The sequence below is a fragment of the Pseudomonas sp. genome, assembly GCF_030698175.1.
Lineage (GTDB): Bacteria > Pseudomonadota > Gammaproteobacteria > Pseudomonadales > Pseudomonadaceae > Aquipseudomonas.
In genome coordinates this window covers 1-55,647 of the sequence record NZ_JAUYNT010000014.1, presented here as the reverse complement: position 1 = coordinate 55,647, position 55,647 = coordinate 1, and the positions used below count along the sequence as shown (strand labels likewise).

59 protein-coding genes and 1 pseudogene (1 of these 60 only partly in view) are annotated in these 55,647 nt (G+C 57.6%); 54 read left to right on the top strand and 6 right to left on the bottom strand.

What is annotated here, in order from left to right:
• The 44 genes from Q8R10_RS06295 to Q8R10_RS06080 form a co-directional block, all read left to right on the top strand.
• Window positions 1–722 carry the 3' portion of an NAD(P)-dependent oxidoreductase gene (locus tag Q8R10_RS06295; RefSeq protein WP_305652056.1) on the top strand. 187 nt of this gene lie to the left of the window's left edge, so only the last 722 of its 909 coding nucleotides appear in the window; the start codon falls outside the window, past its left edge; its stop codon occupies window positions 720–722.
• A gap of 39 nt (window positions 723–761) precedes the next feature.
• Complete coding sequence (locus Q8R10_RS06290) at window positions 762–1,529, top strand: cephalosporin hydroxylase family protein (protein ID WP_305652054.1); 768 nt, start codon at window positions 762–764, stop codon at window positions 1,527–1,529.
• A 523-nt stretch (window positions 1,530–2,052) separates the two neighbouring features.
• Complete coding sequence (locus Q8R10_RS06285) at window positions 2,053–3,639, top strand: flagellin (protein WP_305652052.1); 1,587 nt, start codon at window positions 2,053–2,055, stop codon at window positions 3,637–3,639.
• Window positions 3,640–3,993: 354 nt separating this feature from the next.
• A complete protein-coding gene (locus tag Q8R10_RS06280) occupies window positions 3,994–5,574 on the top strand; it encodes a flagellin (protein WP_305652050.1) in 1,581 nt (526 codons plus the stop codon).
• 72 nt (window positions 5,575–5,646) lie between these two features.
• Window positions 5,647–6,009, top strand: coding sequence for a flagellar protein FlaG (locus Q8R10_RS06275; RefSeq protein ID WP_305652048.1), 363 nt, complete (start codon window positions 5,647–5,649; stop codon window positions 6,007–6,009).
• Between the two features lie 73 nt (window positions 6,010–6,082).
• Window positions 6,083–7,567 (top strand): flagellar filament capping protein FliD, encoded by a 1,485-nt coding sequence (fliD, locus tag Q8R10_RS06270; protein WP_305652046.1) that lies wholly within the window; start codon window positions 6,083–6,085, stop codon window positions 7,565–7,567.
• Window positions 7,567–7,959 (top strand): flagellar export chaperone FliS, encoded by a 393-nt coding sequence (gene fliS / locus Q8R10_RS06265; RefSeq protein ID WP_305652044.1) that lies wholly within the window; start codon window positions 7,567–7,569, stop codon window positions 7,957–7,959. The genes fliD and fliS (Q8R10_RS06265) overlap by 1 nt, the downstream gene beginning before the upstream one ends.
• Window positions 7,960–8,037: 78 nt before the next feature.
• Window positions 8,038–8,415, top strand: coding sequence for a flagellar export chaperone FliS (gene fliS, locus Q8R10_RS06260; RefSeq protein ID WP_305652043.1), 378 nt, complete (start codon window positions 8,038–8,040; stop codon window positions 8,413–8,415).
• 30 nt (window positions 8,416–8,445) lie between these two features.
• On the top strand, window positions 8,446–8,742 hold the full coding sequence (locus Q8R10_RS06255; protein WP_305652041.1) for a flagellar protein FliT: 297 nt from the start codon (window positions 8,446–8,448) through the stop codon (window positions 8,740–8,742).
• Between the two features lie 238 nt (window positions 8,743–8,980).
• Complete coding sequence (locus Q8R10_RS06250) at window positions 8,981–10,459, top strand: sigma-54 dependent transcriptional regulator (RefSeq protein ID WP_305652039.1); 1,479 nt, start codon at window positions 8,981–8,983, stop codon at window positions 10,457–10,459.
• A 119-nt stretch (window positions 10,460–10,578) separates the two neighbouring features.
• Window positions 10,579–11,811, top strand: a complete 1,233-nt coding sequence (locus Q8R10_RS06245; protein ID WP_305652037.1) for a PAS domain-containing sensor histidine kinase — start codon at window positions 10,579–10,581, stop codon at window positions 11,809–11,811.
• Window positions 11,801–13,231 (top strand): sigma-54 dependent transcriptional regulator, encoded by a 1,431-nt coding sequence (locus Q8R10_RS06240; protein ID WP_305652035.1) that lies wholly within the window; start codon window positions 11,801–11,803, stop codon window positions 13,229–13,231. The genes Q8R10_RS06245 and Q8R10_RS06240 overlap by 11 nt, the downstream gene beginning before the upstream one ends.
• 219 nt (window positions 13,232–13,450) lie before the next feature.
• Window positions 13,451–13,780 (top strand): flagellar hook-basal body complex protein FliE, encoded by a 330-nt coding sequence (gene fliE / locus Q8R10_RS06235; protein ID WP_305652033.1) that lies wholly within the window; start codon window positions 13,451–13,453, stop codon window positions 13,778–13,780.
• Window positions 13,781–13,795: 15 nt separating this feature from the next.
• Entirely contained in the window at window positions 13,796–15,586 is a 1,791-nt protein-coding gene (fliF, locus tag Q8R10_RS06230) for a flagellar basal-body MS-ring/collar protein FliF (protein WP_305652031.1), read from the top strand.
• Window positions 15,587–15,680: 94 nt separating this feature from the next.
• Complete coding sequence (fliG, locus tag Q8R10_RS06225; protein WP_305652029.1) at window positions 15,681–16,697, top strand: flagellar motor switch protein FliG; 1,017 nt, start codon at window positions 15,681–15,683, stop codon at window positions 16,695–16,697.
• 15 nt (window positions 16,698–16,712) lie between these two features.
• Window positions 16,713–17,528, top strand: coding sequence for a flagellar assembly protein FliH (gene fliH / locus Q8R10_RS06220; RefSeq protein ID WP_305652027.1), 816 nt, complete (start codon window positions 16,713–16,715; stop codon window positions 17,526–17,528).
• On the top strand, window positions 17,518–18,876 hold the full coding sequence (gene fliI, locus Q8R10_RS06215) for a flagellar protein export ATPase FliI (protein WP_305652025.1): 1,359 nt from the start codon (window positions 17,518–17,520) through the stop codon (window positions 18,874–18,876). Before fliH ends, fliI begins: the two co-directional genes overlap by 11 nt.
• 3 nt (window positions 18,877–18,879) lie before the next feature.
• Complete coding sequence (gene fliJ / locus Q8R10_RS06210; protein WP_305652024.1) at window positions 18,880–19,329, top strand: flagellar export protein FliJ; 450 nt, start codon at window positions 18,880–18,882, stop codon at window positions 19,327–19,329.
• A 71-nt stretch (window positions 19,330–19,400) separates the two neighbouring features.
• On the top strand, window positions 19,401–19,706 hold the full coding sequence (locus Q8R10_RS06205) for an STAS domain-containing protein (RefSeq protein ID WP_305652022.1): 306 nt from the start codon (window positions 19,401–19,403) through the stop codon (window positions 19,704–19,706).
• Between the two features lie 11 nt (window positions 19,707–19,717).
• Window positions 19,718–21,418 (top strand): fused response regulator/phosphatase, encoded by a 1,701-nt coding sequence (locus tag Q8R10_RS06200; protein ID WP_305652020.1) that lies wholly within the window; start codon window positions 19,718–19,720, stop codon window positions 21,416–21,418.
• 29 nt (window positions 21,419–21,447) lie between these two features.
• A complete protein-coding gene (locus Q8R10_RS06195; RefSeq protein ID WP_305652018.1) occupies window positions 21,448–21,798 on the top strand; it encodes an Hpt domain-containing protein in 351 nt (116 codons plus the stop codon).
• Between the two features lie 108 nt (window positions 21,799–21,906).
• Entirely contained in the window at window positions 21,907–23,277 is a 1,371-nt protein-coding gene (locus Q8R10_RS06190) for a flagellar hook-length control protein FliK (RefSeq protein WP_305652016.1), read from the top strand.
• 222 nt (window positions 23,278–23,499) lie between these two features.
• Entirely contained in the window at window positions 23,500–24,042 is a 543-nt protein-coding gene (gene fliL, locus Q8R10_RS06185; RefSeq protein WP_305652014.1) for a flagellar basal body-associated protein FliL, read from the top strand.
• 12 nt (window positions 24,043–24,054) lie between these two features.
• Window positions 24,055–25,026, top strand: a complete 972-nt coding sequence (gene fliM / locus Q8R10_RS06180; protein WP_305652012.1) for a flagellar motor switch protein FliM — start codon at window positions 24,055–24,057, stop codon at window positions 25,024–25,026.
• Between the two features lie 101 nt (window positions 25,027–25,127).
• Window positions 25,128–25,595: a flagellar motor switch protein FliN gene (fliN, locus tag Q8R10_RS06175; protein WP_305652010.1), complete on the top strand. Its 468-nt coding sequence runs from the start codon at window positions 25,128–25,130 to the stop codon at window positions 25,593–25,595.
• 4 nt (window positions 25,596–25,599) lie between these two features.
• Window positions 25,600–26,037, top strand: coding sequence for a flagellar biosynthetic protein FliO (fliO, locus tag Q8R10_RS06170; RefSeq protein ID WP_305652008.1), 438 nt, complete (start codon window positions 25,600–25,602; stop codon window positions 26,035–26,037).
• A gap of 14 nt (window positions 26,038–26,051) precedes the next feature.
• On the top strand, window positions 26,052–26,792 hold the full coding sequence (fliP, locus tag Q8R10_RS06165) for a flagellar type III secretion system pore protein FliP (RefSeq protein WP_305652172.1): 741 nt from the start codon (window positions 26,052–26,054) through the stop codon (window positions 26,790–26,792).
• A 22-nt stretch (window positions 26,793–26,814) separates the two neighbouring features.
• Entirely contained in the window at window positions 26,815–27,084 is a 270-nt protein-coding gene (gene fliQ, locus Q8R10_RS06160; protein ID WP_305652006.1) for a flagellar biosynthesis protein FliQ, read from the top strand.
• 4 nt (window positions 27,085–27,088) lie between these two features.
• On the top strand, window positions 27,089–27,865 hold the full coding sequence (gene fliR / locus Q8R10_RS06155) for a flagellar biosynthetic protein FliR (protein WP_305652004.1): 777 nt from the start codon (window positions 27,089–27,091) through the stop codon (window positions 27,863–27,865).
• A gap of 15 nt (window positions 27,866–27,880) precedes the next feature.
• The gene (gene flhB / locus Q8R10_RS06150; RefSeq protein WP_305652002.1) at window positions 27,881–29,017 is read left to right on the top strand and encodes a flagellar biosynthesis protein FlhB; all 1,137 of its coding nucleotides are present in this window, start codon (window positions 27,881–27,883) and stop codon (window positions 29,015–29,017) included.
• Between the two features lie 308 nt (window positions 29,018–29,325).
• A complete protein-coding gene (gene flhA, locus Q8R10_RS06145; RefSeq protein WP_305652170.1) occupies window positions 29,326–31,431 on the top strand; it encodes a flagellar biosynthesis protein FlhA in 2,106 nt (701 codons plus the stop codon).
• An 11-nt stretch (window positions 31,432–31,442) separates the two neighbouring features.
• On the top strand, window positions 31,443–32,753 hold the full coding sequence (flhF, locus tag Q8R10_RS06140; protein ID WP_305652000.1) for a flagellar biosynthesis protein FlhF: 1,311 nt from the start codon (window positions 31,443–31,445) through the stop codon (window positions 32,751–32,753).
• A 102-nt stretch (window positions 32,754–32,855) separates the two neighbouring features.
• Complete coding sequence (gene fleN / locus Q8R10_RS06135; RefSeq protein ID WP_305651998.1) at window positions 32,856–33,689, top strand: flagellar synthesis regulator FleN; 834 nt, start codon at window positions 32,856–32,858, stop codon at window positions 33,687–33,689.
• The gene (gene fliA, locus Q8R10_RS06130; RefSeq protein WP_305651996.1) at window positions 33,686–34,432 is read left to right on the top strand and encodes an RNA polymerase sigma factor FliA; all 747 of its coding nucleotides are present in this window, start codon (window positions 33,686–33,688) and stop codon (window positions 34,430–34,432) included. Before fleN ends, fliA begins: the two co-directional genes overlap by 4 nt.
• Before the next feature lie 85 nt (window positions 34,433–34,517).
• Window positions 34,518–34,892 carry a chemotaxis response regulator CheY gene (locus tag Q8R10_RS06125; RefSeq protein WP_305651994.1) on the top strand — a complete coding sequence of 125 codons (375 nt, stop codon included), beginning with the start codon at window positions 34,518–34,520 and terminating at the stop codon, window positions 34,890–34,892.
• 19 nt (window positions 34,893–34,911) lie between these two features.
• Window positions 34,912–35,700: a protein phosphatase CheZ gene (locus tag Q8R10_RS06120; protein WP_305651992.1), complete on the top strand. Its 789-nt coding sequence runs from the start codon at window positions 34,912–34,914 to the stop codon at window positions 35,698–35,700.
• Window positions 35,701–35,711: 11 nt separating this feature from the next.
• A complete protein-coding gene (locus Q8R10_RS06115) occupies window positions 35,712–37,979 on the top strand; it encodes a chemotaxis protein CheA (protein WP_305651990.1) in 2,268 nt (755 codons plus the stop codon).
• 107 nt (window positions 37,980–38,086) lie between these two features.
• Window positions 38,087–39,187, top strand: a complete 1,101-nt coding sequence (locus Q8R10_RS06110) for a chemotaxis response regulator protein-glutamate methylesterase (RefSeq protein ID WP_305651988.1) — start codon at window positions 38,087–38,089, stop codon at window positions 39,185–39,187.
• Window positions 39,187–39,927, top strand: a complete 741-nt coding sequence (locus Q8R10_RS06105; RefSeq protein WP_305651986.1) for a flagellar motor protein — start codon at window positions 39,187–39,189, stop codon at window positions 39,925–39,927. The genes Q8R10_RS06110 and Q8R10_RS06105 overlap by 1 nt, the downstream gene beginning before the upstream one ends.
• Window positions 39,928–39,929: 2 nt before the next feature.
• Entirely contained in the window at window positions 39,930–40,802 is an 873-nt protein-coding gene (gene motD, locus Q8R10_RS06100) for a flagellar motor protein MotD (RefSeq protein ID WP_305651984.1), read from the top strand.
• Between the two features lie 52 nt (window positions 40,803–40,854).
• Entirely contained in the window at window positions 40,855–41,643 is a 789-nt protein-coding gene (locus tag Q8R10_RS06095) for a ParA family protein (RefSeq protein WP_305651982.1), read from the top strand.
• Between the two features lie 84 nt (window positions 41,644–41,727).
• Window positions 41,728–42,537 carry a chemotaxis protein CheW gene (locus Q8R10_RS06090; protein WP_305651980.1) on the top strand — a complete coding sequence of 270 codons (810 nt, stop codon included), beginning with the start codon at window positions 41,728–41,730 and terminating at the stop codon, window positions 42,535–42,537.
• A 240-nt stretch (window positions 42,538–42,777) separates the two neighbouring features.
• Window positions 42,778–43,257 carry a chemotaxis protein CheW gene (locus tag Q8R10_RS06085; RefSeq protein WP_305651978.1) on the top strand — a complete coding sequence of 160 codons (480 nt, stop codon included), beginning with the start codon at window positions 42,778–42,780 and terminating at the stop codon, window positions 43,255–43,257.
• Window positions 43,258–43,260: 3 nt separating this feature from the next.
• Window positions 43,261–43,656, top strand: coding sequence for a DUF2802 domain-containing protein (locus Q8R10_RS06080; RefSeq protein ID WP_305651976.1), 396 nt, complete (start codon window positions 43,261–43,263; stop codon window positions 43,654–43,656).
• Window positions 43,657–43,743: 87 nt separating this feature from the next.
• Here the strand turns inward: Q8R10_RS06080 and Q8R10_RS06075 are convergent, their stop codons facing one another.
• A complete protein-coding gene (locus tag Q8R10_RS06075; protein WP_305651974.1) occupies window positions 43,744–44,061 on the bottom strand; it encodes an EscU/YscU/HrcU family type III secretion system export apparatus switch protein in 318 nt (105 codons plus the stop codon).
• The gene (locus tag Q8R10_RS06070) at window positions 44,058–45,620 is read right to left on the bottom strand and encodes a flagellar hook-length control protein FliK (protein WP_305651972.1); all 1,563 of its coding nucleotides are present in this window, start codon (window positions 45,618–45,620) and stop codon (window positions 44,058–44,060) included. Before Q8R10_RS06070 ends, Q8R10_RS06075 begins: the two co-directional genes overlap by 4 nt.
• A 201-nt stretch (window positions 45,621–45,821) precedes the next feature.
• On the opposite strand from Q8R10_RS06070, the gene ccmA reads away from it, so the two are divergent.
• The 10 genes from ccmA to Q8R10_RS06020 are packed head-to-tail and all read left to right on the top strand — an operon-like array spanning window position 45,822 to window position 53,076.
• The gene (gene ccmA / locus Q8R10_RS06065) at window positions 45,822–46,451 is read left to right on the top strand and encodes a cytochrome c biogenesis heme-transporting ATPase CcmA (RefSeq protein ID WP_305651971.1); all 630 of its coding nucleotides are present in this window, start codon (window positions 45,822–45,824) and stop codon (window positions 46,449–46,451) included.
• A complete protein-coding gene (ccmB, locus tag Q8R10_RS06060) occupies window positions 46,448–47,119 on the top strand; it encodes a heme exporter protein CcmB (RefSeq protein WP_305651969.1) in 672 nt (223 codons plus the stop codon). Before ccmA ends, ccmB begins: the two co-directional genes overlap by 4 nt.
• A gap of 15 nt (window positions 47,120–47,134) precedes the next feature.
• A complete protein-coding gene (locus Q8R10_RS06055) occupies window positions 47,135–47,890 on the top strand; it encodes a heme ABC transporter permease (protein WP_305651968.1) in 756 nt (251 codons plus the stop codon).
• On the top strand, window positions 47,887–48,063 hold the full coding sequence (ccmD, locus tag Q8R10_RS06050) for a heme exporter protein CcmD (protein WP_305651967.1): 177 nt from the start codon (window positions 47,887–47,889) through the stop codon (window positions 48,061–48,063). Before Q8R10_RS06055 ends, ccmD begins: the two co-directional genes overlap by 4 nt.
• Window positions 48,060–48,521 carry a cytochrome c maturation protein CcmE gene (ccmE, locus tag Q8R10_RS06045; RefSeq protein ID WP_305651966.1) on the top strand — a complete coding sequence of 154 codons (462 nt, stop codon included), beginning with the start codon at window positions 48,060–48,062 and terminating at the stop codon, window positions 48,519–48,521. Before ccmD ends, ccmE begins: the two co-directional genes overlap by 4 nt.
• 11 nt (window positions 48,522–48,532) lie before the next feature.
• Window positions 48,533–50,506, top strand: a complete 1,974-nt coding sequence (locus tag Q8R10_RS06040; RefSeq protein WP_305652169.1) for a heme lyase CcmF/NrfE family subunit — start codon at window positions 48,533–48,535, stop codon at window positions 50,504–50,506.
• Window positions 50,503–51,039 carry a DsbE family thiol:disulfide interchange protein gene (locus Q8R10_RS06035; protein WP_305651964.1) on the top strand — a complete coding sequence of 179 codons (537 nt, stop codon included), beginning with the start codon at window positions 50,503–50,505 and terminating at the stop codon, window positions 51,037–51,039. The genes Q8R10_RS06040 and Q8R10_RS06035 overlap by 4 nt, the downstream gene beginning before the upstream one ends.
• Window positions 51,036–51,524, top strand: a complete 489-nt coding sequence (locus Q8R10_RS06030) for a cytochrome c-type biogenesis protein (protein ID WP_305651962.1) — start codon at window positions 51,036–51,038, stop codon at window positions 51,522–51,524. Before Q8R10_RS06035 ends, Q8R10_RS06030 begins: the two co-directional genes overlap by 4 nt.
• A 5-nt stretch (window positions 51,525–51,529) precedes the next feature.
• Entirely contained in the window at window positions 51,530–52,738 is a 1,209-nt protein-coding gene (gene ccmI, locus Q8R10_RS06025; protein WP_305651960.1) for a c-type cytochrome biogenesis protein CcmI, read from the top strand.
• A gap of 11 nt (window positions 52,739–52,749) precedes the next feature.
• A complete protein-coding gene (locus Q8R10_RS06020) occupies window positions 52,750–53,076 on the top strand; it encodes a hypothetical protein (RefSeq protein ID WP_305652168.1) in 327 nt (108 codons plus the stop codon).
• A 195-nt stretch (window positions 53,077–53,271) separates the two neighbouring features.
• Here Q8R10_RS06020 and Q8R10_RS06015 read toward each other — a convergent pair whose 3' ends face one another.
• The 4 genes and pseudogenes from Q8R10_RS06015 to Q8R10_RS06000 all read right to left on the bottom strand — a co-directional run.
• Window positions 53,272–53,769, bottom strand: coding sequence for a DinB family protein (locus tag Q8R10_RS06015; RefSeq protein ID WP_305651958.1), 498 nt, complete (start codon window positions 53,767–53,769; stop codon window positions 53,272–53,274).
• Between the two features lie 72 nt (window positions 53,770–53,841).
• Window positions 53,842–54,309: a GNAT family N-acetyltransferase gene (locus Q8R10_RS06010; RefSeq protein ID WP_305651957.1), complete on the bottom strand. Its 468-nt coding sequence runs from the start codon at window positions 54,307–54,309 to the stop codon at window positions 53,842–53,844.
• Between the two features lie 137 nt (window positions 54,310–54,446).
• A complete protein-coding gene (locus Q8R10_RS06005) occupies window positions 54,447–54,890 on the bottom strand; it encodes an MAPEG family protein (protein ID WP_305651955.1) in 444 nt (147 codons plus the stop codon).
• Window positions 54,891–55,256: 366 nt separating this feature from the next.
• A pseudogene (locus Q8R10_RS06000) lies at window positions 55,257–55,647 on the bottom strand (DDE-type integrase/transposase/recombinase); the annotation flags it as partial.

Here is a 55,647-nt window from a genome sequence, read left to right as displayed (position 1 = left end):
TGCGTCCGCAGCAGTTAGTGCACCTGGCGTGGTGCGCGAAGCCTGGCAGTTACTGGACTTCGGCGGAAAATCTGTTGTGGGTTCGCGCGACCTTGGAGTTGCTTGATGCTTTTCGGCTTAACGGCGGTGAAGCTGCGGTAATTGCCGGCACCTGTGCCGAATACGACTGGCGCTATGGCTACTGCCAAGAGGAGCTCACACCTTTGCAGTCGGCGACGGTTTACGGTCGCTGCAAAAACGCGGCGCGGGAGTTGAGTGAGGTCTTTACCCAGGTGCACGGAATGCCGGTCGCCTGGGGGCGGATCTTTCAAGTCTATGGCCCGCACGAGCCGTCGGGGCGGCTGCTGCCCGCGACTTGTCAGGCTTTGTTGCGTGGGCAAGAGGCGCGCTGCAGCCACGGGCAGCAGTTGCGTGATTTTATTCATGTTAAGGATGTGGCCAGCGCGCTATTGCACTTGCTTGAAGTGCAGGCTTGCGGCGCCTTCAATATTGCCAGTGGGCAACCAACACGGTTGCAAGCGGTGGTTGAATACCTGGCCAGCCAACTCGGTCGGCAGGAGCTGCTACGGTTTGGCGCTATCGCGGCACCGGCCGGCGATCCGCCGTTGCTGGTGGCCGATATACAAAAGTTGACGAGTCTTGGCTGGCAAGCACAGGTGGATCTGCACAGTGGTTTAAACGACACCTTGGCGTGGTGGCAAAACAGTCTTCAGCACAATTAACCAAGCTAAAAACTAAGACAATAAAAGTGGGGCACAAGCATGAAACTGACGGTAGACACGGACAACAACAAGTTGATTCTGGATGAGCACGGCGTTACTCGCGAGCTTGAGCTTTACACCGATGAGTCGTTTGAGTTGCTTTCCAAAGAGTGGGTGCGCTTGGGCTGGAACCAAAAATACCCCTATACCTTTTCATGGATGGGCCGACCGGTGATCCAGTTGCCGGAAGACATGCTGCGCATTCAGGAGGTGATTTACCAAGTTAAACCGGACGTCATCATCGAAACCGGCATCGCCCACGGCGGCTCGCTGATTTATTACGCCAGCTTGTTCAAGGCTATGGGCAAGGGGCGGGTGGTAGGTGTGGATATCGAAATTCGTCCGCACAACCGTAAGGCGATTGAGGAGCATGAGCTATTCAGCTACCTGACGTTGATCGAGGGCAGTGCTGTTGCGGACGAGGTGGTGGCGCAAGTTCGGGCACAGATCAAACCGGGCGAAACTGTGCTGGTAATTCTTGATTCCAACCATACCTATGCCCACGTCAGTGAAGAGCTGCGGCTGTATTCACCCCTGGTGTCGCTGGGCTCTTATATTGTTTCCACCGATGGTGTGATGCGCGATTTAACGGATGTCCCGCGCGGTAATCCGGGCTGGGGTACGGATAACCCGTCACAGGCAGCGCTGGACTTCGCTCAAGACAATTCACAGTTTCTGCTTGAGCAACCTGCATGGCCGTTTAACGAAAGTAGTTTGAGTCAAAACATTACCCATTGGCCAAATGCTTGGCTCAAGCGCATCGCTTGATGGCTGGATGTCGAGGAGCTTCATAAGGAGCTCCTCGCAGTATTTCGGAGCACAAATCCCCCCTCTAATTACCCGTTATCAATGAACATCACCTCTGCCGTCTCGCTCAAACTCTTGGTTAAAAGCGGTCATTTTTTGGGCGCTAGCAAGTCTATTCAGTTGCAGAAAACCACCTAGATTCAGGTCTATGCAAATCCTCCCCAATGGCTGATCGCAGATGCTTGTGCGACTCAGTTGCGCCCTGGTTGTTACAGCAGATTGAATTCGCTTTGCGTCTTGTCGTACTTAACGTGAGCATCACGATTGCCAGCGGCAATAAACCGGCAAAAGTTTGCCGCTGCATTTATGTGTCGTTTTTAATTCATTGATTTATAAGGGTTATATTTAATTTATGTAGTTGGCATGGAAGTCGCATGTTGAGTTTTGTCAGCACATTTAGTGCCCGTGGCTCTCCCATCTAAGGATGCAGACCCGGAGCGCCTGACTCAGGCGGACTTAGTAAAAATCTCTGGAGGAAGAGACCATGGCCCTGACAGTCAATACCAACGTAGCTTCACTGAACACTCAACGAAATCTGTCCAATGCAACCAAAAGCTTGGACAGTTCTTTGCAGCGGCTATCAACCGGCTTGCGTATCAATAGCGCTAAAGATGATGCTGCAGGTCTGCAAATAGCTAACCGTTTAACCAGTCAGATCAATGGCTTGAACGTGGCGGTACGCAACTCCAATGATGGCATCTCATTATCCCAAACGGCTGAAGGTGCATTACAGCAGTCAACCGGGATTTTACAGCGCATTCGAGATTTGGCTCTGCAGTCGGCCAACGGTTCTAACGGTGCCAGTGAGCGTGCTGCTCTGCAGACTGAAGTCGGGCAGCTAAAACAAGAGCTCGACCGCATTGCGGAAACCACCACCTTTGGTGGGCGTAAGATTCTTGACGGTACTTTTGGCTCACAAAGCTTTCAGGTTGGCGCCAATGCGTTTGAGACTATTAGCGTGTCAATTGGCGCGGCGTCGTCCTCACGTATCGGGGTAAATCGATTCAGCAGTGCGGTGCTAAACCCTGCAGCCCTTACCAACTCTCAAGCTGGCATCGCGGCCACCACAGTGGCTGACTATAACGCCGGTATAGCCGCAGGTATCGGTTATTCGTCGTCCCCGGCGACCACTGCGGGTCTGACCATTGTTGGCAAGCTGGGGGAGGCTTCGGTGGCTTTGGCTGCGGGCTCTTCGGCCCGTCAAGTAGCGGCAGGGATCAATAACGTAGTTGAGTCTACCGGGGTTACGGCGACAGCGCGGACGGGGGTGCGTCTCGAGACGTTCACCGGCACGACCACCAATACCGAAACTGTTAGCTTCAATTTGTATGGTGTGAATAACGCGCAGGAATCTGATGGCGTGGCTATTTCCGCAACCATTACGGATTGGACTGATCTGTCCAGTGTGGCGGATGCAATCAATAAAGAAACCGGCACCACCGGGGTTTCGGCAAGAATTACGCGTGAGGGCGGCGTTGAGCTAACGAGTGATCGTGGTGATGACATCTTGCTGACCGACTTCACTTCGGCAACTGCCGCTATTGGCTTTAGTGCGCAGACGTTAGCCTTCACCGGCGACGATGGTACCGCTGTTGATGAAAGCGATGAGATAGGGTTGGCGCAGGTAGTCACCAACGGCCAAAGTTTTGTCGCAGTGGGGCAGTTACGTTTGGAGTCCCCGGACACCTTTGAGGTGCAAAACTTTGACATTATTGATGGTGGTCTGCAGGCAGCCAGCGTGTTTAGCTCGCTTAATAGTGCCTCGGAAGTGGATGTTGGCACTGCCATAGGTGCGCAGAATGCCCTGGGTATTATCAGTGGCGCGATCGCCAATATTGATAGCCAGCGAGCCCAGTTGGGTGCAGTGCAAAACCGCTTCGAAAACACCATTGCTAATTTGCAAAACATTGGTGAAAACGCTTCTGCTGCCCGCAGCCGGATCCGTGATACCGACTATGCCGCAGAAACCTCGGAGTTGACCAAGAACCAAATCTTGCAACAGGCCGGCACCGCCATCTTGGCGCAAGCCAATCAACTGCCGCAGGCCGTACTCAGTCTGCTGCAGCAGTAAGCTTTGTTGCAGTGGCCTGTGGGAGAGGGCTTGCGCTCCTCCCGCGGCCTAGTTTTGTGGCGTATCGTTGTTTGCAGTGCATACCGGGGGCGCGAAGTTAAGTGTCACCGCGCTTCTGTGGAAAATTTTCTCTGGTGGCCAGTCTGGGTGAGCACTTTGGCTTGCGGACTGTGGTGCTAACTGTTTGATTGCTCAGGAAATAAAAAAACTTTAAAACTTCAGCTTGACTCGCCCTAAAGTTAGGCCGGCGAGCGCCGATACAAAGATCGAATGCGAACTTTATTGGGTGTCTGAGCTACAGGCCCGAAGCGCGCAGGCTCAGGCATATAAGTCGGTCCTTTGGAGGCAAACATCATGGCCCTAACAGTCAACACCAACGTCGCGTCGCTGAACACTCAGCGCAACCTAACCACTTCGTCTAAGGGTCTGGATACCTCTTTGCAGCGTTTGTCGACCGGCTTCCGGATCAACAGCGCCAAGGATGATGCTGCCGGCCTGCAGATTTCTAACCGCCTAACCAGTCAGATCAGTGGCTTGAACGTAGCTGTGCGTAACTCCAATGACGGCATCTCGCTGTCGCAAACTGCTGAAGGCGCATTGCAGCAGTCGACCGGCATCTTGCAGCGCGTACGTGACTTGGCCTTGCAGTCGGCTAACGGCTCTAACGGTGCTAGTGAGCGCGCAGCATTGCAGGGTGAAGTGTCGCAGCTAACCCAAGAGTTGAATCGTATTGCTGAAACCACCAGCTTCGGTGGTCGCAAAATTCTCGATGGCACCTTTGGTTCGCAGAACTTTCAGGTTGGCGCAAACGCGTTTGAAACAATCGCGGTCTCGATTGGTGCGGCTTCAGCTTCGCGGATCGGCGTCAATCGGTTCAATAGTGCGGTAGCCAACGCTGTTGTATCGTCGAGCCAGGCCGGTATTGCTGCCTCGGGTATCGCTAACTACGCGGCGGGTACTGCCGCCACTGTTGGTTACAGCTCATCACCTGCGACTACTGCAGGTTTGACTGTCGTCGGCAAACTGGGTGAGGCTTCAGTGGCATTGGCTGCGGGTTCGTCTGCACGGCAAGTGGCGGCAGGCATCAATAATGTCTCCGACACCACCGGTGTTAGCGCTACTGCTCGCACTGCGGTCCGTCTTGAAACCTTTATTGGTACCACTGCTGGCACGACTGCGACCTTGAGCTTCAATCTGTATGGTTCCAATAATGCTTTGGAAGGTGATGGTGTGGCCATCTCGGCTACCGTGACTGATTTCACCGATCTCTCTAGCGTGGCCGATGCGATCAACAAGGAAACTGGCACTACTGGGATTGCGGCCAAGGTTACCCGTGAGGGTGGGCTAGAGCTTACCAGTGAGCGCGGCGACGATATTCTGTTGGCCGACTTTAGCGCTACTGGTGCTACAGGTTTTAGCGCGCAAACGCTGGCGTTCACCGGCGATGACGGTACTGCTGTGGATGACAGTGATGAAATTGGCACTGCTGCAACGGTGGTCGCAGGTGCAGGGTTTGTGGCAACTGGGCAGGTTCGTGCCGAGTCGGCCGATGCTTTTGAGGTGCAGAACTTTGACACCATTGATGGCGGCGCCCAGGCGGCTAGTAAGTTTAGTACGCTAAACACCGTGTCTACTGTTGATGTAAGCACCAGCATCGGTGCGCAGAATGCGCTGGGTGTAATCAGTGGCGCCTTGGCGAACATTGATGGCCAGCGTGCGCAGCTAGGTGCGGTGCAGAACCGTTTCGAGAACACCATCTCGAACCTGCAAAACATCGGTGAAAACGCCTCGGCTGCTCGTAGCCGGATTCGTGACACTGATTACGCTGCGGAAACTTCGGAACTGACCAAAAATCAGATCCTGCAGCAAGCCGGCACCGCGATTCTGAGCCAAGCTAACCAATTGCCACAGGCTGTACTTAGCCTGCTGCAATAAGCTGCTCAGCGTTAAACTACGGGAGTGAGGGCTATGCTCTTGCTCCCGTTACCTCTTTGTGAGGAGGAATGTATGGACATTAGCTCTACCCAAAAGTCGCTCCCTCTTGTCGATGCACAAGGGGCTGGGCGACTTTCACCCGTTACTGCTGTGGCCAATACAGCGGTGCCTGTGCCTGTGGCCAGTGCTGAGGTTGCCGCACCCAATGTAAGCAAAGAACAGCTTGAGGGGGCGGTTGCCACCATTCAAGACTTTGTTCAGTCGGTGCAGCGCAGCCTCAACTTTGCCGTTGACGAAAGCAGTGGCCAGGTTGTGGTTAAAGTTACAGATGCGGACTCTGGTGATGTGATCCGGCAAATTCCGTCGGAAGAGGCTTTAAATCTGGCCGAGAATCTGACTGAAGTGCGTAGCCTGTTGTTCAAAGCCGAAGCCTGATACCCCTTGGCACGGCTTTTGAATTGGTAACGCTCACAAGGCGTTATCAGTCATTTTTTTGGCGAGGTGCAACATGGCAGGCATATTAGGTGTGGGCTCTGGTATCGATATCACTAGTATCGTTACGGCTTTGGTCAATGCTGAAAAAGCACCCAGAACTGCGCAGCTAGATCGGCTTGAAAAAACCTCAACTAGCACGCTCTCTGCCATCGGCACTTTGCGTTCGGCGTTGGCTGAGTTCCAAACCAGCTTAACGGCGCTTAATAAGTCGGAGCTTTATTCCGCGCGCACGGCCAGTCTTTCACCCTCAGGCAATTTGACTGCCGCTGCGACCACCGCTGCAGCCAATGGCAGCTATGCCTTGCAGGTCAAGCAACTGGCAGTCGGCAGTAAAGTCGGCCTGAAGTCCTTTGTTGAGCCGGTGCAGGTGACGGGCGGTCCGGCCGTTACCCCGGTGTCGTTCAGCACTGGAACCTTGACGCTCTCGGCCGGCGACCCGCTCGATGCCAATAACAGTAAACTGGTGGTGAGCATCACCTCAGCCAATAACACTCAAGCGGGTATTCGCGATGCGATTAATGCGCAGGGTGCGGCGAAAGGTTTTTCTGCCAGTCTGTTGACCGATGCTTCGGGCACACGCTTGGTGATTACCTCGTCAAATCTTGGTGATGCCAAGGATGTGCAGGTTGCCGCGAGCGAGACGGCCGCTGGCGGCAGTGTGTCTATATCTGAGCTTGGATTTAGCCCTGACGTTAATGTAACGCCGAGCTCTACCACCGGTGCAGCCGGCGTTATCACCCAGGCCAAGTCGGCGAGAATTTCAGTCGATGGCTTGCAGGTAGTTCGCGATACCAATGCAATTACCGGGGTTATTGATGGCGTCACCCTGACGCTAACCAGTGCTCAGTCGCAAGCCGACCAGGACGCTGGTAAGACCATCAGCCTTATTGTTGGTCAAGACAAATCAGGTGTTAAAGCTAACTTGCAAAAATTTGTTGAGGCTTACAACAAACTCACCAGTACGGCTGCGCAACTGACTAGCGTGGTTCAGGTTGGCGAGGGCAAGGCTCCCGTTACTGGGCCATTGCTGGGTGACGCGACAGTGCGCGGTTTGCAGTCTGGTATTCGCACGCAAATTTCAGCAGTGCAGAGTGATGGTGGTTTGCGCGCTTTGGCTGACCTGGGCATTACCACGCAAAAAGATGGCACTCTCAAACTCGACAGCGCCAAACTTGATACGGTGATAGCGACTAATTTCGATAAGGTGGCCGGCTATCTGTCTGGCGACAAAGGCTTGATTGGCCGTCTTAACGGTTTGGTCGATGGCTTTACTCGTACTGCCGGTGTGTTGGCGCAGCGCCAACAAGGTTTGCAGTCAACCATTAGCGGCATTGATAAACAAAGAACGGCGCTGGATTTACGGATTGCCAAGGTGCAAGAGCGGTTGGTCGCTCAGTACAGCGCAATGGACAGTTTGGTCGCGCGACTGAAAAAAACCAGCGAGAGCCTTACCAGTCAATTGGCTAGCCTGCCGGGCTTTGTGAAGAAGAGTAATTAATGACTAGCAATTCCATCGATACCTATGAGCAGGTACAGGGCGGGCACGAGATCAGCCCTTATCGCGCGGTACAGCTGTTGCTCGATGGCGCAGTTGAGCGGGTGCAGCTGGCCAAGCAGGCGCAAGCCGAGGGCGATGTGCCGGTGCGCGGTTTAGCCATTGGCACCACCATTACTATTCTGGGTGTGCTGCAAGCCAGTCTTGATAGGCAGCTGGGTGGTGAAATAGTTGAAAATCTGGATGCCTTGTACGACTACATGACCCGTCGTCTGGCTGGCGTTGCGCTGGATCAAAGCTCGAGTAGTCTTGATGAAGTGCTTGCTTTATTGGCGCAGATCAAGACTGCCTGGGATGCCATCGGCCCTGAGCAAGAGCCTGTTGCAACCCGCTAATGGTTGCAAATAAATGCTCAAGCTAGGCGTTGCAGCGCCGATACATAAGTTATCCACTCAGCATTTGGCGGAATATTTATGAATGCGCTCACGGCTATGCGGCAGTACAAGTCGGTCAATACTCAAGTTCAGGCCGTAGACGCCAGCCCGCATCGGTTAATTCAGATGCTGATGGAGGGCGGTTTGGCGCGCTTGGCCCAGGCTCGTGGTGCCATGGAACGCGGCGAAGTGGGTAAAAAAGGCGAGTTGATCGGCCAGGCCATCTCGATTGTGGGTGGCTTGCGCGAAGGCCTGAACCTTGAGCAAGGCGGCGAAATTGCGGCCAATCTCGATAAGCTTTACGAGTACATGGCCGTGCGCCTGCTTGAAGCCAATTTGCACAATGATCTAGTACCACTGGAAGAAGTGGCGGTACTGCTGCGCAACGTGAAAGCGGGTTGGGATGCAATTGCTTAAGTCTGACCCAGTACCGAGAGGAGCGATGTTATGAGTCCAGCAGTTCAGCTTCTCGAAACCACCGGCTCGGCGCTACGTGAGGCGCTGGCCACGCAAGATTGGAGTGCGATCGGTGCGCTCGATTTGCAGTGTCGGCAAGCGGTCGATGAGGCTATGGTTGAAACTGGGCGCGATGAGGCCGAGTTGCGTCAGCGCATGCAAGAGCTGGTCGATTTGTACCGTGAGCTGGTGTTGGTTTGCCAGTCGGAGCAGCAGCGCTTGGCCAAGGAGTTGGTTCAGTTGAATCAATCTCAACAAGGCGCCAAGGTTTATCAGCTGTTTGTTTGAGTGCTAAGTTTGTTGGCGTAAGAGTCAATTTTCTGTGCTTTCCCCCCGTTGTTTTGTAGCTCCCCTCTGTTTTCGCCTATTCGCTCACGTACCTAAGCTATTGATCGAAAAGGCAAAATAATCACGTCATAAAATTGACTATTGCGTGGCTTTTGACTTTACTAATGGCCAAGTGCCGGTGTAGTCAGATTTTTTGTTGCCGGGCCTCCCTTCCAAGCTGTCGAGTTTTAAAAATAAGATGTGGCGCGAAACCAAGCTTCTTCTGATTGACGACAACAGCGAACGCCGCCATGAAATGGCGGTGATTCTGAACTTTTTGGGTGAGGATCATCTTGCCTGCAGCAGTGCCGACTGGCGTGAGGCCGTGGCAGGGCTGGCTTCTAGCCGTGATGTGCTGAGCGTACTGCTCGGCGATGTTGAGGCGAGGGGCGGTGCGCTAGAGCTGCTTAAGCACGTGGTGGCCTGGGATGAGTTTTTACCCGTGGTGCTGATTGATTCTCAGGTGCCACCCGAGTGGCCGGAAGAGATCCGCCGGCGGGTGTTGGTCAGCCTGGAGATGCCGCCAAGCTACAATAAATTGCTCGATTCTTTGCACCGGGTGCAGGTCTATCGCGAGATGTACGATCTGGCCCGTGAGCGTGGCCGTCAACGCGAACCCAACCTGTTTCGCAGCCTGGTGGGTACCAGTCGCGCCATTCAACAAGTGCGGCAGATGATGCAGCAGGTGGTCGATACCGATGCCAGCGTGTTGATTCTGGGAGAGTCGGGCACCGGCAAAGAAGTCGTCGCGCGCAATCTGCACTATCACTCCAAGCGCCGCGATGCGCCCTTTGTGCCGGTTAACTGCGGCGCCATTCCCGCCGAGCTGCTCGAGAGTGAGCTGTTTGGCCATGAGAAGGGTGCGTTTACCGGCGCCATCACCAGCCGCGCTGGGCGTTTTGAGATGGCCAATGGCGGCACGCTGTTTCTCGATGAAATTGGCGACATGCCTTTGCCGATGCAGGTCAAGCTGCTGCGAGTGTTGCAAGAGCGCACCTTTGAGCGAGTCGGCAGCAACAAGACCCAAAGCGTCGATGTGCGCATCATCACCGCGACCCACAAGAATCTGGAAAAGATGATTGAGGACGGCAGCTTTCGCGAGGACCTGTTTTATCGCTTGAACGTGTTCCCCATCGAAATGGCCCCGATGCGCGAGCGAGTCGAAGATATTCCGCTGCTGATGAACGAGCTGATCTCGCGTATGGAGTTTGAAAAGCGCGGCTCGATTCGCTTTAACTCCGCCGCGATCATGTCGCTCTGTCAGCATGATTGGCCGGGTAACGTCCGTGAGCTGGCCAACCTGGTTGAGCGCATGGCGATCATGCATCCCTATGGGGTGATCGGCGTGATGGAGTTGCCGAAAAAATTCCGCCATGTCGATGATGAAGACGAGCAGCTGGCGGTCAGTGTGCGTGAAGACTTGCAGGAGCGCGCCGCCATTAACGCGGGATTGCCGGGCCTGGATTCACCCGCAGTGCTGCCGCCAGAAGGCCTGGATCTGAAGGACTATCTGGGCAACCTTGAGCAGGGGTTGATCCAGCAGGCGCTGGATGATGCCGGTGGCGTGGTGGCGCGGGCGGCGGAACGCTTGCGGATTCGGCGTACCACCCTGGTAGAGAAGATGCGTAAGTACGGCATGAATCGTCGGGATGACGATGAGGACCAGCCAGGCGATTGACGCTTGGCTTTAATGCTTTTGTATATCTTTGATAAGTAACGTTATTTTTTTAGGCATGAGTATTGCTAGTTCTCTCTCACTAGACCGTTTTATGACGGCTCGCTGCGCGAGAGAGAACTATGAAGCCAGTCACCCGCCTGACCCCCGCCACTGATTTGCAGGTTGCTGCGCCGGTTGAACCGACTAGCCGCGCGAACCTCGAACAGGCGTTTGCCGTGTTCAATCAGATGTCGTCGCAACTCAGTGACTCCTACAACTTACTCGAGACCCAGGTCGCTGAGCTTAATGGTCAGTTGGCACAGGTCAGTGCGCAGCGCATTCAAGAGTTAGCCGAGAAGGAGCGTCTGGCCCAGCGTCTGCAAAGCTTGCTCGATCTGCTCCCTGGTGGCGTGATAGTGCTCGATGGTCAGGGTGTGGTGCGCGATGCCAATCCGGCCGCCTGCGGCTTCTTGGGTTTGCCCTTGGTGGGTATGCTCTGGCGCTTGGTGATTGCCCGCAACTTTGCCCCGCGCGAGGACGACGGCCATGAAATTTCTCTCAAAGACGGCCGCCGCCTAGCCATGGCGACCCGCTCGCTGAATGGTGAGCCGGGTCAGCTGATTTTGCTTACCGATCTGACCGAAACCCGGCGCTTGCAAGAGCAGTTGTCGCGCCATGAGCGGCTGTCGGCGTTGGGGCGGATGGTCGCCTCTTTGGCCCATCAGATTCGCACGCCGTTATCGGCCGCCTTGTTGTACGCCAGCCATCTAACCGAGCAGGTGTTGCCGGCCGAACAGCAGCAGCGCTTCGCCGGGCGACTCAAAGAGCGGCTGTATGAATTGGAGCATCAGGTCCGCGACATGCTGGTGTTCGCCCGTGGCGAATTACCTCTGCCGGATCGCTTAACCCCCAGAGACCTGTTTGACGCCTTGCGCTCGGCGGCCGAGGCGCATGTGCAAGAGCGCGCGGTGCGTTGGCAGTGCGACAGCCATAGCGGCGAGTTGCTGTGTAACCGCGACACCTTGGTCGGCGCGCTGATGAATCTGGTCGAAAACGCCCTGCAGGCGGCGGGCCCCGCATCACGCTTGAAAGTGCATCTGTACAGCCGTGGCAGTTCGCTGCGGCTGTGCATCAGTGACAACGGTAGCGGTATCGACAGTGCCATCTTGGCCCGTTTGGGTGAGCCGTTTTTTACCACCAAAACCACCGGCACCGGTTTGGGGTTGGCAGTGGTGCAGGCGGTGGCGCGGGCCCATCAGGGTACTTTGCAGTTACGTTCAAGGGTGGCGCGCGGTACCTGCGCGATTCTGACCTTGCCGCTGATTCATGCGGGCAATAATCGCGACACAGGAGTAAAGAGTCATGCTTGCTAAAGTTCTGTTGGTTGAGGATGACCGCGCATTGCGCGAGGCGCTGGCCGATACCCTGATGCTCGGTGGGCATGCCTATTGCGCGGTGGACAGCGCCGAGGCGGCGCTCAAGGCGTTGGCGCAGGAGTCGTTCAGTCTGGTGGTGAGCGATGTGAATATGCCGGGCATGGATGGCCATCAATTGCTCGGCCTTATTCGGGCGCGCTACCCGCAATTGCCGGTGCTGCTGATGACCGCCTTCGGCGCGGTTGAGCGGGCCGTGGATGCCATGCGCCAAGGCGCGGCGGATTATCTGGTCAAGCCCTTTGAGCCGAAAACCTTGCTCGACCTGGTCGCCCGGCATGCCTTGGGCCGTGTCACGACCTTTGACGGCGAGGGGCCGGTGGCGTGCGAGCCGGCCAGTCAGCAATTGCTGGAGCTGGCTTCGAGGGTGGCGCAAAGCGAATCGACGGTGCTGATTACCGGCGAGTCGGGCACCGGTAAAGAGGTGTTGGCGCGCTATATCCACCAGCAATCGCCACGGGCCAATAAGCCCTTTATTGCGATTAATTGCGCGGCGATCCCCGACAACATGTTGGAGGCCACGCTGTTTGGTCACGAGAAGGGCGCCTTCACCGGCGCTATTGCTGCCCAGCCGGGTAAGTTCGAGCTGGCCGAGGGTGGCAGCATTTTGCTCGATGAAATTTCCGAGATGCCGCTTGGGCTGCAGGCCAAATTGTTGCGGGTCTTGCAGGAGCGTGAAGTTGAACGGGTAGGGGCGCGTAAACCGATTAACTTGGATATTCGGGTGCTGGCCACCAGCAACCGTGACCTTGCTGGCGAGGTGGCGGCCGGGCGTTTTCGTGAAGATTTGTATTATCGCTTGTCGGTATTTCCCTTGGCTTGGCGGCCTTTGCGTGAGCGCGCCGGCGATATTCTGCCGCTGGCTGAGCGGTTGCTGGCCAAGCACGTCAAAAAAATGAAGCATGCGCCAGTGCGCTTGTCGGCGCCGGCGCAAGCCTGCCTGATCGCACACCCCTGGCCAGGTAATGTGCGCGAACTGGACAATGCCATTCAGCGTGCGCTGATCCTGCAGCAGGGCGGTTTGATTCAACCGCAAGATCTCTGCTTGGGCACTCAGATTGGCCAGGCGATTAGCCCGCAGGTGCTACCGCCGTTGTTGGTTGCCTTGCCGACGAGTGCGGTACCGGCATTTGCCGAGCGGGTGCTGGTGGAGAGCAGCATGGCTGTCTCTAATGGCGCGCTGGGTGAAGACCTGCGCCGCCGCGAGTTTCAGTTGATTGTTGATACCCTGCGCGCCGAGCGCGGACGGCGCAAAGAGGCCGCTGATCGGCTGGGGATCAGCCCGCGCACCTTGCGTTACAAGCTGGCGCAGATGCGTGATGCCGGTATGGATGTGGAGTCCTATCTGTTCGCCAGTTGAGTGGCTGTAGGTCTTTCGCCCTGCGTGCGAGGCCTGTGGCAATTTTCGAGTGACTTCATCGGCGGCCTGGTTGGGGCGCCGATGTCTGCTGCTTGCGGATTTTTCGGCCGAATATTTAGTAACTAACTCGCCCCATCGCCACTAGCTGGCACCCTTGTTGCAATCGTCTCTGCATCGCGCCGCGAAGCGTCAAAAAACCGCGGCCAGTGGAGGAATGTGATGAGCCAAGGTATCGAATTCAATCGCCTGATGTTGGAAATGCGCTCCATGCAGACCGAGGCGATGGCGCGCCCGAAACCTGCTGCCAGCGTGCAGGAGGCCGGTGCGCCAAGCTTCTCTGACATGCTTGGGCAGGCGGTCAATAAGGTTAACGATACCCAGAAGGCTTCCAGTCAATTGGCGACTGCCTTTGAAATCGGCAAGAGTGGCATTGACCTAACGGATGTGATGATCGCTTCGCAAAAAGCCAGCGTCTCGTTTCAGGCCGTGACCCAGGTGCGTAATAAACTGGTTCAGGCTTATCAAGACATCATGCAGATGCCGGTTTAACAGCGAGACTAAATCATGGCCACAGCCCTCGATACGCTTCCTGCCACTACCAGTTCGGCAGAGTCCAAACCGCCGCTGTTTGGCCTGACCTTTTTAGAAAACCTGGCCGGTATGACCATGCTCCGCCAGGTTGGTTTGCTGGTCGGCTTGGCCGCCAGCGTGGCGATTGGTTTTGCCGTGGTGCTGTGGTCGCAACAACCGGACTATCGCCCGTTGTATGGCAGCCTGTCGGGCTTGGACACCAATCAGGTGATCGAGACGCTGACGGCGGCCGATATTGCCTACAGCCTGGAACCCAACTCGGGTGCTTTGCTGGTCAAGGCCGAGGATCTGCCGCGCGCCCGCTTGAAACTGGCCGCCGCCGGGGTTGCGCCGAGCGACGGTAATCATGGTTTTGAAATGCTCGATCAGGACCAAGGTCTAGGCACCAGTCAGTTTATGGAAACCACCCGTTATCGGCGCAGCCTCGAGGGCGAGCTGGCGCGGACGGTATCGAGCCTGAATAACGTCAAGGCGGCGCGGGTGCATTTGGCCATCCCTAAGGGTTCGGTGTTTGTCCGTGATGAGCGTAAACCCACCGCCTCGGTGCTGGTTGAGCTGTACCCGGGGCGCAGCCTGGAGTCGAGCCAGGTGATGGCGATTGTTAACTTGGTCGCCACCAGCGTGCCGGAACTGGATAAGTCACAGGTGACGGTGGTCGATCAAAAAGGCCAGTTGCTCTCCGAGCAAGGCGAGAACTCAGAACTCAGCATGGCCGGCAAACAGTACGACTACAGCCGGCGCATGGAGGGGATGTTTACCCAGCGGGTACACAATATTTTGCAGCCGGTACTGGGCAGCGGCCGTTACAAGGCGGAAGTCTCGGCGGATGTTGATTTCAGCGCGGTGGAGTCCACCTCGGAGATGTTCAACCCCGATCAGCCGGCACTGCGCAGTGAGCAGAAGGTTAACGAACAGCGTCAAGCCGGCTTGGGCGCGCAAGGCGTGCCCGGCGCCTTGAGCAATCAGCCACCGGGGCCGTCCTCGGCGCCCCAGCAAACCGGCGGCGCGGCGGCCGCCGGCGCGCCGCCGGCGATTGCTGCGGGTAACCCGTTGCTGGATGCCAATGGTCAGCAGGTGATTGATCCGGCCACCGGCCAGCCGATGCTGGCGCCATTTCCGGCGGATAAACGTGAACAATCGACGCGTAACTATGAGTTAGATCGCTCGGTTAGCTACACCAAGCAGCAGCAAGGTCGTTTACGCCGGCTGTCGGTGGCGGTGGTGCTGGACGACCAAAGCAAGGTCGATGCGAAAACCGCCGAGGTCACCCATGTGCCCTGGACGGCCGCCGAGCTCGCGCGTTTTACCCGCTTGGTGCAAGACGCGGTGGGTTTTGATGCCAGCCGGGGTGACAGTGTCAGCGTGATTAACACGCCATTCGTGGCGCAGGAGGGCGATGAGATCATCAGCGTGCCGTTCTACACCCAGCCCTGGTTCTGGGACATTATCAAGCAGGTAATGGGTGTGCTGTTTATCCTGCTGCTGGTGTTTGGCGTGCTCAAGCCGGTGCTGAAAAATATCAGCAGCGCCGGCAAAGGCCACGGGGGTGGCGGTCATGGTGGCGATGTAACACTCGGCGCCATGGGTGGCTATGGCGGTGAGCTGTCCGATGATCGGGTCAGCATCGGTGGGCCACAGAGCATTCTGCTGCCCAGCCCCACTGAGGGGTATGATGCACAATTGAACGCCATCAAGGGGCTGGTGGCTGAGGATGCCGGGCGGGTGGCCCAGGTTGTAAAAGAATGGATCAATGATGGTGAATAATGAGTAGCCAGGGATGCCGCTCAAGCGTGTCGCGCAACTCAAGTGCGGTCAAAGAGTGGATCAATGATGGCGAATAGACAGTGGATTAACCGAGATGAGTGAAGCACGTACCCCAGCCAAGTTGAGCAAGGTCGATAAAGCCGCCATTTTGCTGCTCTCGCTCGGTGAAACCGATGCCGCGCAAGTGCTGCGCCATTTGAGTCCCAAAGAAGTTCAGCGGGTCGGCGTGGCCATGTCGCATATGGGCAATGTGCAGCGCGAGCAGGTTGAAGGGGTGATGGGAGAGTTTGTCGACACAGTCGGCGATCAAACCAGTCTCGGGGTGGGCGCCGACGGCTATATCCGCAAAATGCTCACCCAGGCCCTGGGGGAAGACAAAGCCGGCAACCTGATTGACCGTATTCTCCTGGGCGGCAGCACCAGCGGCCTGGACAGCCTGAAGTGGATGGAACCGCGGGCGGTGGCCGATGTGATTCGCTTCGAGCACCCGCAAATCCAGGCTATTGTGGTGGCCTACTTGGACCCGGACCAAGCCGGTGAAGTGCTGGGCCATTTCGACCATAAAGTCCGTCTGGATATAGTCCTGCGGGTGTCGTCACTGAATACCGTGCAGCCGGCGGCGCTGAAAGAACTCAACCAGATTTTAGAGAAACAATTTTCCGGCAGCTCAAGCAACACCCGCGCAGCAATGGGCGGGGTTAAGCGGGCGGCGGACATCATGAACTTCCTCGACAGCACCATCGAAGGCCAGCTGATGGACTCGATCCGTGAGGTCGATGAAGACCTGTCCACCCAGATCGAGGACCTGATGTTTGTCTTCGACAACCTTGCCGATGTTGATGACAAGGGCATTCAAGCCTTGCTGCGTGAAGTGTCCTCCGATGTGCTGGTGATCGCGCTCAAGGGCGCCGATGAGGGCATCAAAGAAAAAGTCTTCAAAAACATGTCCAAGCGCGCCGCAGAGTTGCTGCGTGATGACCTGGAAGCCCGCGGGCCGGTGCGGGTTAGTGATGTTGAGACGGCGCAAAAAGAAGTCCTCACCATTGCCCGACGTATGGCTGACGCTGGCGAGATTATGCTCGGCGGTGCTGGCGGCGAAGCAATGATCTAAGCGAGGAAGTCTCAGATGGCGGCTAAGGAAGTTCCCAGCGAATTGATTCGCGCTAAAGATGTCAGCAGCTTTGATCGCTGGAGTTTGCCCAGTTTCGAGGCGGACGCGGTTACTCCGACTTATCTGCCGGAGACGCCGGCTGCCAGCCAACCAGCAGCGTCTGAGGCAAGCGCTGCGCAGGGCGAAGAGGTGGAGCTGGAGTCGGTCAAACCGTTGACGCTAGATGAGCTCGAAGCGATTCGTCAGGACGCCTACAACGAAGGTTTTGCCGTCGGTGAGAAAGACGGTTTCCATGCCGGGCAATTAAAAGCCAAGCAAGAGGCGGATGTCGCTTTGCAAGCCAAGCTTGCCCGTCTTGAGCTGTTGATGGGCCAATTGTTGGCGCCGATCGCCGAGCAAGATCAGCAAATTGAACAGGCGCTGGTGAAGTTGGTGAACCATGTTTGCCGCCAAGTGATTCGCCGCGAGTTACTGTGCAGCTCCAGTCAGCTTACCCAAGTGTTAAGCGAGGCCCTCAAATTGCTGCCGATGGGCGCTGGCAATCTGCGTATTCATATCAATCCGCAGGATTTCGAGTTGGTTAAAGCCCTGCGCGAGCGCCATGAAGAAAGCTGGCGGATTCTCGAAGATCAGCAGCTATTGGCCGGCGGCTGCCGGGTCGAAACCGAGCACAGCCAAATTGATGCCAGCATCGAAACCCGCTTGGAGCTGGCGCTTAAGCAATTGTTTGAGCAGCAGCGCGAGCAGCTCAGCAATCCCCCTGTGGCAGATTTGTCACTGGATTTAAGCGCTGCCGTCGACGTTACTGCGGAGCCCTCTGATGCGTCTTGAACGCAGCAGTTTTAGCAAGCGCTTAAGCGGCTATCAAACCGCCGTCAATCTGCCCGAACGGCCAGTGGTTGAGGGCCGACTGCTGCGCATGGTGGGCCTGACCCTGGAAGCCGAAGGCTTGCGCGCCGCTCTGGGCAGTCGCTGCATGGTGATCAATCAAGACAGTTACCACCCGGTGCAGGTTGAGGCTGAAGTCATGGGCTTCTCTGGCGGGCGAGTATTTTTGATGCCGGTGGGTAATCTGGCCGGGATTGCGCCGGGCGCACGGGTGGTGCCGCTGCCAGATTCCGGGCGCTTGCCAATGGGCATGTCGATGCTCGGCCGGGTGCTCGACGGCGCCGGCCGTGCCCTGGATGGCAAGGGCGGAATGAAGGCCGAAGATTGGGTACCCCTCGACGGCCCGACCATCAACCCACTTAAACGTGAACCCATTAATCAACCCCTGGATGTCGGCATTCGCAGTATTAATGCCTTGCTGACCGTAGGCCGTGGTCAGCGCCTGGGCTTGTTCGCCGGTACTGGGGTGGGTAAGAGCGTGCTGCTGGGGATGATGACGCGCTTTACCGAGGCCGACATTATCGTGGTCGGGCTGATCGGCGAGCGGGGCCGTGAGGTGAAGGAATTTATCGAGCAGATCCTCGGCGAAGAGGGGCTGAAGCGTTCGGTGGTGGTGGCCTCGCCTGCCGATGAGGCGCCCTTGATGCGCCTGCGGGCGGCCATGTACTGCACGCGAATCGCCGAATATTTTCGCGATAAGGGCAAAAACGTGTTGTTGCTGATGGATTCGCTGACCCGTTTCGCCCAGGCCCAGCGCGAGATTGCCCTGGCTATCGGTGAGCCGCCGGCGACCAAAGGCTACCCGCCCTCGGTGTTTGCCAAATTGCCCAAGTTGGTTGAGCGCGCCGGTAATGCCGAAGCCGGCGGCGGCTCCATTACCGCCTTTTACACCGTGTTGTCGGAGGGTGATGACCAGCAGGACCCTATCGCCGATGCCGCCCGCGGCGTGCTCGACGGCCATATAGTGCTGTCGCGGCGCTTGGCCGAGGAGGGGCATTATCCGGCCATTGATATCGAAGCCTCAATCAGCCGGGTGATGCCGCAGGTGATTACGCCGCAACATCTGCGCGAGTCGCAACGCTTCAAACAACTCTGGTCGCGTTATCAGCAGAGCCGCGATCTGATCAGCGTCGGCGCTTATGTGCCCGGTGGTGATCCGCAGACCGATCTGGCCATTGCGCTGCAACCGGCCATGGCGATGTACCTGCGCCAAGGCCTGGATGAAAGTGAAAGCCTGCAGCAGAGCGGTTTGCAATTAACTGCGCTGTTTAATCCCCAGGCGGGCGCTTAAGTTATGCCGCCAAGCCGTGCCGCTAGGCTGGCGCCAGTGGTTGACATGGCCGAACGCGCCGAGCGTGAGGCCGCCAGAGCGCTGGGCCGCACGCAGTTATTACTGACCCAGGCCGAGATTAAGCTCGGTGAACTGGAGCACTACCTTGGTGATTACCAGCAGCAATGGCTGACGCAAGGCCGGCAGGGTGTTTCTGGACAGTGGCTGATGGGCTATCAACGCTTTCTGTCACAGCTGGAGACGGCCATTAACCAGCAGCGACAGGCTGCGGCCTGGCACCTCAATAATGTAAACAAAGCGCGCGAAGTTTGGCAGCAGCGCTATGCTCGTTTGGAGGCTTTGCGCAAGTTGGTGCAGCGCTACCAGCAAGAGGCGCGGCAGGCAGAGGACAAACGTGAGCAAAAAATGCTCGATGAGCTGGCGCAGCGCTTAAGCGGCGCAGAGCAACGCTGAATAGGGGTTGCCCTGCGGATGGGGCAGTGCTAAATGTTCTGCCGGCTGTTGACAACAATAAGGAGCTGTTTATGACCATTACCACGCAGATGTCTGCCGATGAGCAAGAACTGACGATTTTCATTCAAGGACGTTTCGATTTCGGCGCTCACCAAGAGTTTCGTGATGCTTACGAGCGTGTCGATAGCACGCCTAAACGCTATCTGGTGGACTTGCAGGGCACCACCTACCTGGACAGTTCGGCGTTGGGGATGTTGCTGCTGTTGCGCGATCATGCCGGTGGCGATCATGCGCAAATTCGCTTGGCTAACTGCAATGCCGACGTACGCAAAATTCTCGCCATCTCAAATTTTGAGCAACTGTTTAAAATCGCTTAAGGCTGCTGATGATGTCGGGCCGCTGCTTAACGATTCTGATTGTCGAGGACAGTGCGCTCGATCGCATGTTGCTGGCGACTATCGTCAGTCGTCAGGGCCATCGGGTGCTGGAGGCCTGCAATGGTCTGGAAGCCCTGGCGCTGTTTCGGCTGGAGCGCCCGGACCTGGTGTTGATGGACGCCATGATGCCAGTGATGGATGGCTTTGAGGCCGCTCGGCGGATTAAAGCCTGCGCCGGCGAGACCCTGGTGCCGATTATTTTTCTGACCTCGCTGACCGAAGGCGAGGCGCTGGTGCGTTGCCTGGAGGCTGGCGGCGATGACTTTGTCGCCAAACCTTACAATCGGGTGATCATCGAGGCCAAGATCAATGCCATGGATCGCCTGCGACGCCTGCAACAAACGGTGTTGCAACAACGGGATCTAATCGCCAAGCACAATGAACACCTGCTCACCGAGCAGCGCGTGGCCAAGGCGGTGTTCGACAAAGTGGCCCATTCGGGCTGTCTAAGCGCCGCCAATATTCGCTATATGCAGTCGCCCTATGCCTTGTTCAATGGCGATTTGCTGCTGGCCGCGTTTAAACCCTCCGGTGGCATGCATGTGTTTCTCGGCGACTTTACCGGTCATGGCTTGCCGGCGGCGATTGGCGCTATGCCCTTGGCCGAGGTGTTTTATGGCTTGACCGCCAAAGGTTACTCGATGGCGGAAATCCTTCGCGAGATGAACAGCAAGCTCAAGCGAATTTTGCCGGTTGGGGTGTTTTGCTGCGCCACGCTGCTGAATGTGAGCTTTCATCGGCGGGTGGTTGAAGTCTGGAATGGCGGCTTGCCGGATGGCTACCTGTACCGGGTCGCCAGTGGTGAGCGAGTGCCGCTGGTGTCCCGGCACTTGCCCTTGGGCGTGCGCGACGCGACAACCTTTGATGATCGCTGTGAAATTTATTCGCTGGAGTTAGGTGATCGGCTGTTTTTGCTCTCCGATGGCGTGCTGGAAGGCTGCAACAGTGACGGGCAAATGTTTGGCGACGAGCGCTTGTTGGCGGTGTTTGCGCAAAATCAACAAGCCGATCGGCTGTTTGTCGAGATTCAGCAGGCTATCGCTGAGTTTCGTGGCGAGGCGCAAGACGACGTCAGCATGGTCGAGGTGGTACTGGTCGAGGAGGCGCTGCTTAATCGCCCCGCGTTGGCATTCTCTGACGGCGGGCAGATTAGTCCGCTCGACTGGTCGGCCAGCTTTGAGTTCCGCGCGCAAACCCTGCAACATTTCAATCCGCTACCGTTTTTATTGCAGTTTTTACTTGAGGTGCAAGAGTTGCGCGGCCAAGCTGGTGCGCTCTACACGGTGTTGGCTGAGCTGTATTCCAATGCCTTGGAACATGGGGTCATGGGTCTGGACTCTCGGCTTAAGCGCGATGCCAAGGGGTTTGCCGAGTATTACGCGCAACGTAACCAGCAGTTGGCCCGCCTGGATCAAGGCTATGTGCGTTTCCATCTGCATTTAGTGCCAGAGGCCGGTGGTGGGCGGCTGACGTTGCGGGTTGAGGACAGCGGTGCGGGTTTTGATCCGCAGGCGGCCCCTGAGCCGCTGCCCGGTGGTGTCAACTTGAGTGGTCGCGGGATGGCGCTGGTGCGGCAATTGGCGGATCGGTGCACTTATTCGGCCGATGGCCGTAGCGTTAGCGTGGAGTTCTCGTGGCCTGCGGCGACATGATTTGCGCGCGTTTTGGAGGAGAGTCATAGGTGGCTGAAGTACATGTCGACAATGCCGTACTGGAGACTTTGCGCGATGTCATGGAAGACGAATATTCGCTGTTGCTGGAAACCTTTCTGGCCGACTCCGAGGAGCGCCTGCGTCTGCTGGTAGAGACTGCCCAGAGCGCCGACGCCCAAGCCATGCGCTTGGCGGCGCACAGTTTCAAGGGCAGTTGCAGCAACATGGGCGCCGTGTTGCTGGCCAGTCTGTGTAAAGAGTTGGAAGAGCTTGCCCGCCGTGAACTTTTGGATCAGGTGGCGCCCGTGCTCGAGCAGGTTCAGCGCGAGTTTGCGATAGTGCGCATTCTGTTTAAAACCGAACTGCAGCGTTATCGCTGACGGCTGCGCAATAAGACGCCCAGCGCTCGCAGAGTTGGCCTTAGCCTTGCATTACCTCTGGCACGACCCCACCCAAGCGGCCATCCATGGCCGTAATGGAGAGTGCCCATGTCCATTGTCCCCGATCTACTGCTACAGCCTGCGGTTAAAGCCAAGCCCCGTGGGGTGCCCGCCAAGGCGCAGGCGCCTGCGCCCGAACCCAGCCAGCGCAAGGCTGCCAGCTTCGCTCAGGTGTATGCTCGCGAGCGTCAAGACAAGCCGGTCGAGCGTGCTGAACCTGTGGCTAAGGGCGCTCGCGAGCGGTTCTCTGGCTGCTGCGATGACGCCAGCAGTGCGACTGAACCCTTGTCTGAGCAAGAGCAAATTGCCGCTAGCGGCAAACCTTTGCCGGACGACGCCACGGCGACTACGGCCACGATCATGACTGCGGATGAAGATGCAGAGCCTGCGACTGAGCTCGATCCCTTGTTGCTCTTGGCTATCAGCGGTCAGTTACCCACGGTTGAAGTGAGCCCTGCTGCTTTAGCGGCAATAGGTACGGTGCAACCAGCGGCAGAGGATGCCACTGCGCAGCCGGCACTCACCGGCTTAACCCCAGCGGTGGCAGGTTTGGTCAGCAGCGCAACAGCGGCCATGACCGATGCCAGTCATGATGCAACCCTGGACAGCCTCACCAGTGCCGCCGGCGTGCAGTTGGTGGTGGATCTTGGCGTTAAGGCCCAACTGGCGGCCCAGACCGCGGCGCAGCAGGCGGGTGGTGCTGCGGTTGCTCAGGGCGCGGCTGATGTCACCCAGGATTTTGCCGGCGCACTGCTTGCGGCCGGGCAGCCGACGGCTGAGACTAAACTTGGTGAGGGCGCGCTGGCTGAACTTAAGGCGCTTGGTGTGGAAGGGGCTGACAGCCGCAAAGATGCTTCGCCAGAACCGCGCACGGAAAATCTCACTGCCAGGCTTAGCGCACTTAGCCAAGCCATTGGTCAGCAAACCCCGGCGACATCGCGCCTGGGTTTGATTCCTGGGCAGCCGTTGGCGATGCAGCAAGGTGGCTGGAGCGAGGCGGTAGTCGACAAGGTGATGTGGTTGTCGAGCCAAAATCTAAAGTCGGCGGAAATTCAGCTGGATCCTGCCGAGCTGGGTCGTCTGGAGGTGCGGGTTGATATCTCCAAGGAGCAAACCCAGGTGACCTTTGCCAGCCCCCATGCGGGTGTGCGTGATGCTCTCGAAGGGCAAATGCAGCGGTTACGTGATTTGTTTACCGCCCAGGGGATGAACTTGCTCGATGTCAATGTTTCCGATCAGTCAATGAATCGTGGCTGGCAAGGCCAGGAGCAGCAGGGGGGGGGCGGTGATGGCTCGCGCCGTGGCGGCTCTGCGGGTGGTTTGTTGGCGGCCGGTGACGATGAGCACGTCAATGCGGTGACTGAGTTGCGCGGCACAAGCTTGGCAGCTTCACGCAGCTTGGTGGATTACTATGCCTAAACGCCGACAGGCTGCCAGGTAATCAGTAACCTTGATCTAAACTTTAGTTCGCCCGGGTAACCGGGCGAACTCGTTTTTGGGTGACAGTGCGGGGGCTTACTGGTATATCCGCTGCGCGAGTCGAACAATGCAGGGTTAGGCCAGATTATTGATGAACTGGCATAACACTTGCTCCTAACCCCTTGAACGCTGACATAAAACGATCAGTGACGGATTATTGGCATGGCTAAGAAAGAAGAGAAAACTCCAGCAGCGGCCGATACCGAGGGCAAACCTGCCGGCAAAAGTAAGCTCAAACTGATTATTTTGATCGTGGTGGGTTTACTGCTGGTGATTGGTTTGTCAGTGGGCGGGGCGATGTTCTTTTTGCATAAGAGCGAGAAGAAGGACGAGGCCAAGACCGAAGAGCATGCGGCCGTCGAAGCTGAGGCCAAGCCCGGCAAGCAAGTGGCTGTCTACGAGGTGCTAGCGCCGGCGTTCGTGGTCAATTTCAACTACAAGGGCCGCCAGCGTTATATGCAAGTCAGTGTCGCGCTGATGGGCCGCGACAAGGCCGAGCTGGATGCCTTGCACGAGCACATGCCGGTGCTGCGCAATAACTTGGTCATGCTGTTTTCTGGGCAGGATTTTGAGGCATTGAGCACCCCGGTGGGCAAGGAAATGCTCCGTCAACAAACCACCGCTAGCGTGCAAGCCTTGGCGCAAAAGGAGACCGGCAAGTTGGCGGTCGAACAAGTGCTGTTTACCAATATCGTATTGCAGTAGGAGCATGGATTAATGGCTGTGCAAGATCTGCTCTCACAAGACGAAATTGATGCCCTGCTGCATGGCGTCGATGACGGCGCGGTCGAGACTGAAGAGGCTGCTGAGCCCGGCACGGCGAAAACCTATGACCTGTCCAGCCAGGACCGCATCGTTCGCGGTCGCATGCCGACGCTGGAAATGATTAACGAGCGTTTTGCCCGTTACACCCGCGTGAGCATGTTTAACCTGCTGCGCCGTTCGGCCGATGTCGCGGTCGGCGGCGTGCAGGTGATGAAGTTCGGCGAGTACGTGCACTCCTTGTACGTGCCCACCAGCCTTAACCTGGTGAAGATGAAGCCGTTGCGCGGCACCGGCTTGTTTATTCTGGATGCCAAATTGGTATTCAAGTTGGTGGATAACTTCTTTGGCGGTGATGGCCGCCACGCCAAGATCGAAGGCCGCGAGTTCACCCCCACCGAATTGCGGGTGGTACGGATGGTCATCGACCAGGCCTTTGTCGATCTCAAGGAAGCCTGGCATGCGGTGCTGGATATTAACTTTGAGTACATCAGCTCGGAAGTGAATCCGGCCTTGGCCAACATCGTTAGCCCCAGCGAAGTGGTGGTGGTTTCCACTTTTCATATCGAGTTGGATGGCGGTGGCGGCGACCTGCACGTGACCATGCCCTATTCGATGATTGAGCCGATTCGCGACATGCTCGATGCCGGTTTTCAGTCCGATGTCGATGACCAGGATGAGCGCTGGGTGAATGCCCTGCGCGAAGATATTCTCGATGTCAGCGTACCGCTGGGCGCCACCGTGGCCAGTCGCCAATTAAGGTTGCGCGATATTTTGCATATGCAGCCGGGTGATGTGATTCCGGTGGATTTACCCGACCAGGTGTTGCTGCGCGCCAATGGCGTGCCGGCCTTTACCGTCAAGCTGGGGGCGCATAAAGGCAAGCTGGCCTTCCAAATACTCAATCCGGTCGAGCGCCCACGTTGACACTCACCGCTTAACTCCAATTTATAGAGGCTGTGTAAGGTGCTCCATGACCAAGCGCAGTAGACATTGAGCCGGTTCTGAGAGCCGGTCGAGGACAACCTATGGCAGACGAAGAAGCAACCTCCCCCGAAGAACAAGCCTTGGCCGATGAGTGGGCGGCTGCGTTGTCTGAGGCCGGTGATGCCGATCAGGACGATATCGATGCCATGATGGCCAGCGCCGCAGTGGCTGAGCCGGCGGCGCCACGGGCAAAAATGGAAGAGTTCGGCAGTGCGCCGCCACGCTCGAACGCCCCGGTGAGTCTGGATGGGCCGAACCTGGATGTGATTCTGGATATTCCCGTGTCAATTTCCATGGAAGTTGGCAATACCGAAATCACCATTCGCAACCTGCTGCAGCTCAATCAGGGGTCGGTGATCGAGCTTGATCGGCTGGCCGGCGAGCCGCTGGATGTGCTGGTCAACGGCACCTTGATCGCCCATGGCGAGGTGGTGGTGGTGAACGAGAAATTTGGCATTCGCTTGACTGATGTCATCAGTCCAAGTGAACGCATCAAGAAGTTGCGCTAAACCCATGCGCAGCTTTCTTTGGCTGTTGTGCAGCCTGCCGCTGACGGCCCTGGCGGCTGAACCCGGGCCCGTCGCGGCGACAACGCCGGTGGTGGCTGACAGCAATCTGAGTGCCCAGTTGAGCCAGATGCTGCTGGGGTTGCTGCTGGTCATCGGCCTGATTTTCGTCCTGGCCTGGTTGCTGCGCCGCGTGCAGCGTATTGGTCCGCGCGGCGCGCAGGTGATCAAGTTGCTGGCCAGCCAGGCGCTGGGGCCGCGCGATCGGCTGGTGCTGGTGCAAGTGGGTGGCGAGCAGATTTTGCTCGGCTTAAGCGCGGGCCGCATCACCCCTTTGCATGTGCTGAAAGAGCCGGTGCATCTGCCCGACAGTGAGCCTGCCAGTACCGAGTTTGCCCAGCGGCTGATGGAGTTGTTGGGCCGGGATCAGAAGGACAAGCTTTGATGGCCGCGTTGCGTATGCTGTTTGTCGTGCTGCTGGCTTTAGTCGCGCCATTGGCCTTTGGCGCCGACGATCCACTGTCGATCTCGGCGATCACCCTGTCCAGTAATGCCGAGGGTCAGCAGGAGTATTCGGTCAATCTGCAGATTCTGCTGATCATGACCGCGCTGAGCTTTATCCCAGCCTTTGTGATGCTGATGACCAGCTTCACCCGGATCATCATCGTCTTTTCGATTTTGCGCCAGGCGCTGGGTTTGCAGCAGACGCCGTCGAACCAGATTCTTACCGGTTTGGCGATGTTTTTGACCCTGTTCATCATGGCGCCGGTGTTTGACCAAATAAATAAAGATGCCGTGCAGCCTTACCTGAAGGAACAACTCCCGGCCCAGCAGGCGATTGCCAAGGCCGAAGTGCCGTTGAAGAAATTTATGCTGGCGCAGACCCGCGCCTCCGATCTTGAGCTGTTTGTACGGCTGTCCAAACGCACTGATATTGCATCGCCTGAACAGGCGCCGATGACCATCCTGATACCGGCCTTCGTCACCTCGGAGCTGAAAACGGCGTTTCAGATCGGCTTTATGATTTTTATCCCGTTTCTGATCATCGACATGGTGGTGGCCAGTGTCCTGATGGCGATGGGCATGATGATGCTCTCGCCGCTGATTATTTCGCTGCCGTTCAAGATTATGCTGTTTGTGCTGATTGATGGTTGGGCGCTGGTGATTGGCACCTTGGCCAGTAGTTTCGGCACCCTTTAGATACGCACGTGGAGCGACGCTTATGACTCCCGAAGTGGCGGTAGACCTGATTCGTGAGGCGCTATGGTTGATCGCCGTGATTGTCGGTTTGCTGGTGTTGCCCAGTTTGCTGGTGGGCTTGCTGGTGGCGATGTTTCAGGCCGCGACGCAAATCAACGAGCAAACCTTGAGCTTCGTGCCGCGCCTGCTGGTCATGCTGCTGACGCTGATCTGGGCCGGCCCCTGGTTGGTGCGCGAACTGATGGAGTACAGCCAGACGTTGATTCAGAACATTCCGCAGGTCATCGGCTAAGCCCATGTTGGAACTGACCACCGAGCAGATCGGCGCCTGGGTGGGGAGTTTTCTGCTGCCGTTGTTTCGCATCGCCTCCTTGCTGATGGTGATGCCGATCATTGGTACCAAACTGGTGCCAGCTCGCGTGCGGCTGTATCTGGCCCTGGCGATTTGCCTGGTACTGGCGCCCACGCTGCCGCCGATCGCGCCATTCGATGCCGTGAGCCTGCGGGCCATTTTTTTAATCGCCCAGGAGATTCTGATCGGGGTGATGCTGGGTTTTACCTTGCAGCTGTTCTTTCACTTGTTTTCGGTGGCAGGGCAGATTATCGCGGTGCAAACCGGCTTGGGCTTTGCCTCCATGGTCGATCCCGGCAATGGTGTCTCGGTGCCGGTGTTAGCGCAGATGCTGCTGATGCTGGTGACCCTGCTGTTTTTGGCAATGAATGGCCATCTGGTGGTGTTTGAGGTGCTGGCCGAGAGCTTTATTACCTTGCCAATCGGCACGGGTTTGTCGACGGCCCACTACTGGGAGTTGGCCGGCAAGCTGGGCTGGGTGTTCGGCGCCGGTTTGTTGTTGGTGCTGCCGGCGGTCACCGCATTGCTGGTGATCAACCTGGCGTTTGGCTTGATGACCCGTGCCGCGCCGCAATTGAACATCATCTCGATTGGTTTTCCGCTGACCATGGTGCTCGGCCTGGTGATTTTCTGGCTGGGTCTGGGGGATTTTCTGGCCCAATACCAGCAGCTGGCCAGCGACGGCCTACAGCTGTTGCGTGAGTTGGCGCGCGCGCGCTAACGCTAAGGAGGCGTCATGGCAGAAAGTGAAAGTGGCGCCGACAAGAGTGAAGAGCCCACGGGCAAACGCTTGGAAGAGTCGCGTAAAAAAGGCCAGGTGGCCCGTTCGCGCGAGCTTAATACGGTGGCGGTCACGCTGTCGGGGATTGGCGGCTTATTAGTCTATGGCGCCGATTTTGGCCGCGTTCTGCTGGCGTTGATGGAAAAAAACTTCGACCTGCCGCGCGAGGTTTTGCTGGATGACGGTTCCATGGCGCTGTTCTTGTTGCTGTCCGGCAAGATGGTGCTGGAGGCCATGTTGCCGCTGTTGTTGATTCTGGTAATCGCCTCGCTGCTGGGCCCGATAGCCTTGGGTGGCTGGTTGTTTTCCGCCGAGTCGATGGCGCCCAAGTTCAGCCGAATGGACCCGCTGGCAGGCCTTAAGAGGATGTTTTCCACCCATGCCTTGGTGGAGTTGCTCAAGGCGTTGGGCAAATTTACGGTCATAGTTTTGGTGGCGTTAGCGGTGCTGCGCAGCTATCAGAAAGACCTGCAGGCCATCGCCTATGAGCCATTGCCCTCGGCCATTATCCACAGCATCAATATCGTCGGTTGGAGCATGTTGTGGATGGCGTGCGGGCTAATTTTGATCGCTGTGGTCGATATACCCTTTCAGATTTGGGATAACCGCCAAAAACTGATGATGACCAAGCAGGAAGTGCGCGACGAATACAAAGACAGTGAAGGCAAGCCCGAGGTCAAGTCGCGGATTCGCCAGTTGCAGCGGCAAATGGCCGAGCGGCGGATGATGGCGGCGGTGCCTCAAGCGGATGTGGTGATTACCAACCCGACGCATTTTGCCGTGGCGCTCAAATACGATCCGGCCCAGGGCGCTGCCCCAGTGCTGCTGGCCAAGGGCAGCGATTTTACCGCGCTGAAAATTCGTGAAATTGCCCAGGAACATAAAGTCATGCTGCTCGAGTCGCCGGGGCTGGCGCGGGCGGTGTATTACTCCACCGAGCTTGATCAGCAGATCCCGGCCGGCTTGTATCTGGCCGTGGCGCAGGTGCTGGCCTATGTCTACCAGCTTAGGCAGTACCAGTCCGGCAAAGGCAAGCGTCCGGCGCCACTGCCGGATCTGCCGATTCCTCCCGACTTGCGCCGCGACGCGTAAGGCGGGTTAGCGGCGCTACGCAGACGCAAAACCTCACCGAGCAGTCCGTGCGCCGCGTAACCCGCCAAGCGCTTTCAGTCTCTCTGCAGGAGCTGTCATAGCCTGGTGTCGGGTTACGCGGCGTTCGGGTAATAGGTTGGCCTTTAAAATCTCTGCCCCGCCGCTAACCCAACCTACGATTTTTCTTTATTGCTCAAACAGTTGGCTGAGTTGGACGGCTTCTTGCACTAGCAGATTCACAGGCGCCTTGAGCGTCAAAAGATTGAATCGGCTGGAGTGGCAACGTGGCAGTAGATCGCACGCAAGTGATGGGCAATGTGCGCGGCAACCTCGCGGGCTTGCGGCATGGCAATTTAGGCGTGCCGCTGCTGTTGCTCATCATGCTGGCCATGATGATGCTGCCGATCCCGCCGTTTCTGCTCGACGTGCTGTTTACCTTTAATATCGCTTTGTCGATTGTGGTCCTGCTGGTCTGCGTGTACGCCCTGCGACCGCTGGATTTTGCGGTGTTCCCGACCATTCTGCTGATCGCCACCCTGCTGCGCCTGGCGCTGAACGTCGCCTCCACGCGGGTGGTGCTGCTGCACGGGCATGATGGCCATGCGGCGGCCGGGAAGGTGATTCAGGCCTTTGGCGAGGTGGTGATCGGCGGCAACTACGTGGTCGGTATCGTGGTGTTTGCGATCTTGATGATCATCAACTTCGTGGTGGTAACCAAGGGCGCCGGGCGCATCTCTGAGGTCAGCGCGCGTTTTACCTTGGATGCCATGCCCGGCAAGCAAATGGCCATTGATGCCGACTTGAACGCTGGCTTGATCGAGCAGGCGGAAGCCAAAAAGCGTCGCTCGGAAGTCTCCCAGGAAGCCGATTTTTACGGCTCCATGGACGGTGCCAGCAAGTTCGTGCGCGGTGATGCCGTGGCCGGTTTGCTGATCCTGTTTATCAACCTGATTGGTGGCGTGGCCATCGGCATCTTCCAGCATGACATGGGCTTTTCCGATGCCGGCAAGGTCTATGCCTTGTTGACTATCGGTGACGGTTTGGTGGCGCAGATTCCGTCCCTGTTGCTGTCGACGGCGGCGGCGATCATGGTGACGCGGGTGTCCAGCTCGGAAGACATGGGCGCCCAGGTTAATCGGCAGATGTTTACCTCACCCAAGGCGCTGGCCGTGTCGGCGATTATTTTGATCGCCATGGGCTTGGTGCCCGGCATGCCCCATGTGTCTTTTGTTGGCTTGGGGCTGATAGCCGCGGGTGGCGCCTATTGGATTGCCAATCGCCAGCGCCAGGTCAAAGAGGACGAGGTGCACGAGGTGCAGCGCCAGCAAGAGGCGTTGCCTGCCGCGCGCTCCCAGGAGACCAAGGAGCTGGGCTGGGACGATGTGACACCGGTCGATATGGTTGGCCTGGAAGTGGGTTATCGGCTGATTCCGCTGGTCGATCGTGCTCAAGGTGGGCAGTTGCTGGCGCGGATTAAAGGCGTGCGCAAGAAGCTCTCCCAAGAGATGGGTTTCTTGATGCCCTCGGTGCATATCCGCGACAACCTCGACCTGCTGCCCAATGCCTACCGCTTGACTCTGATGGGGGTCAGTGTCGCCGAGGCAGAGGTCTATCCAGACCGCGAACTGGCGATTAACCCGGGGCAGGTGTTCGGCCCGCTCAACGGCATCGCCGCCAAGGACCCAGCGTTCGGCCTGGAGGCCGTGTGGATAGATCCAAATCAGCGCGACCAAGCGCAGTCGCTCGGTTATACCGTGGTGGACGCCAGCACCGTGGTGGCGACTCACCTCAACCAGGTGCTGCACAAGCATGCCCATGAACTGCTCGGTCACGAGGAAGTTCAGCAGTTGTTGCAGTTGTTGGCTAAAAGCTCACCGAAGCTTGCCGAAGAGTTGGTGCCGGGCACCGTGTCGCTGTCGACCCTGCTTAAAGTGTTGCAGGCGTTGCTGCAAGAACAGGTGCCGGTACGGGACATTCGCACCATCGCCGAAACCATCGCCAATGCCGCCACCAAGAGTCAAGATCCCGCCGCTATGGTGGCTGCGGTGCGCGTGTCGCTGGCCCGGGCAATCGTGCAAAGCGTCGTAGGACTAGAGCCGGAGCTGCCGGTGATCACCCTTGAACCAAGGTTGGAACAGATATTGCTCAACAGTATTCAGAAGGCCGGCCAAGGCTCCGAAGAAGGCATTCTTTTGGAACCGGGCATGGCTGAGAAGTTACAACGTTCCTTGGTGGAAGCAGCGCAGCGTCAGGAGATGCTCGGCAAGCCGGCGATACTGCTGGTGGCCGGCCCGGTTCGGGCGATGCTCTCGCGGTTTGCGCGTCTGGCAGTGCCGAATATGCACGTGCTGGCCTACCAGGAAATTCCGGATAACAAGCAGGTCACTATCGTTGCGACGGTGGGGCAGAACTGAGGTTTTAGGCCATGCAAGTCAAACGCTTTTTCGCCGCCGATATGCGTCAAGCCATGAAGCTGGTACGTGATGAGTTGGGTGCTGACGCCTCGATCATTGCCAATCGCCGGGTTGCCGGTGGGGTCGAGCTGACCGCCGCCTTGGACTATCAGATTCCGGCCGCGCCAAGTCGCCAGCCGAATGCCGAGCTGGAAAGCGAACTGCGCAAAACCCAGGCCCGCATCACCTCGGCACAAACCGAGCTGAGCACCCGAGCTAAAGCTGACGCTGGTAAAGATGGCCAGCTGTTTGCCGCGCCCGCCAAGGCCGCTGCCGAGCGCTCAAGTGCGCCAGCCCGGCCAGCCCCTAAGCCGGCGGCTGCCGCGTTGCCTGCGGGTGATCAGCAGATGCTGGCGGCCATGCGCTTTGAGTTGCACGGCTTGCGCGAATTGATTGAGGTGCAGTTAGGCTCAATCGCCTGGGGGCAGCTGCAAACCCGCAAGCCACAGCAAGCCAGTTTGTGGCGGCGCTTGCAGCGTATGGGCATCTCGGCTGAGCTAGCCCGCGCCTTATTGGAAAAAGTGGCCACCATCACCGAGCCACGCCAGGCGTGGCGTATGTTGCTGGCGCACTTGGCGCACGCCATTGCGACCGTACCCACTGAGCCGCTGGAGGAGGGCGGCGTGATTGCCCTGGTAGGTCCCGCCGGCATGGGTAAAACCACCACGCTGGCCAAGCTGGCGGCGCGCTATGTGCTTAAATACGGCGCGCAAAATATCGCTCTGGTGAGCATGGACAGCTATCGGATTGGCGCCCAGGAACAGTTAAAAACCTTGGGGCGAATTCTCAATGTGTCGGTCACCCAGGTCGATCCGGGGCAGTCCCTGACTCAGGCGCTGGCCCCTTTGGCGCGGCGCAAAGTGGTGTTGATCGACACTGCGGGGCTGCCTGGCAGCGATCCGGCGCTGCGCATGCAGCTGGAAACCTTGGCGGGACGCGGGATAAAAGCGAAAAATTATTTGGTTTTGGCCGCAACCAGTCAGAGCCAAGTGCTCAAGGCCGCCTACCATAGTTATAAGCATTGCGGTTTGGCAGGCTGTATTCTGACTAAGTTGGATGAAGCCACCAGCCTGGGTGAGGTTTTAGGACTGGCCATAAGCCAGCGCCTGCCGGTAGCCTATGTAGCTGATGGTCCACGAATTCCTGATGATTTGCAGCTACCGCGCAGTCATCAGCTGGTGAGTCGGGCGGTAAGCTTGCAGGTAGCAGAAGATCCGAGTGAAGAGGCCATGGCCGATATGTTCGCTGGCTTGTATCAGCAACCTTCGCGCCGGGTTGGTTAGCCGCCTTAGGTAACGAATTTTTACACCGCAGTACCTTGTATCGTTTACCGCTGAAGGTCAGCGGAGCGATTCCAGTCCAAGCAGCACAAGGTGTTAGAGCGCATGAGTAGTAAGCATCCCGTACAGGTGATTGCAGTGACCGGCGGCAAGGGCGGCGTTGGCAAGACTAATGTGTCGGTAAATTTGGCATTGGCGTTGGCCGACCTCGGTCGCCGCGTGCTGCTGATGGATGCCGACCTTGGTTTGGCCAACGTTGACGTGTTGCTCGGCCTCACCGCCAAGCGCACCCTGGAAGATGTGATTTCTGGCGAGTGCGATTTGCGCGATGTCTTGATTCCCGGCCCCGGCGGCATTCGCATTGTGCCTGCGGCCTCCGGCGCACAAAGTATGGTGCAGCTGTCGCCGATGCAGCACGCCGGTTTGATTCAAGCCTTCAGTGATATCAGCGACAACGTCGACGTGCTGATCATCGACACCGCGGCCGGCATCGGTGATGGCGTGGTGAGTTTCGTGCGCGCCGCCCAAGAGGTAATCATGGTGGTGTGCGATGAGCCCACCTCGATTACCGATGCGTATGCGCTGATTAAATTGCTCAATCGCGATTACGGCCTGAGCCGTTTTCGGGTGCTGGCCAACATGGCGCACAGCCCGCAAGAAGGCCACAACCTGTTCGCCAAGCTGACCAAAGTAACCGATCGGTTTCTCGATGTGGCGCTGCAGTATCTGGGCGCCGTGCCGTACGACGAGTCGGTGCGCAAAGCGGTGCAAAAACAACGCGCCGTGTACGAGGCGTTTCCGCGTTCAAAGTGCGCATTGGCGTTTAAAGCTATTGCACAAAAAGTCGATGCGTGGCCATTACCGGCTAACCCGCGTGGACATCTGGAATTTTTTGTCGAGCGCTTGGTGCAGAGTTCAACTGCAGACTCCGGCGTATGACAGTCGCTATGGGGCTTCGCATGTATAGCAAAGCGCAGGCACAAGATTCCCGGCATCAGCTTATTGAGCAATACGCACCCCTGGTTAAGCGTATTGCGTACCACCTGCTGGCCCGATTGCCGGCTAACGTTCAAGTCGATGACTTGATCCAGGCCGGCATGATCGGCCTGCTCGAAGCCTCAACCAAATATGACGCCAGCAAAGGGGCAAGTTTTGAAACTTACGCCGGCATCCGCATTCGTGGAGCTATGCTGGATGATGTGCGCAAAGGTGATTGGGCGCCGCGCTCGGTGCATCGCAATACCCGGATGGTCAGCGATGCGATTCGAAAAATTGAGGCGCGAGTCGGTCGCGATGCTAAAGATCAAGAGGTTGCGGCCGAACTACAATTGAGTCTCGAAGATTACTACGGCATTCTCAGCGATACTTTAGGCAGCCGCTTGTTCAGCTTCGACGACCTGTTAGAGGAAAACGAGCCAGGCGGTGTGCGTGAATACACAGGTACTGCTCAGCTTGAACCGTCCCGTGATCTGGAAGATCAGCGTTTCCAACTGGCCTTGGCCGACGCCATTGCCAACTTGCCGGAACGTGAGCGTTTGGTCTTGTCGTTGTATTACGATGAGGGGCTGAATCTCAAAGAGATTGGCGAGGTACTTGGGGTTAGCGAATCGCGTGTCAGCCAGTTGCACAGTCAATGCGCCGCGCGGTTGCGGGCACGTCTGGCAGAGTGGCGTGAACACTGAGCAAATACGTCAATTTCACGATTTCACGGCATGTCCAGGTCTTGGATATGTTTAGGACTGTACGGAGGTCGATTTGGACAAGAACATGAAAATCCTCATCGTCGATGACTTTTCGACGATGCGGCGAATCATCAAGAACCTCTTGCGTGACTTGGGATTTACCAATACCGCTGAGGCCGATGATGGCGTCACTGCACTGCCGATGCTGCAAAGCGGCAGCTTTGATTTTCTGGTGACGGACTGGAACATGCCCGGGATGACCGGCATCGACCTGTTACGCGCCGTGCGCGCCGACGAGCGCCTCAAGCAGTTACCGGTGTTGATGGTGACGGCTGAGGCCAAGCGCGATCAGATTATCGAAGCAGCGCAAGCGGGCGTGAATGGCTATGTGGTTAAGCCCTTCACGGCGCAAGTGCTGAAAGAGAAGATCGATAAGATCTTTGAGCGGGTTAACGGCTGATGTTGGTCGCGAGGGCGCTATGGAGCATAAAGAGCCGCAAATGACTGACCTTGAGTCGAGTCTAAAAACCCACGCCCGCTCTCTAATGGAAAGCCTTGAGTGCGGTAATTTTAGTGGCGCAATTGAAGTTATTCACGATTTAAACAAAGCTCGCGATCAAGGCCTCTATCACGAGGTGGGCAAGCTGACTCGCGAGCTGCATAACTCAATCGTTAATTTTCAAGTTGACCTCAGTGGCTCACACGCCGCCGAAGTTTCGGAAATCAGCGATGCGAGTGAGCGCCTGAATTATGTAGTGCGCATGACCGAGAAAGCGGCTAATCGCACCATGGATCTGGTCGAAGAAAGCGCGCCGCTGGTCAATGAAATTGGTTCGGAGTCGCGGGCCTTGAGTGCCGATTGGGCGCGCTTTATGCGCCGTGAGGTTGGCGCCGATGAGTTTCGCGAGTTGGCTAAACGGATCGAATCGTTCCTCGAACAAAGTGATCGTGACAGCACCAAATTGTCTGCTCATTTGAACGATATTTTGCTGGCGCAAGACTTCCAGGACCTCACCGGACAGGTGATCAAGCGGGTCACCAGTATGGTGACCGAGGTCGAGAGCAATCTGCTCAAATTGGTCTGCATGGCGTCACAGATTGATCGCTATACCGGCATTCAGCACGATCACGAACAGTTGCGTGCTGAACAAAAACAACAAAAAGAGCCATCCCGGGGTGAAGGTCCGCAGATTCATGCCGATAAGCGTGAAGACGTCGTATCTGGTCAGGTCGATGTTGACGACCTGCTGTCCAGCCTTGGTTTTTAGGGAGCACGCGAATGAGCTTCGGCGCCGATGAAGAGATTCTCCAGGATTTTCTGGTAGAAGCCGGCGAGATTCTTGAACTGTTGTCCGAACAGTTGGTTGAGCTTGAAAATCGCCCGGACGATATGAATTTGCTCAATGCCATTTTCCGTGGTTTCCACACGGTTAAAGGCGGGGCCGGTTTTCTCCAGCTGGATGCGCTGGTGGAGTGCTGCCATATCGCAGAAAACGTGTTCGATATTCTGCGTAAGGGTGAGCGTCGGGTTGACTCCGAGCTCATGGATGTAGTGCTGGAAACCCTCGACGCCGTTAACTCGATGTTTGCCCAGGTGCGCGAGCGCAGCGAAGTTACTCATGCGACTCCTGAGCTGTTGGCCGCGCTGGCGCGCTTGGCTGAACCGGGTGGTGCGCCAAAAGCGGCTGCACCTGCGCCGGCACCTGCTGCGCCGGTCGCGGTTGAAACCATTGCGCCGGTCGCAGCCAGCGAGAGTGCAGATATCACCGATAGCGAGTTCGAGCAGTTGCTCGATGCGTTGGCGCAGCCGCCGGCGGCTGAGGTCAAGCTGGTGGTTCCAGTTGCCCCGGCGTCCGATGCCATTACCGACGATGAGTTTGAGTCCTTACTTGATCAGCTGCACGGCAAGGGTCAGTTTGCTGCACCCGAGTCAGCAACTGCGCCAGTAGCGCCAGCCACGCCGGTAGCGGAAGTCAGTGCGGCGCCTGCGGGCGAAATTACCGATGACGAATTCGAGGCGTTGCTCGATCAGTTGCATGGCAAGGGTAAGTTTGAGGCGTCGGCGGATACGGCTGTCAGCCCTGCCCCCGCGGCAGTCAGCACAGCAACACCGGCCAGCGGTGAAAACATTACTGACGACGAGTTCGAGGCTTTGCTTGATCAGCTGCACGGCAAGGGCAAGTTCGTTGAACCCAGCGTTGCAGCGCCAGTAGCAGCAGTCGCACCGCCCGCGGCAGTGGTGGCCAAGCCGGTTGCGGTCAGTAAGCCGGCGGAGAAAGCGCCTGAGCCGGATGTTGATGCTGAACCGGCGCCGGTCAGGTCCGCGCCGATAAAGGCTGCGGCAGCGCCGGTCGCGGGCGACAAAGCCGCCGCCAGCGAAGCCGAAACCACCGTGCGGGTCGACACTGCGCGGTTGGATGAAATCATGAACATGGTCGGTGAGTTGGTGTTGGTGCGTAATCGTCTGGTACGACTGGGCTCCAACAGCAATGACGAGGCCATGGCCAAGGCGGTCTCCAATCTTGATGTGGTAACCGCGGATCTGCAGACGGCGGTGATGAAAACCCGCATGCAGCCGATTAAAAAAGTCTTTGGCCGTTTCCCGCGGCTGGTGCGCGACCTGGCGCGTAACCTGAAAAAAGAAATCAATTTGGAGTTGGTCGGGGAAGAAACCGACCTGGACAAAAACTTGGTTGAGGCTTTGGCTGACCCCTTGGTCCACTTGGTGCGCAACTCGGTTGACCATGGCATTGAATCGCCTGATCAGCGCGAGGCCAGCGGCAAGAGCCGCGGCGGTAAAATTATTTTGGCGGCGCAACAAGAGGGTGATCACATTCTCCTGTCGATCTCCGACGACGGTAATGGCATGGACCCCGACGTGCTGCGGGCCAAGGCGGTCGAGAAGGGCGTGCTGGATAAAGATGCTGCTGATCGTTTGAGCGATACCGAGTGCTTTAACCTGATTTTTGCCCCAGGCTTTTCAACCAAGGCCGAGATCACCGACGTTTCTGGTCGCGGTGTCGGCATGGACGTGGTGAAAACCAAAATTTCGCAACTCAACGGCATCATTAACATTTACTCGACCAAGGGCCAAGGCACCAAAATCGTTATTAAGGTGCCGTTAACCTTGGCGATTATGCCGACGCTGATGGTGATGCTGGGTAATCAAGCCTTTGCCTTCCCGCTGGTCAATGTTAATGAAATATTCCACCTTGATCTGTCACGCACCAATGTGGTCGATGGTCAAGAAGTGGTGATTGTTCGGGATAAGGCCTTGCCACTGTTCTATCTCAAGCGTTGGCTGGTCGGCAGCGCGGCGTGCGAAGAGCAAGGTGAAGGACATGTGGTTATTCTGTCGGTTGGCACCCAGCGGATTGGCTTTGTCGTTGATCAGTTGGTCGGTCAGGAGGAGGTGGTGATCAAACCCTTGGGCAAGATGCTGCAAGGCACCCCGGGTATGTCTGGCGCAACCATTACCGGTGACGGGCGGATTGCGTTAATTCTTGATGTGCCAAGTATGCTTAAACGTTACGCGCGTCGCGGTTGATCGTTATTGGCGCGACTTAGCTTGCCTGGTGCCGATGCCAGCAAGGTTAAGTCGCGTTCCCGCATGTTTAGATACAGCAGGCAGTGAGCAGGTTCTTAGGAGTGTGTATGGCGGTTAAGGTCTTGGTGGTGGATGACTCGGGTTTCTTTCGCCGCCGGGTCTCGGAGATTCTTTCTGCTGACCCCAATATTCAAGTTATTGGTACGGCCACCAATGGTCGTGAGGCGATTGATCAAGCCATAGCGCTCAAGCCTGATGTGATTACCATGGACTATGAAATGCCGATGATGGATGGCATTACGGCCGTGCGTAACATCATGCAGCGCTGCCCAACGCCGGTATTAATGTTTTCCTCACTGACCCATGAGGGCGCCCGCGTTACCTTGGATGCCTTGGACGCTGGGGCGGTGGATTTTCTGCCGAAAAATTTCGAAGATATCTCGCGTAATCCAGAAAAAGTTAAGCAGATGCTCTGCGAGAAAGTGCACAGCATTGCTCGCAGTAATCGACGTTATGGCAGCTCTGCGCCTACGCCCACAGTGACCCCCGCGTCGCCTTCGCAGGCTAACAGTAGTGCGAGTGCCTCGGCGCGTCCGACGGCGGCCGCGCCCAGTAGTCCTCACGCTACGGCGGCGCCTAAACGCAAAGCCTATAAGTTGGTCGCTATCGGTACGTCAACAGGTGGGCCGGTGGCGCTGCAGCGGGTCTTGACCCAGTTGCCGGCAAACTTTCCGGCGCCCATCGTGCTGATTCAGCATATGCCGGCCGCTTTTACCAAGGCCTTTGCCGAACGCCTGGATAAGCTTTGCCGAATTTCCGTCAAGGAGGCCGAGGATGGTGATTTGCTGCGTCCAGGTTTGGCTTTGCTGGCCCCAGGCGGCAAGCAAATGATGGTCGATCAGCGCGGCGCAGTGAAAATTTTACCGGGTGATGAGCGCCTCAATTACAAACCTTGTGTGGATATCACCTTTGGCTCGGCGGCGAAGTCGTTCAATGACAAGGTGCTGGCCGTGGTGCTCACCGGCATGGGCGCCGATGGCCGTGAAGGTGCACGTTTGCTCAAGCAATGCGGCAGCCAAATCTGGGCGCAAGATGAGGCCAGCTGTGTGATTTATGGCATGCCCATGGCGGTGGTTAAAGCTAATCTGGCGGACGCTGTTTACAGTCTTGAGGATATCGGCAGGTATTTGGCTGAGGCCTGTATCTGATGGATGTGCTGAGCCTTATTGGGATTATTTTGGCCTTTGTGGCCATTCTTGGCGGTAACTATCTAGAAGGCGGGCATGTTGGCGCCTTGGTTAATGGTCCGGCGGCGCTGATTGTGATTGGCGGGACCTTAGGTGCGGCATTTTTACAGGCGCCGGTGCATGTGCTTAAACGTTCTGGGGTGGTAATCCGCTGGATTTTCCTGCCGCCAAAAGTTGATTTGCAAGGTGGTATTGCCCGCGTCGTCGCTTGGAGCATGACCGCCCGCAAAGAGGGCTTGCTGGGGCTCGAATCTGTGGCCGATTTAGAGCAGGATGATTACGCTCGCAAAGGCTTGCAACTGTTGGTTGACGGCGCCGAGCCTGAGGCCATTCGCAGTATTTTAGAGGTTGATTTGTACAACCAAGAAGGCCGCGATATTCAGGCCGCTAAGGTATTTGAAAGCATGGGCGGCTACGCACCGACTATCGGTATTATCGGCGCGGTGATGGGCTTGATTCACGTCATGGGCAATCTGGCGGACCCCAGTAAGCTGGGCAGCGGTATCGCCGTGGCCTTTGTGGCGACTATCTACGGCGTCGGTTTTGCCAACCTGTTGTTGCTGCCGATAGCGAGCAAGATCAAAGCGGTGGCGCTGCGCCAGTCACGCTATCGGGAGATGCTCTTGGAGGGCGTTTTGTCCATTGCTGAAGGTGAGAACCCGCGCTCGATTGAATTAAAACTGCAAGGCTTTATGGATTAATCATGGCTCGCCGGCGTCACCAAGAAGAGCATGAAAATCATGAGCGTTGGCTGGTTTCCTACGCCGATTTCATCACTCTGTTGTTTGCTTTTTTTGTGGTGATGTACTCCATCTCTTCGATTAACGAGGGCAAGTACCGCATCCTTTCCGACAGTTTAGAGGGGGTGTTCAGTCAGCCTGATCGCTCGATCAAGCCTGTCCCCGTAGGTGAGGAGCGCCCGCGTATTACCGAGCCGGATGTCTCGGTCGTAACCGAGAGTGCGCGCAGTGAAACCGCCCCAGATCCGCTGCAGGATATTGCCAAGGGGATGCGCGAGGCTTTCGGCGACATGATCATGAAAGATCAGATGACTGTGCGCGGTAATGAGTTGTGGATCGAAATTGAACTCAGCTCCAGCTTGTTGTTCTCCAGTGGTGAGGCGTTGCCCACCGATATGGCCTTTAACATCATTGAGAAAATTGCCAAGATTCTGGCGCCTTACGAGAACCCCGTGCATATCGAAGGCTTTACCGACAATTTACCGATCAATACTGCGCAGTTTCCCAGTAACTGGGAGCTGTCGACCGCGCGTGCGGCCAGTATTGTGCGGATGCTGGCCATGGATGGGGTGAATCCGGGTCGGCTAGCCGCGGTCGGTTACGGCGAGTTTCAGCCGGTCGCCGATAATGCCTTAGCCGAGGGGCGGGCGCGGAATAGGCGGGTGGTGTTGGTGGTTTCGCGTAACCTTGAGGTGCGCCGCAGTGTGAGCGGGGTTGGCAGTGCCAATGCACGTCCGGATAGCGCTTTGCAACGGGCTGGCACGCAACCTGCAGCGGCGCCTACAGCCACGTTGCCGGATGCCGGTGCCGTCAATTCCCAGTCGCCAGTCCCATGAGGCAGGCGCCAGTTCTCGGCAAGCAAATGGTCGCGCCGGGAGGACGAAAATAATGAGAGTCTGGGCAGTCGCCAATCAAAAAGGTGGAGTCGGTAAGACCACCACATCCATTGCCCTTGCCGGTTTGCTGGCCGATGCCGGCAAACGTGTGGTGATGGTCGACCTGGATCCCCATGGTTCCATGACCAGCTATTTTGGCCATGATCCAGATGCCTTGGAGCACAGCAGTTTCGATCTGTTTTTACATCAGGGCGTGGTGCCACAAGATTTGCCTAAGCAATTGTTGTTACCCACCAGCCATGAACGCATTGCGTTGCTGCCGGCCAGTACCGCGCTGGCCACGCTGGAGCGTCAGTCGCCGGGTCAAAGTGGCTTGGGCCTGGTGATTGCCAAGAGCTTGGCGCAGTTGTGGGGTGAGTTCGATTACGCGCTGATCGACAGTCCGCCGCTGCTGGGGATTTTGATGGTTAACGCCTTGGCAGCCAGCCAGCAGTTAGTTATCCCGGTGCAGACCGAGTTTCTCGCGGTTAAAGGCTTGGAGCGAATGGTCAACACCCTGGCGATGATCAATAGGTCGCGCAAACAGGCGTTGCCTTATCTGATAGTGCCTACCTTGTTTGATCGGCGTACCCAGGCCTCCATGAGTACTTTACGGGTACTGCGCAATAGCTATCCAGAGAACCTTTGGCCGGCTTATATTCCAGTTGATACGCGCTTGCGTGATGCCAGTCGCGCCGGTCTTGTGCCTTCGCAATTTGACCCAAACTGTCGGGCGGTGCTGGCTTATCGGGCGTTGCTCAAACAGTTGCTGGCGTTGCAGCCCAGTACGCAGGTGGCTTGAAATGGCTGGGTGCAATAGCTGGCGCTCAAGTTTGTCCGGTGGTTGGCCGATAGGCTGTAAAGGCTGTTTTAACGGAAATGTTCTATGAGTCGCCCGGTAGTCACTGCAACTCGCCCACAACTGGCCTTGATGTCCTATCTGGATGCCTTGTTGCAGGATGCTGCCGCCGAATTGGCGGACAGTGTCAGCCTGGATGAGTTCGAAACTGCAGTGCTGGAAGAGCAGGTGCGTGATGCGCGTTTGCACCGCGTAACGGTGCAGTTGCCCGTGCCTGCGGCGGTGGTCAGTCAGCCTGAGCCGCGAGTGGTGATGCCGCAGGTGATAGCGGTGCCGGTCGATGCCGTGCTGATTACACCTGTGGAGCCGACACCGGCCTTGCAGCCTGCAGTGCCATCGGTATTGCTGCCCGCAGGTGGGCCGCCGAGTTGGGCGCAAGAACCCTTTGAGTGCTTGTTGTTTGATGTGGCGGGTCTAACGTTGGCGGTGCCATTGGTGTGCCTGGGGACTATCTATCCACTGGCCGGCCAGGAGCTGACCCCCTTGTTTGGTCAACCAGACTGGTTTCTGGGGATTTTACCGGCACCCACCGGCAATCTTAAGGTGCTCGATACGGCGCGCTGGGTTATGCCCGATCGCTATCGCGACGAATTTCGTGATGGCTTGCAGTATGTGATTTCGGTGCAAGGCTACGAGTGGGGCTTGGCCGTACATCAGGTGAGTCGCTCGATTCGGCTTGATCCCAATGCAGTCAAGTGGCGCGGTCAACGCACCCAACGGCCTTGGTTGGCCGGTACGGTGATTGAACATATGTGTGCGCTGTTGGATGTAGCGGTTCTGGCTGAATTAATTGCCAGCGGGGCGGCTAAGCGAATGGTCAACGGACAATTACATTAAGGAACCCCTGAAAAACTACTGCGCTCGGTTATGCTGCGTTGAAATCAGCCTCAAAATGCTCATTTACAGCACGTAAACTGCGCTTTTTCGGCTGATTTCGCCTTGCCTAACCATCGCTCGCTACCTTTTTCAGAGATTCCTTAAGTCGATAGCGGCGCCTTGCTCGTGCAAGGTTCTATAGTAATAACAGCGCGGCACCCGCGTATGCCGCTGAATGCGGTTTTTGATGAGGCTCTGGACATGAATAAAAGCTCAGCACACGGTTCCGAAGATCCCATACTGCAATGGGTAACCTTCCGGTTGGACAATGAAACCTATGGCATCAACGTGATGCAGGTTCAGGAAGTGTTGCGTTATACCGAGATCGCTCCGGTACCTGGCGCACCGAGCTATGTGCTGGGCATTATTAACTTACGCGGTAACGTGGTGACGGTCATCGACACCCGTCAGCGCTTTGGTTTGTATTCTGCCTCGATCACCGACAATAGCCGGATCGTGATTATTGAGGCCGACAAACAAGTGGTCGGCATCCTGGTCGACAGCGTGGCCGAGGTGGTTTATCTGCGCCAATCGGAAGTTGAAACTGCGCCTAACGTTGGCAACGATGAGTCGGCCAAGTTTATTCAAGGCGTGTGCAACAAGAATGGCGAGCTACTGATTTTGGTTGAGCTCGACAAAATGATGTCTGAAGAAGAATGGTCGGACATGGAGAACTTCTAACTCATGCTTGAAGTGGCGGTGGTTGCGCTCGCGTTTTTTTGCGTCTTGCTGGCGGGTACCTGCTTGTGGCTGATATTGAGCCAGCGTCAGCAGGCACTGCTGCAGGCCGAGCGCGATAGCCAGCGCGATCAACGCAGCAAAGAGTTAGTACGGCGCTTGGATGCCTACCTGGCCGGCAGTATCCGCATGGGTGAAGAACTGCACGAGCTGCGCCGCGTGGTGGCGCCGCTGCCGGACAAGCTTAATCAGATCGAGCAGCGTGATCCTAATAGCTTGTCTTTTACCCAGGCTGCGCGGTTAGCCGGGTTGGGCGCCAGTGTCGACGAGCTGACCCAGTCCTGTGGCTTGAGTACCGCCGAGGCCGAGTTGGTGCGCAAACTACATCGCTCCAAAGCCTGATAATCCTCGCCGCATACTTGCCGCCGGCAACCCTTCTTTAAGCTAAACCCATTATGCCTTTCCCGTTTTAACTGCCTTGTCCGGCTGCTAGCGCTGCGGATTGCTGAACGGCGGCTGGCCGGCTTGCGCGGGGTCAAAGTCGGCGGGGAATTTGCCCTTTAAATACCAGGCAAAGGCAATGATTTCGGCAATGCTGCGGTACAGCGCGTCGGGTATCGCATCACCCAGTTCCAGGCGCGCGAGCAAGCGCACCAGTTCAGCATTTTCGTAAATCGGCACTTCATATTCACGGGCGATGGCGAGTATGGCCTCGGCCAATTGGTCGTCGCCCTTGGCGGTCAGGCTTGGCGCACTGTTACCGTCGTAGCTCAGGGCTATGGCCTGGCGTGGGGTTTGGCGTTTCATGCGGTTTCATCCACCCAGCGTTGTTCGAGGCTAGTGCGTTGGCCTTGTGGTGGCGTGCCCTGGCGGCAGGCCAGTTCGCCGACATTCAAACCTGCGTCAGTCAGGCGCTCCCGTAAATGGTTCAGCTCGCTTGCGATTAAGTTGGCGGTGCTCGGCAGTTCGGCCCATAGCTGGCTTGAAACGCTGCCGCGGGCCAATTGCGCTTGCACTTGCAAGGGGCCCAGTGGCGGCAGATCAAAGGCCAGCTCAACCCGCCAAAGGGTTTCTGCGGGTTCTTTGGCGCCTTTTTTAGGGCTTTCGTCGCGCTGTATTTTGGCTTGCACAGGCACCAGTTCTTGCTGGTTGCGCATCGGGATTTCCAGTTGCCAGGTGGTCAGTAAATTGCCTTCCGGGCCTATCTGGGTTTGCGCCAGGCTCGACAGTTGATGGGTTTGCAGGCGCGATACGGCGGCGGCGGCGAGGCGTAGCAGGTTTTCCAGGTCGCCATCGGCCTCCAGGTTTTGTAACAGTCGGGTTGGCAGCGGAAAATTACCGGCTTGCTGGCGTGAGCCGGCCTGGCCGAGATTGCCCAGTAAGTTACGCACGAACATCGGCAGTACCTGGGCCAGGCTACCTTGACTGCTGCCGGCGAGTAGTGCGGCGTTGGCGGCGCCGGGCAACGCCGGCAGCAGTTGGGCGACCAGGCGCAACAGGTTGGCTTTCAGATCCTGAGTCAGTGCCGGTAATTTACCCTCAAGTAACTTGGCCTCGAGAAACACGCCGCTGTCCTCTAGCGCTTGCGCCACGCCTTTGGCGCTGCTCATCTGCTGCATATCTGGCAAGGCACCGAGTAGCTTGTCGATGCTGCCGCGCAGCGCCTCGGGAAGCGCGCCGCCGGAAGTGCTCGCAGTCCCCGTGGCGGTCAGGTTCTGCAAGTTTTTCAGTAAGCTCTCCAGCGAGCCTTGACGGCCTTGCTGGGTCTGCAGTTGTTGGCTCAGCTCAAGCTGATCGAGTCGCCCACTCAGGGGCAGAAAACTCAAGGCTTGGGCGCCTTTCACCTGCGCGCTGAGCAGGCTGCCCACCGGCAGTGCTAATGGCGTTTCAAGGCTGAGTTTAGTCCCCGCCAGGGGGCTGTTGAGCAGGTTGACTATGACTTTGTAGAGGCTCTGCGCCTTGCTGGAGAGCAGTTGCTCACTGCTAATAACCTTGGCTTGTAGCAGGGTGCCTAGCGGTAACTGCTCAAGATCGAGGCTCTGCAATGGGCCTTGGGGAGCCAGCAGCGCGATGCTCAGGCGAGTTTGCGACAGTGCGGTAACCGCCAGCGCGGTGCCTTGGGCCAGGGGCCGGTTGCTGCTGGCTTGCAACATGCTCTGCTGGCCGTTGGCAAGGGTCAACTTGAGCAGCAGTTGAAAGCTTTGCGCCACCTGTTTGAGGTTGATGACTTCAGCGCTGGCGCTCTCGCCAATTGCCAGCAGCCCCTCTAAGGGCTGTAGCAGTTTGATCGCCTGCTCAGTGGCGTTGTGGCGCGGCGCAGTAGTTGTCGGTGGCAGCGGGCGAGGGCTGCTGATTTCGGCCGTCATCGGGTTACAACCTGTCGAAAATGCCTGCTTCGGAGCACAGGGTGGGCATGTATAATGCCGCCCCGTTCACCTTCTGGGTGAAAAACGAGCGCGGTAGTTTTCACTCAGCCTGTCCGGGTCGGCTGCGACTGCTTGTAGCAGTATAGCGGCCAACCCTAGCCTCGACTTGAACGCCCCCTTCAACCTAAAAGACAGGTAGCCGTGACCAGTCCATTTATTCAAGCCGTGGCGCTCGCCTGCGAGCGGGATTGGCGGATCTTGTTTAGCCAGCTTGAGCTGAGCCTGCAGGCTGGGCAAATGCTGCAGGTCAGTGGCCCCAATGGTAGCGGTAAAACCAGTCTGTTGCGGTTGTTGGCCGGCTTGATGCAGCCGACTGCCGGGCAGATTCTCCTGCACGGCCAACCGCTGGCGCAGCAACGGACGCAGCTGGCCGCGAGCATGCTGTGGATCGGCCATGCGGCCGGGATCAAGGGTCTGCTCACGGCGGAAGAAAACCTCGCCTGGCTGTGCGCCTTGCAGCATCCCGCCGAGCGTGCGGCGATTTGGGCGGCATTGGCGGCAGTCGGCTTGCGCGGCTTTGAGGATGTGCCCTGTCATACCCTGTCGGCAGGTCAGCAGCGGCGCGTGGCGTTGGCGCGCTTATATCTGAATGCGCCGCCGTTGTGGATTCTCGATGAGCCCTTTACCGCCCTGGACAAACAGGCGGTCGCCCAGTTGGAGCAGCATTTGGCCAGCCATTGCGAGCAGGGCGGTATCGTCATTCTCACCACCCACCACAACCTCGGGGTCAAGCCGGCCGGCTACGTCGAGCTGCTGCTGGGGGCCGCATGAGTAACGTGTTCAGTTTATTGCTGGCCCGTGAGGCACGGTTGTTGTTTCGCCGCCCGGCCGAGCTGGCCAACCCGCTGGTATTTTTTGCCATAGTGATTGCGCTGTTCCCGCTGGCGGTCGGGCCGGAAAGCCAGCTGCTGCAAACCCTCTCGCCAGGTTTACTCTGGGTGGCCGCCTTACTGGCGGTTTTGCTGTCGCTCGATGGCCTGTTTCGCAGTGATTTTGAGGACGGCTCGCTGGAGCAGTGGGTCGTTTCGCCGCACCCCTTAGCGCTTCTAGTGTTGGCCAAGGTGCTGGCACACTGGCTGTTTTCCGGTTTGGCCTTGGTGTTGTTGTCGCCTTTGCTGGCGTTGATGCTCGGCTTGCCGGGGCGCTGTGTGCCCACCTTGCTGCTGTCGTTGCTGCTGGGCACGCCGGTGCTGAGCTTGCTCGGCGCGGTCGGTGCCGCTTTAACCGTCGGTCTAAAGCGCGGTGGTTTGTTATTGGCGTTGTTGATTTTACCGCTGTATATCCCGGTACTGATTCTTGGCAGCGGCGTGCTGCAGGCGGCGCTGCAAGGCCTGCCCACCGGCGGCTATTTATTGTGGATGGCCAGCCTGATGGTGCTGACGATAACCCTGAGCCCTTTTGCCATTGCTGCTGGCTTGACCATCAGCGTGGCTGAATGACGAGTTTATATTGATATGAATTGGACCTGGTTTCACAAGCTCGGCTCGCCAAAATGGTTTTACCAAACCAGTGGCCGTTGGTTGCCGTGGCTGGCGTTGGCCGCCGCCCTGTTGATCGGTGTCGGCCTGGTCTGGGGCTTGGTCTTTGCCCCGGCCGATTACCAGCAGGGCAACAGTTTTCGCATCATCTACATACATGTGCCGGCCGCCATGCTGGCGCAGTCGTGCTACATCATGTTGGCGGTGGCCGGTGTGGTGGGGCTGGTGTGGAAGATGAAGCTGGCCGATGTCGCCTTGCAATGCGCCGCGCCGATTGGAGCCTGGATGACGGTGATCGCCTTGGTCACCGGCGCCATCTGGGGCAAGCCGACCTGGGGCGCTTGGTGGGTGTGGGATGCGCGGCTGACGTCGATGCTGATTTTGCTGTTTTTGTATTTTGGCGTGATCGCCCTCGGCCAGGCGATCAGCAACCGCGACAGTTCGGCCAAGGCCTGTGCGGTGCTGGCGATTGTCGGGGTGATCAACATCCCGATCATTAAATATTCGGTGGACTGGTGGAACTCGTTGCACCAAGGCGCCACCTTCAAATTGACCGAAAAACCGGCGATGCCGGCGGAAATGTGGCTGCCACTGCTGATCATGCTGTTGGGTTTCTACTGCTTCTTCGGCTGTGTGCTGCTAATGCGCATGCGCCTTGAGGTGCTTAAACGCGAGGCCCGCAGCAGTTGGGTCAAGGCGGAAATCAAAGCGGCGGCGGGGCAGTTGTCATGAATTTCGCATCCTTCGCCGACTTTGCCGCCATGGGCAACCACGGCGTTTACGTCTGGTCGGCCTATGGCATTAGCCTGCTGGTGCTGGCGTTTAATGTGGGCGTGCCGCTGCTGGCTAAACGTCGTTATTTGCAAGAACAGGCGCGCCGTTTGCGCCGTGAGGAGTTGAAGTGAATCCGCTGCGCAAGAAACGACTGTTGATTATTCTAGCCATTCTGGCCGGTGTGGCTATTGCGGTTGGCTTGGCCCTGAGCGCCCTGCAGCAGAACATCAACCTGTTCTACACGCCGACCCAGATCGCCAATGGCGAGGCACCGGCCGATACCCGGATTCGCGCCGGTGGGATGGTCGAGAAGGGCTCGCTTAAGCGCTCTGGCGACTCGCTGGATGTTGAGTTTGTGGTCAGCGATTTTGTCAAAAACGTCACCATTCGCTATCGCGGCATCCTGCCGGACTTGTTCCGTGAAGGGCAGGGCATAGTCGCTCTCGGCAAGCTCAACAGCGAGGGCGTACTAATCGCGGATGAAGTGCTGGCCAAGCACGACGAAAAATACATGCCGCCCGAGGTCACCAAAGCCTTAACCGACAGCGGTCAGTTAAAACCGATGAATAGCGAAGGCGCCAAGCCATGAACATTGCGCTGATTATTCCGGAACTGGGTCACCTGGCCCTAGCCCTAGCCCTGTGTCTGGCACTGGTACAGGCCAGCCTGCCGCTGATTGGCGCCTGGCGCGGTGATCGGCTGTGGATGAGCCTGGCGGTGCCGGCGGCCCGTGGCCAGTTTGGCTTTCTGCTGCTGTCCTTTGCCGCGCTGACCTACGCCTTTGTCACCGATGATTTCTCGGTTGCTTATGTGGCCAGCAACTCCAACAGCGCCTTGCCCTGGTACTTCAAGTTCAGCGCAGTCTGGGGCGCCCACGAGGGTTCGCTGCTGCTGTGGGTGTTGATTTTGGGCGGCTGGACCTGCGCCGTGTCGATCTTCTCGCGACAGTTGCCGGAGGTGATGCTGGCCCGTGTGTTGGCGGTGATGGGCATGATCAGCATTGGTTTTCTGTTGTTCCTGCTGCTGACCTCCAATCCCTTCACCCGGCTGTTGCCGAATATGCCAACCGATGGCCGCGACCTTAATCCGCTGCTGCAAGACATCGGCCTGATCGTTCATCCGCCGATGCTCTATATGGGCTATGTCGGCTTTTCGGTGGCCTTCGCTTTCGCCATTGCCGCCTTGCTCGGCGGTCGCTTGGACGCCGCTTGGGCGCGCTGGTCGCGACCTTGGACCTTGGTGGCCTGGGCCTTTCTCGGCATCGGTATCGCCTTGGGCTCCTGGTGGGCCTATTACGAACTTGGCTGGGGCGGTTGGTGGTTCTGGGATCCGGTGGAAAACGCCTCCTTTATGCCGTGGCTGGTGGGCACTGCGCTGATTCACTCCCTGGCCGTGACCGAGAAGCGCGGCGTATTCAAAAGCTGGACAGTATTGCTGGCGATTGCCGCGTTTTCCTTGAGCCTGCTCGGCACCTTCCTGGTCCGTTCCGGGGTGCTGACCTCGGTACATGCGTTTGCCACCGACCCTGAGCGCGGGATTTTCGTCCTGGCGTTTCTGTTGATAGTGGTTGGCGGCTCGCTGACCTTGTTCGCCTTCCGTGCACCGGTGGTCAAAAGTCAGGTGGGATTTGCGCTGTTGTCGCGCGAGACCCTGCTGCTGGCCAATAACCTGGTGCTGATAGTCGCCGCCTCGATGATCTTGCTCGGCACCCTCTATCCCTTGCTGCTGGACGCACTGACCGGGGCCAAAATGTCGGTCGGTCCGCCGTACTTCAATGCCATGTTCTTGCCGCTGATGGCGGTGCTGATGGCGGTGATGGCCATCGGCATGCTGGTGCGCTGGAAGAGCACCCCGGGGCAATGGCTGCTGAGCATGCTGGCGCCGGTGTTACTCGGCAGCGCCGCGCTCGGTGTGTTGGGTTCGTTAGTGCTGGGCGATTTCCACTGGGCGGTATTGGCCGTCTGTGTGTTGGCGGCCTGGGTGGTGCTGGCTGGGTTGCGCGATCTGCGCGACAAAACCCGCAACAAGGGCTTGATCAAAGGCAGCCTTGGTATGCCTGGCAGTTATTGGGGCATGCAACTGGCGCATTTAGGCATCGCCGTGTGCGCCTTGGGCATCGTGCTGTCGAGCCAAAACAACAGCGAGCGCGATTTGCGCCTGGCACCGGGCGAAGCCGTTGAAGTGGGCGGTTATCGCTTTGTCTTCGAGGGCGCCGAGCATCATCAGGGCGCGAACTTCACCTCTGATAAGGCCAGCATTCGGGTGTTTGTCGGCGACCAGCAAGTGACCCTGCTGTACCCCGAGAAGCGCCTGTACACCGTACAAGGCTCGATGATGACCGAGGCCGCTATCGACGCAGGCTTTACCCGTGACCTCTACGTGGCTCTCGGTGAGCCGCTGGAAGACGGCGCGTGGGCGGTGCGGGTGCATGTGAAACCCTACATCCGCTGGATCTGGCTGGGCGCATTGATGACCGGTCTCGGCGGCTTGTTGGCCGCCTGCGATAGACGTTACCGGCTCAAAGTTAAGAGTCGCGTACGTGAAGCGCTGGGCATGGCGGGAGCATCAGCATGAAGCGGGCGTTGTTGTTACTGCCATTGGTAGTGTTTTTGGCGGTGGCGGTGTTCTTGTACCGCGGCCTCTACCTTGACCCGGCCGAGTTGCCTTCAGCCTTGATCGACAAGCCATTCCCGGCCTTCAGCTTGCCGGCGGTCAGTGGCGACCGAGTGATCACCGAGGCCGATCTCAAGGGCCAGCCGGCGTTGGTTAATGTCTGGGCGACCTGGTGCCCGTCGTGTCGTGTCGAGCATCCGTTCCTCACCGAATTACGCGGCCAAGGCGTGCGCATTCTTGGGGTCAACTACAAGGATGACAACAAGGCTGCGCAACAATGGCTGGTGGATCTACACGACCCTTATCAGCTCAATATTAATGATGAAAAGGGCGGCCTTGGCTTGGATTTGGGCGTGTACGGCGCTCCCGAAACTTTCCTGGTCGATAAAGACGGGATCATCCGCCACAAGTACGTCGGTGTGATCGATGCGCAAGTCTGGCGCGAACAATTGGCCGGTCTGTATCAAGGCCTGGTTGACGAGGCGCGGCCATGAAACGGTTGATACTGGCCTTGTTCGGCAGCTTGCTGCTAAGCGGGTTGACCTTTGCGGCCATCGATACCTACGAGTTCGCCGATCAAGCCAAGCGCGAGCGCTTCAGCACGCTGACCAAGGAGCTGCGTTGCCCCAAGTGTCAGAATCAGGATATCGCCGACTCCAATGCGCCGATTGCCACCGACTTGCGCCGCGAAATCTATCGCATGCTGCAAGAGGGGCAGAGCGATGAGCAAATCGTCGAGTATCTGGTGAACCGTTACGGCGACTTCGTGCGCTACAAGCCTCCGGTCAATGCCCGCACTCTCATCCTCTGGTATGGCCCAGCGGTGGCCTTGGGCGGTGGCGCGCTGTTATTGCTGCTGATGGTCATTCGTCGCCGCCGCTCCAGTGCGACCAGCACCGATCTGTGCCCCGAGGAGCGTGAGCGCCTCGCCAAGTTGCTTGATAGCACCTCGCCCAATACCAATCAGCTGGATAAATAAGCCCCATGATGGATTTCTGGATCGTTGCCAGCCTGCTGTTGCTGGCCGCCCTTGCTGTACTGCTGCTACCGCTGTTGCGTGGTCGTAAGGCGCAAACCGAAGAAGACCGCACCGCCCTCAACGTCGCGCTCTACCAAGAGCGTCTGGCCGAGCTACAAGCGCAGCAGACCGTCGGCGTACTCAGTGCCGAGCAGTTGACTCAGGGCCAAGCCGAAGCCGCCCGTGAACTGCTGGCCGATACCGATGGTTGCGAGACCGAGCGGCGCGCACCACTGGCTAAGTGGTTGCCTTTAGCGGCTGCGGTCATGGTGCCGCTGCTGGGCTTGGGCCTGTATCTGCAGTGGGGCGCCAGTGAGCAAGTTGAGTTGACCCGGCAATTTGCCCAAGCTCCACGCTCGGTTGAGGAAATGACCGCGCGCCTTGAGCAGGCTGTGCAGCTACAGCCTGAGTCTGCCGAGGCCTGGTATTTCCTCGGCCGAACCTACATGGCGCAAACCCGTCCGCAGGACGCCGCCACGGCATTTGAAAAAGCCGTGAACCTGGCCGGCCGCCAGCCCGAATTACTCGGCCAGTGGGCCCAGGCGCTGTATTTTGTTGCCGATAAAAAGTGGTCGGCGCAGTTACAAACGTTGACCGACGAAGCCCTGAAGGCTGACCCGCAAGAGGCCACCAGCCTCGGTCTGCTCGGTATTGCCGCCTTCGAAGCCGGGCGTTTCAAGGATGCTGTGCTGTACTGGCGCCGCTTGGTGGCGGCGTTGCCGGCCGATGACCCCTCACGCGCGCCGCTGGAAGGCGGCATAGCGCGCGCTCTGGAGCAAATGACTGCCGCTGGCGAGAGCCTGCCGGCAGTGCCTGTGGTTGCTGCTGCCACGGGCGCAACACTTAAGGTACGGGTGAGCTTGGCAGATGAGCTCAAAGGCAAGGTGCTGCCCGGCGACAGCGTATTTATCTTCGCCAAGGCCAGCGCAGGGCCGCCAATGCCCTTGGCGGTTAAACGCCTGACCGTGGCGGATTTACCGGCCGAGGTCAGCCTGTCGGACAGCGACGCGATGATGCCGCAGTTAAAGCTGTCCAACTTCCCGCAGGTGCAATTACAGGCGCGCATCTCCCGCGCCGGCAATGCCAAGGCCGGTGAGTGGATGGTGCGCAGCCAGTCGCTGTCCAGTAGCAGCAGCGAGTTGCAGCTACTGGTCATCAGCAGTGCCGACCAATGAGCCGCGACCTAATGCTCAAGTGCAGCCGCGTCCTGTTGGTCGCGAGCCTGATACTCGGACTGGCTGCGTGCAGCCTGCAGCCGAGACAATCGAGCCAGCCGACGCCGCAAGTCAGCGGCAAACCCCACCCGCACTTCGCGCCGCCCCCACAAGGGCAAAGCCACTGGGATCCACAACTGGGCGTCCATGTAATAGATAACGCTCCGGCCCTGTATTACCGCGAGCGTACCTATTACCACTGGAATAACGGCTGGAGCTGGGCCGTACAACCCACCGGCCCTTGGCAAGCCTGCCCGAGCAGCGCGGTGCCGCAGGGTTTGAGCCGGCACTACAACTGATAATAACGGCGTCCAAGGGCGCCGTTATTTTTGCCGCCATAGCCGTACCAGGGCCAAAAAACAGTTTCCACTCGCCCCGCAGGCAAAGTGCGCGTCTTGTTGCTGGGCTACTGCGTGCTAATCACGGTTACAGAGCGGCCTGATCAAGTAAGAGGCACGCCCCCTGAGAGTGCAACGAACGATTTGAACCGCTGGTTAGGCGACAACCGACGCTTGCAGGAAGACCGGAAGATCAGTTGTGGGTGGAATGACGTTGAGCTGATAAAGCATATCTGCAACCTGTCCGCGGTGATATGTGTTGTGGTTGACCACATGCAGCAGAATATCCCCGCGCGACATGGCACCGATTCCTCCGCCAATGAACTCGAACTTCACCATCTCACCAAGTTGGTCATGGGGTAGCGAGTCGGCATAGTCAACGTACCATGTGTCCATCGTAAGCTGAGCAACGACAAAATCTTCAATGGGCGGGTGATCGACTGGATTGCGAGTTGTAAGTCCATGAGGCCTGCCAAGCAGATTGGACTGCCAAACGTAGTCCATGAGGTACGAATGATTGAGCGTGCGGATGAGGCTGCCGAAGATGATTGGCCGTGGAGCAACCAATTCTGATTCAGGAAGGCCAGCAACTACCGGCAGGAAAAACTCGTCGGCCCAGGCTTTGTAGCGAGTGAGTGTTTGCACTGGATTCACCGTAATCTCCATTTGGCGTCTAACGTTCGGTTAAGGGGCCGCGGTACGCGGTCCCGAGCGAGCGGCTTTAGGTTACGCAGAACACCGCGAACTGAGTGGCTTGCCCATGAAAACGCTGAGCGGATGCTCGACGTAAACGCCGAATGGGCTCCGCCGCACATAGCCTTGGCTTGTGTAAAACCTCAGTGCCTCTGGTTGATACGGCCCGGTTTCAAGCATGAGCTCTCGGCAGCCTGATTCGTATGCGCTTGCCTCCAAGAGTGCGATTACGTGCTTTGCAATACCTTTGCCCCTGACGTCGGGCCGCACATACATGCGCTTGACCTCGCCGTAAGAGTCATTCAGCACGACAGCGCCACAGCCGAGGGCAGTATGCCGTTCATCCCGTGCAACGACGAAAAGTACGTTGGGTTTTGAGAGTGACGCGACGTCGAGCGCATAACGCGCCTCCGCCGGATATAGAGAGTCTTGATACGCATCGAGATTGGCGATGAGAGCGATAACATCTGGCTGATTGGGGGACTCGTGTTCGACCCGCATATTGGATCCTGATGCCTAACGTTTCGGTTAAGGGGCTGCGCTATGCGGTCCCAGCAGATGGACGCTGTTGATTTACTCCACGACAGCTGGTGGCTGCCCGCTGGAGCGACTCTATTATGCGCAGCGCTTGATGTTCGTTAGAGGGCGCGGACTAGGAGCGCTCCACCCAGAGCGAATAAGCAAATATAGGTGCCGAGAGCTCCATAGAACCGAAGTGGATGTCGCTCGGTAACGCTGGGAATGAGGAACATGCCTGCGGCGTGTGCAGCCCGGCTAAGCGTCGCGAGGACCGCAATACCAGCCACAAACACGCTTGGTTGCGTTGAATTAAAGTACAGGAACAATGCTACAAAAAGCGGTATGTATTCCGCGGCGTTTCCGTGTGCGCGAATTGCTTTGGTTACTTCGGCCTCGGTGACCTCTGGGTACTTGCGGCGCTTGAGCCGCATGCGTGAAACGTTGAAGCTGAGCAGCGCGTACAGAAGTACAAGTGCGGCGGAGCACAAGAGGAGTATGTTTATTGCTTGATTATCTGACAACGACTTCAGATCGGTATCAAAATATTCTCTAACTGTGGCCATGTGATATCACCGAGTGTGGCACCTAACGTTTAGGTTAAGGGGCTGCGGCACGCAGTCCCAGAGAGCGAAGCGAACGATTTGAACCGCTTGTTAGGCGGCCTTGTGAGAGCGAGCCGCCTTGTTAGGCTTTGCCTCTACTCGCAATAAATTGCTCAATATCCCCAGGTTTGCGCGCGCTAGAACCAAGCCACTCTACGCACCATTCGGTTATTCGCTCACCACTTTCGTGGATAAAAACTCCCTTGCATGGCTCATTTATCCATTCGCGTTGCCGTATGAGGACTAGAGGCGGCTCGGCTCCCGGTGTGCAATGTGAACACTCTAATGCTTGCTCATAATTTGCGAAGGTGAATCGCCCCGGATTCCCTAGACACTTTCCAAGCTCAATAAATGTCGCTTTTCAAACTCTACCGGGGATAGCTGGTTGTTGAAACCGTGCCGGCGTTTCGGGTTGTAAAACATCTCGATGTAATCGAACACATCGGCCCTGGCATCCTACCGTGTGCCGTAGAACTTTCGCTTGATTCGCTCCCGCTTCAGCAGCTGAAAGAAGCTCTCAGCCACGGCATTGTCGTGACAGTTGCCGCGTCGACTCATGCTGGCAATCAGGTTGTTGGCTTTCAGAAAACTGCGCCAGTCTGTGCTGCTGTATTGACTGCCTTGGTCTGAGTGGATCATGACTTCTTGCTTGGGTTTGCGCCGCCATACCGCCATTAGCAGTGCATCAATTGCCAAGTCGCTCGTCATCTGCGGCTTC

Excerpts from the sequence above, each read along its gene's own strand:
- Q8R10_RS06005 (WP_305651955.1), bottom strand. The coding sequence starts at position 54,890 with ATGGCCACAGTTAGAGAATATTTTGATACCGATCTGAAGTCGTTGTCA.
- fliI (WP_305652025.1), top strand. The coding sequence starts at position 17,518 with ATGCGTCTTGAACGCAGCAGTTTTAGCAAGCGCTTAAGCGGCTATCAA.
- fleN (WP_305651998.1), top strand. The coding sequence starts at position 32,856 with ATGAGTAGTAAGCATCCCGTACAGGTGATTGCAGTGACCGGCGGCAAG.
- Q8R10_RS06075 (WP_305651974.1), bottom strand. The coding sequence starts at position 44,061 with ATGAAACGCCAAACCCCACGCCAGGCCATAGCCCTGAGCTACGACGGT.
- Q8R10_RS06085 (WP_305651978.1), top strand. The coding sequence starts at position 42,778 with ATGAATAAAAGCTCAGCACACGGTTCCGAAGATCCCATACTGCAATGG.
- Q8R10_RS06275 (WP_305652048.1), top strand. The coding sequence starts at position 5,647 with ATGGACATTAGCTCTACCCAAAAGTCGCTCCCTCTTGTCGATGCACAA.
- Q8R10_RS06120 (WP_305651992.1), top strand. The coding sequence starts at position 34,912 with ATGGAGCATAAAGAGCCGCAAATGACTGACCTTGAGTCGAGTCTAAAA.
- fliN (WP_305652010.1), top strand. The coding sequence starts at position 25,128 with ATGGCAGACGAAGAAGCAACCTCCCCCGAAGAACAAGCCTTGGCCGAT.
- Q8R10_RS06090 (WP_305651980.1), top strand. The coding sequence starts at position 41,728 with ATGAGTCGCCCGGTAGTCACTGCAACTCGCCCACAACTGGCCTTGATG.
- Q8R10_RS06190 (WP_305652016.1), top strand. The coding sequence starts at position 21,907 with ATGTCCATTGTCCCCGATCTACTGCTACAGCCTGCGGTTAAAGCCAAG.
- fliE (WP_305652033.1), top strand. The coding sequence starts at position 13,451 with ATGAGCCAAGGTATCGAATTCAATCGCCTGATGTTGGAAATGCGCTCC.
- Q8R10_RS06105 (WP_305651986.1), top strand. The coding sequence starts at position 39,187 with ATGGATGTGCTGAGCCTTATTGGGATTATTTTGGCCTTTGTGGCCATT.
- fliQ (WP_305652006.1), top strand. The coding sequence starts at position 26,815 with ATGACTCCCGAAGTGGCGGTAGACCTGATTCGTGAGGCGCTATGGTTG.
- Q8R10_RS06115 (WP_305651990.1), top strand. The coding sequence starts at position 35,712 with ATGAGCTTCGGCGCCGATGAAGAGATTCTCCAGGATTTTCTGGTAGAA.
- Q8R10_RS06010 (WP_305651957.1), bottom strand. The coding sequence starts at position 54,309 with ATGCGGGTCGAACACGAGTCCCCCAATCAGCCAGATGTTATCGCTCTC.
- Q8R10_RS06200 (WP_305652020.1), top strand. The coding sequence starts at position 19,718 with ATGTCGGGCCGCTGCTTAACGATTCTGATTGTCGAGGACAGTGCGCTC.
- fliD (WP_305652046.1), top strand. The coding sequence starts at position 6,083 with ATGGCAGGCATATTAGGTGTGGGCTCTGGTATCGATATCACTAGTATC.
- fliS (WP_305652043.1), top strand. The coding sequence starts at position 8,038 with ATGAATGCGCTCACGGCTATGCGGCAGTACAAGTCGGTCAATACTCAA.
- motD (WP_305651984.1), top strand. The coding sequence starts at position 39,930 with ATGGCTCGCCGGCGTCACCAAGAAGAGCATGAAAATCATGAGCGTTGG.
- fliO (WP_305652008.1), top strand. The coding sequence starts at position 25,600 with ATGCGCAGCTTTCTTTGGCTGTTGTGCAGCCTGCCGCTGACGGCCCTG.
- Q8R10_RS06255 (WP_305652041.1), top strand. The coding sequence starts at position 8,446 with ATGAGTCCAGCAGTTCAGCTTCTCGAAACCACCGGCTCGGCGCTACGT.
- ccmD (WP_305651967.1), top strand. The coding sequence starts at position 47,887 with ATGAATTTCGCATCCTTCGCCGACTTTGCCGCCATGGGCAACCACGGC.
- Q8R10_RS06250 (WP_305652039.1), top strand. The coding sequence starts at position 8,981 with ATGTGGCGCGAAACCAAGCTTCTTCTGATTGACGACAACAGCGAACGC.
- Q8R10_RS06020 (WP_305652168.1), top strand. The coding sequence starts at position 52,750 with ATGCTCAAGTGCAGCCGCGTCCTGTTGGTCGCGAGCCTGATACTCGGA.
- ccmI (WP_305651960.1), top strand. The coding sequence starts at position 51,530 with ATGATGGATTTCTGGATCGTTGCCAGCCTGCTGTTGCTGGCCGCCCTT.
- fliJ (WP_305652024.1), top strand. The coding sequence starts at position 18,880 with ATGCCGCCAAGCCGTGCCGCTAGGCTGGCGCCAGTGGTTGACATGGCC.
- fliR (WP_305652004.1), top strand. The coding sequence starts at position 27,089 with ATGTTGGAACTGACCACCGAGCAGATCGGCGCCTGGGTGGGGAGTTTT.
- fliM (WP_305652012.1), top strand. The coding sequence starts at position 24,055 with ATGGCTGTGCAAGATCTGCTCTCACAAGACGAAATTGATGCCCTGCTG.
- Q8R10_RS06070 (WP_305651972.1), bottom strand. The coding sequence starts at position 45,620 with ATGACGGCCGAAATCAGCAGCCCTCGCCCGCTGCCACCGACAACTACT.
- Q8R10_RS06285 (WP_305652052.1), top strand. The coding sequence starts at position 2,053 with ATGGCCCTGACAGTCAATACCAACGTAGCTTCACTGAACACTCAACGA.
- ccmB (WP_305651969.1), top strand. The coding sequence starts at position 46,448 with ATGAGTAACGTGTTCAGTTTATTGCTGGCCCGTGAGGCACGGTTGTTG.
- fliL (WP_305652014.1), top strand. The coding sequence starts at position 23,500 with ATGGCTAAGAAAGAAGAGAAAACTCCAGCAGCGGCCGATACCGAGGGC.
- flhB (WP_305652002.1), top strand. The coding sequence starts at position 27,881 with ATGGCAGAAAGTGAAAGTGGCGCCGACAAGAGTGAAGAGCCCACGGGC.
- fliH (WP_305652027.1), top strand. The coding sequence starts at position 16,713 with ATGGCGGCTAAGGAAGTTCCCAGCGAATTGATTCGCGCTAAAGATGTC.
- Q8R10_RS06035 (WP_305651964.1), top strand. The coding sequence starts at position 50,503 with ATGAAGCGGGCGTTGTTGTTACTGCCATTGGTAGTGTTTTTGGCGGTG.
- flhA (WP_305652170.1), top strand. The coding sequence starts at position 29,326 with ATGGGCAATGTGCGCGGCAACCTCGCGGGCTTGCGGCATGGCAATTTA.
- fliP (WP_305652172.1), top strand. The coding sequence starts at position 26,052 with ATGCTGTTTGTCGTGCTGCTGGCTTTAGTCGCGCCATTGGCCTTTGGC.
- Q8R10_RS06030 (WP_305651962.1), top strand. The coding sequence starts at position 51,036 with ATGAAACGGTTGATACTGGCCTTGTTCGGCAGCTTGCTGCTAAGCGGG.
- fliA (WP_305651996.1), top strand. The coding sequence starts at position 33,686 with ATGACAGTCGCTATGGGGCTTCGCATGTATAGCAAAGCGCAGGCACAA.
- Q8R10_RS06095 (WP_305651982.1), top strand. The coding sequence starts at position 40,855 with ATGAGAGTCTGGGCAGTCGCCAATCAAAAAGGTGGAGTCGGTAAGACC.
- Q8R10_RS06280 (WP_305652050.1), top strand. The coding sequence starts at position 3,994 with ATGGCCCTAACAGTCAACACCAACGTCGCGTCGCTGAACACTCAGCGC.
- Q8R10_RS06290 (WP_305652054.1), top strand. The coding sequence starts at position 762 with ATGAAACTGACGGTAGACACGGACAACAACAAGTTGATTCTGGATGAG.
- fliF (WP_305652031.1), top strand. The coding sequence starts at position 13,796 with ATGGCCACAGCCCTCGATACGCTTCCTGCCACTACCAGTTCGGCAGAG.
- flhF (WP_305652000.1), top strand. The coding sequence starts at position 31,443 with ATGCAAGTCAAACGCTTTTTCGCCGCCGATATGCGTCAAGCCATGAAG.
- fliS (WP_305652044.1), top strand. The coding sequence starts at position 7,567 with ATGACTAGCAATTCCATCGATACCTATGAGCAGGTACAGGGCGGGCAC.
- Q8R10_RS06205 (WP_305652022.1), top strand. The coding sequence starts at position 19,401 with ATGACCATTACCACGCAGATGTCTGCCGATGAGCAAGAACTGACGATT.
- Q8R10_RS06055 (WP_305651968.1), top strand. The coding sequence starts at position 47,135 with ATGAATTGGACCTGGTTTCACAAGCTCGGCTCGCCAAAATGGTTTTAC.
- Q8R10_RS06240 (WP_305652035.1), top strand. The coding sequence starts at position 11,801 with ATGCTTGCTAAAGTTCTGTTGGTTGAGGATGACCGCGCATTGCGCGAG.
- Q8R10_RS06110 (WP_305651988.1), top strand. The coding sequence starts at position 38,087 with ATGGCGGTTAAGGTCTTGGTGGTGGATGACTCGGGTTTCTTTCGCCGC.
- Q8R10_RS06125 (WP_305651994.1), top strand. The coding sequence starts at position 34,518 with ATGAAAATCCTCATCGTCGATGACTTTTCGACGATGCGGCGAATCATC.
- Q8R10_RS06080 (WP_305651976.1), top strand. The coding sequence starts at position 43,261 with ATGCTTGAAGTGGCGGTGGTTGCGCTCGCGTTTTTTTGCGTCTTGCTG.
- Q8R10_RS06245 (WP_305652037.1), top strand. The coding sequence starts at position 10,579 with ATGAAGCCAGTCACCCGCCTGACCCCCGCCACTGATTTGCAGGTTGCT.
- fliG (WP_305652029.1), top strand. The coding sequence starts at position 15,681 with ATGAGTGAAGCACGTACCCCAGCCAAGTTGAGCAAGGTCGATAAAGCC.